The sequence below is a fragment of the Brachybacterium tyrofermentans genome, from assembly GCF_039526165.1.
In the GTDB taxonomy this organism is placed as follows: domain Bacteria; phylum Actinomycetota; class Actinomycetes; order Actinomycetales; family Dermabacteraceae; genus Brachybacterium; species Brachybacterium tyrofermentans.
In genome coordinates this window covers 56,379-114,049 of sequence record NZ_BAAAIR010000038.1, presented here as the reverse complement: position 1 = coordinate 114,049, position 57,671 = coordinate 56,379, and the positions used below count along the sequence as shown (strand labels likewise).

Annotated in this window: 47 protein-coding genes (2 of these 47 cut by a window edge); 26 read left to right on the top strand and 21 right to left on the bottom strand. The window is 70.9% G+C overall.

What is annotated here, in order from left to right; genetic code table 11:
* Both ABD093_RS10120 and ABD093_RS10115 read right to left on the bottom strand, forming a co-directional pair.
* A protein-coding gene (locus ABD093_RS10120) for an alpha-1,2-fucosyltransferase (RefSeq protein WP_343924213.1) crosses the window boundary here: on the bottom strand, positions 1 to 390 show its 5' portion. 390 nt of this gene lie to the left of the window's left edge; the window shows 390 of its 780 coding nt (coding positions 1-390); its start codon is at positions 388 to 390; its stop codon lies off the left edge, out of view.
* Between the two features lie 59 nt (positions 391 to 449).
* A complete protein-coding gene (locus ABD093_RS10115; protein WP_343924211.1) occupies positions 450 to 1,418 on the bottom strand; it encodes a glycosyltransferase family 2 protein in 969 nt (322 codons plus the stop codon).
* Between the two features lie 265 nt (positions 1,419 to 1,683).
* Here ABD093_RS10115 and ABD093_RS10110 point away from each other — a divergent pair, with 265 nt between their 5' ends.
* Both ABD093_RS10110 and ABD093_RS10105 read left to right on the top strand, forming a co-directional pair.
* Positions 1,684 to 3,186 (top strand): sugar transferase, encoded by a 1,503-nt coding sequence (locus tag ABD093_RS10110; RefSeq protein ID WP_343924209.1) that lies wholly within the window; start codon positions 1,684 to 1,686, stop codon positions 3,184 to 3,186.
* Positions 3,187 to 3,188: 2 nt separating this feature from the next.
* Complete coding sequence (locus ABD093_RS10105; protein WP_343924208.1) at positions 3,189 to 3,731, top strand: VanZ family protein; 543 nt, start codon at positions 3,189 to 3,191, stop codon at positions 3,729 to 3,731.
* Here ABD093_RS10105 and ABD093_RS10100 read toward each other — a convergent pair.
* A complete protein-coding gene (locus tag ABD093_RS10100) occupies positions 3,631 to 4,464 on the bottom strand; it encodes a nucleotidyltransferase family protein (RefSeq protein ID WP_343924206.1) in 834 nt (277 codons plus the stop codon). The two genes, ABD093_RS10105 and ABD093_RS10100, sit on opposite strands and share 101 nt — an antisense overlap.
* 67 nt (positions 4,465 to 4,531) lie before the next feature.
* On the opposite strand from ABD093_RS10100, the gene manA reads away from it, so the two are divergent.
* The 3 genes from manA (at position 4,532) to ABD093_RS10085 (ending at position 7,187) form a co-directional block, all read left to right on the top strand.
* Entirely contained in the window at positions 4,532 to 5,734 is a 1,203-nt protein-coding gene (manA, locus tag ABD093_RS10095) for a mannose-6-phosphate isomerase, class I (RefSeq protein WP_343924204.1), read from the top strand.
* Positions 5,735 to 5,781: 47 nt separating this feature from the next.
* A complete protein-coding gene (locus ABD093_RS10090) occupies positions 5,782 to 6,063 on the top strand; it encodes a hypothetical protein (protein WP_193115791.1) in 282 nt (93 codons plus the stop codon).
* A gap of 152 nt (positions 6,064 to 6,215) precedes the next feature.
* Entirely contained in the window at positions 6,216 to 7,187 is a 972-nt protein-coding gene (locus ABD093_RS10085) for a hypothetical protein (RefSeq protein WP_343924202.1), read from the top strand.
* Here the strand turns inward: ABD093_RS10085 and ABD093_RS10080 are convergent.
* Positions 7,174 to 7,692 carry an arsenate reductase/protein-tyrosine-phosphatase family protein gene (locus ABD093_RS10080; protein ID WP_343924452.1) on the bottom strand — a complete coding sequence of 173 codons (519 nt, stop codon included), beginning with the start codon at positions 7,690 to 7,692 and terminating at the stop codon, positions 7,174 to 7,176. The genes ABD093_RS10085 and ABD093_RS10080 overlap by 14 nt on opposite strands.
* A 489-nt stretch (positions 7,693 to 8,181) precedes the next feature.
* On the opposite strand from ABD093_RS10080, the gene ABD093_RS10075 reads away from it, so the two are divergent.
* The 5 genes from ABD093_RS10075 (at position 8,182) to ABD093_RS10055 (ending at position 13,275) form a co-directional block, all read left to right on the top strand.
* A complete protein-coding gene (locus ABD093_RS10075) occupies positions 8,182 to 9,237 on the top strand; it encodes a choice-of-anchor G family protein (RefSeq protein WP_343924200.1) in 1,056 nt (351 codons plus the stop codon).
* Positions 9,218 to 9,733: a hypothetical protein gene (locus ABD093_RS10070; protein ID WP_343924198.1), complete on the top strand. Its 516-nt coding sequence runs from the start codon at positions 9,218 to 9,220 to the stop codon at positions 9,731 to 9,733. The genes ABD093_RS10075 and ABD093_RS10070 overlap by 20 nt, the downstream gene beginning before the upstream one ends.
* Positions 9,734 to 9,895: 162 nt before the next feature.
* The gene (rfbA, locus tag ABD093_RS10065; protein WP_343924450.1) at positions 9,896 to 10,780 is read left to right on the top strand and encodes a glucose-1-phosphate thymidylyltransferase RfbA; all 885 of its coding nucleotides are present in this window, start codon (positions 9,896 to 9,898) and stop codon (positions 10,778 to 10,780) included.
* A gap of 31 nt (positions 10,781 to 10,811) precedes the next feature.
* A complete protein-coding gene (rfbB, locus tag ABD093_RS10060) occupies positions 10,812 to 11,813 on the top strand; it encodes a dTDP-glucose 4,6-dehydratase (RefSeq protein ID WP_193115789.1) in 1,002 nt (333 codons plus the stop codon).
* Positions 11,814 to 11,877: 64 nt separating this feature from the next.
* Positions 11,878 to 13,275 carry a sugar nucleotide-binding protein gene (locus tag ABD093_RS10055; protein ID WP_193115788.1) on the top strand — a complete coding sequence of 466 codons (1,398 nt, stop codon included), beginning with the start codon at positions 11,878 to 11,880 and terminating at the stop codon, positions 13,273 to 13,275.
* Positions 13,276 to 13,343: 68 nt separating this feature from the next.
* Here ABD093_RS10055 and ABD093_RS10050 read toward each other — a convergent pair whose 3' ends face one another.
* Both ABD093_RS10050 and ABD093_RS10045 read right to left on the bottom strand, forming a co-directional pair.
* Positions 13,344 to 14,489, bottom strand: coding sequence for a MauE/DoxX family redox-associated membrane protein (locus ABD093_RS10050; RefSeq protein WP_193115787.1), 1,146 nt, complete (start codon positions 14,487 to 14,489; stop codon positions 13,344 to 13,346).
* 46 nt (positions 14,490 to 14,535) lie between these two features.
* A complete protein-coding gene (locus tag ABD093_RS10045) occupies positions 14,536 to 15,225 on the bottom strand; it encodes a hypothetical protein (protein WP_343924195.1) in 690 nt (229 codons plus the stop codon).
* A gap of 142 nt (positions 15,226 to 15,367) precedes the next feature.
* Between ABD093_RS10045 and ABD093_RS10040 the strand changes: the two genes are divergently transcribed.
* Both ABD093_RS10040 and ABD093_RS10035 read left to right on the top strand, forming a co-directional pair.
* Complete coding sequence (locus ABD093_RS10040) at positions 15,368 to 16,843, top strand: aldehyde dehydrogenase family protein (protein WP_343924193.1); 1,476 nt, start codon at positions 15,368 to 15,370, stop codon at positions 16,841 to 16,843.
* Between the two features lie 242 nt (positions 16,844 to 17,085).
* Positions 17,086 to 18,393, top strand: coding sequence for a M48 family metallopeptidase (locus ABD093_RS10035; RefSeq protein ID WP_343924191.1), 1,308 nt, complete (start codon positions 17,086 to 17,088; stop codon positions 18,391 to 18,393).
* Between the two features lie 74 nt (positions 18,394 to 18,467).
* On the opposite strand, the gene ABD093_RS10030 is transcribed toward ABD093_RS10035, so the two are convergent.
* Positions 18,468 to 19,202 carry a TetR/AcrR family transcriptional regulator C-terminal domain-containing protein gene (locus tag ABD093_RS10030; protein WP_343924189.1) on the bottom strand — a complete coding sequence of 245 codons (735 nt, stop codon included), beginning with the start codon at positions 19,200 to 19,202 and terminating at the stop codon, positions 18,468 to 18,470.
* 65 nt (positions 19,203 to 19,267) lie between these two features.
* Here ABD093_RS10030 and ABD093_RS10025 point away from each other — a divergent pair, with 65 nt between their 5' ends.
* From ABD093_RS10025 to ABD093_RS10015, 3 genes are all read left to right on the top strand, one after another.
* Positions 19,268 to 20,209, top strand: coding sequence for an NAD-dependent epimerase/dehydratase family protein (locus ABD093_RS10025; protein ID WP_343924187.1), 942 nt, complete (start codon positions 19,268 to 19,270; stop codon positions 20,207 to 20,209).
* 89 nt (positions 20,210 to 20,298) lie between these two features.
* The gene (locus ABD093_RS10020; protein WP_343924185.1) at positions 20,299 to 21,729 is read left to right on the top strand and encodes an MFS transporter; all 1,431 of its coding nucleotides are present in this window, start codon (positions 20,299 to 20,301) and stop codon (positions 21,727 to 21,729) included.
* An 84-nt stretch (positions 21,730 to 21,813) separates the two neighbouring features.
* On the top strand, positions 21,814 to 23,208 hold the full coding sequence (locus ABD093_RS10015) for a hypothetical protein (RefSeq protein ID WP_343924183.1): 1,395 nt from the start codon (positions 21,814 to 21,816) through the stop codon (positions 23,206 to 23,208).
* Between the two features lie 155 nt (positions 23,209 to 23,363).
* Here ABD093_RS10015 and ABD093_RS10010 read toward each other — a convergent pair whose 3' ends face one another.
* Genes ABD093_RS10010 through ABD093_RS09995 form a run of 4 tightly spaced genes read right to left on the bottom strand, consistent with a single transcriptional unit; the run spans position 23,364 to position 27,725 of the window.
* On the bottom strand, positions 23,364 to 24,971 hold the full coding sequence (locus tag ABD093_RS10010; protein WP_343924181.1) for an MDR family MFS transporter: 1,608 nt from the start codon (positions 24,969 to 24,971) through the stop codon (positions 23,364 to 23,366).
* A 39-nt stretch (positions 24,972 to 25,010) separates the two neighbouring features.
* Complete coding sequence (locus ABD093_RS10005; protein WP_343924179.1) at positions 25,011 to 25,922, bottom strand: hypothetical protein; 912 nt, start codon at positions 25,920 to 25,922, stop codon at positions 25,011 to 25,013.
* The gene (locus ABD093_RS10000; protein ID WP_114328112.1) at positions 25,919 to 26,371 is read right to left on the bottom strand and encodes a hypothetical protein; all 453 of its coding nucleotides are present in this window, start codon (positions 26,369 to 26,371) and stop codon (positions 25,919 to 25,921) included. Before ABD093_RS10000 ends, ABD093_RS10005 begins: the two co-directional genes overlap by 4 nt.
* A gap of 58 nt (positions 26,372 to 26,429) precedes the next feature.
* Positions 26,430 to 27,725 carry an alpha/beta hydrolase gene (locus ABD093_RS09995; RefSeq protein ID WP_158541958.1) on the bottom strand — a complete coding sequence of 432 codons (1,296 nt, stop codon included), beginning with the start codon at positions 27,723 to 27,725 and terminating at the stop codon, positions 26,430 to 26,432.
* A gap of 213 nt (positions 27,726 to 27,938) precedes the next feature.
* Between ABD093_RS09995 and ABD093_RS09990 the strand changes: the two genes are divergently transcribed.
* Entirely contained in the window at positions 27,939 to 28,682 is a 744-nt protein-coding gene (locus ABD093_RS09990) for a GolD/DthD family dehydrogenase (protein WP_096163590.1), read from the top strand.
* Positions 28,683 to 28,979: 297 nt separating this feature from the next.
* A complete protein-coding gene (locus tag ABD093_RS09985) occupies positions 28,980 to 30,050 on the top strand; it encodes a transglycosylase family protein (protein ID WP_096163589.1) in 1,071 nt (356 codons plus the stop codon).
* Positions 30,051 to 30,315: 265 nt separating this feature from the next.
* Here the strand turns inward: ABD093_RS09985 and ABD093_RS09980 are convergent, their stop codons facing one another.
* Positions 30,316 to 30,855 (bottom strand): TetR/AcrR family transcriptional regulator, encoded by a 540-nt coding sequence (locus ABD093_RS09980; RefSeq protein ID WP_096163588.1) that lies wholly within the window; start codon positions 30,853 to 30,855, stop codon positions 30,316 to 30,318.
* Positions 30,856 to 31,090: 235 nt separating this feature from the next.
* On the opposite strand from ABD093_RS09980, the gene ABD093_RS09975 reads away from it, so the two are divergent.
* The 5 genes from ABD093_RS09975 to ABD093_RS09955 all read left to right on the top strand — a co-directional run bounded on the left by ABD093_RS09975 (position 31,091) and on the right by ABD093_RS09955 (position 40,735).
* On the top strand, positions 31,091 to 32,536 hold the full coding sequence (locus ABD093_RS09975; RefSeq protein ID WP_158541966.1) for an MFS transporter: 1,446 nt from the start codon (positions 31,091 to 31,093) through the stop codon (positions 32,534 to 32,536).
* A gap of 182 nt (positions 32,537 to 32,718) precedes the next feature.
* Positions 32,719 to 33,657: a methylenetetrahydrofolate reductase gene (locus ABD093_RS09970; protein WP_096163586.1), complete on the top strand. Its 939-nt coding sequence runs from the start codon at positions 32,719 to 32,721 to the stop codon at positions 33,655 to 33,657.
* Positions 33,654 to 35,987: a 5-methyltetrahydropteroyltriglutamate--homocysteine S-methyltransferase gene (gene metE, locus ABD093_RS09965; RefSeq protein ID WP_096163585.1), complete on the top strand. Its 2,334-nt coding sequence runs from the start codon at positions 33,654 to 33,656 to the stop codon at positions 35,985 to 35,987. The genes ABD093_RS09970 and metE overlap by 4 nt, the downstream gene beginning before the upstream one ends.
* 367 nt (positions 35,988 to 36,354) lie before the next feature.
* Positions 36,355 to 37,206 carry a PHP domain-containing protein gene (locus ABD093_RS09960; protein WP_096163584.1) on the top strand — a complete coding sequence of 284 codons (852 nt, stop codon included), beginning with the start codon at positions 36,355 to 36,357 and terminating at the stop codon, positions 37,204 to 37,206.
* A gap of 706 nt (positions 37,207 to 37,912) precedes the next feature.
* Entirely contained in the window at positions 37,913 to 40,735 is a 2,823-nt protein-coding gene (locus ABD093_RS09955; RefSeq protein WP_343924174.1) for a hypothetical protein, read from the top strand.
* A 76-nt stretch (positions 40,736 to 40,811) separates the two neighbouring features.
* On the opposite strand, the gene ABD093_RS09950 is transcribed toward ABD093_RS09955, so the two are convergent.
* The 4 genes from ABD093_RS09950 to ABD093_RS09935 all read right to left on the bottom strand — a co-directional run bounded on the left by ABD093_RS09950 (position 40,812) and on the right by ABD093_RS09935 (position 45,246).
* Entirely contained in the window at positions 40,812 to 41,633 is an 822-nt protein-coding gene (locus ABD093_RS09950; RefSeq protein ID WP_114359048.1) for a heme ABC transporter ATP-binding protein, read from the bottom strand.
* Entirely contained in the window at positions 41,630 to 42,685 is a 1,056-nt protein-coding gene (locus ABD093_RS09945; RefSeq protein WP_241964062.1) for a FecCD family ABC transporter permease, read from the bottom strand. Before ABD093_RS09945 ends, ABD093_RS09950 begins: the two co-directional genes overlap by 4 nt.
* Positions 42,682 to 43,731: an ABC transporter substrate-binding protein gene (locus ABD093_RS09940; protein WP_114359046.1), complete on the bottom strand. Its 1,050-nt coding sequence runs from the start codon at positions 43,729 to 43,731 to the stop codon at positions 42,682 to 42,684. Before ABD093_RS09940 ends, ABD093_RS09945 begins: the two co-directional genes overlap by 4 nt.
* Positions 43,732 to 43,884: 153 nt before the next feature.
* On the bottom strand, positions 43,885 to 45,246 hold the full coding sequence (locus tag ABD093_RS09935) for an MATE family efflux transporter (protein WP_377802354.1): 1,362 nt from the start codon (positions 45,244 to 45,246) through the stop codon (positions 43,885 to 43,887).
* A gap of 297 nt (positions 45,247 to 45,543) precedes the next feature.
* On the opposite strand from ABD093_RS09935, the gene ABD093_RS09930 reads away from it, so the two are divergent.
* The 4 genes from ABD093_RS09930 to ABD093_RS09915 all read left to right on the top strand — a co-directional run bounded on the left by ABD093_RS09930 (position 45,544) and on the right by ABD093_RS09915 (position 52,025).
* Entirely contained in the window at positions 45,544 to 48,951 is a 3,408-nt protein-coding gene (locus ABD093_RS09930) for an efflux RND transporter permease subunit (RefSeq protein WP_343924172.1), read from the top strand.
* A 144-nt stretch (positions 48,952 to 49,095) separates the two neighbouring features.
* Positions 49,096 to 50,661, top strand: a complete 1,566-nt coding sequence (locus ABD093_RS09925) for a sensor histidine kinase (protein ID WP_193115752.1) — start codon at positions 49,096 to 49,098, stop codon at positions 50,659 to 50,661.
* Positions 50,658 to 51,392: a response regulator transcription factor gene (locus tag ABD093_RS09920; protein WP_343924170.1), complete on the top strand. Its 735-nt coding sequence runs from the start codon at positions 50,658 to 50,660 to the stop codon at positions 51,390 to 51,392. Before ABD093_RS09925 ends, ABD093_RS09920 begins: the two co-directional genes overlap by 4 nt.
* Positions 51,393 to 51,452: 60 nt before the next feature.
* The gene (locus tag ABD093_RS09915; protein ID WP_343924168.1) at positions 51,453 to 52,025 is read left to right on the top strand and encodes a hypothetical protein; all 573 of its coding nucleotides are present in this window, start codon (positions 51,453 to 51,455) and stop codon (positions 52,023 to 52,025) included.
* Between the two features lie 86 nt (positions 52,026 to 52,111).
* On the opposite strand, the gene ABD093_RS09910 is transcribed toward ABD093_RS09915, so the two are convergent.
* The 5 genes from ABD093_RS09910 to ABD093_RS09890 form a co-directional block, all read right to left on the bottom strand.
* Positions 52,112 to 52,960, bottom strand: a complete 849-nt coding sequence (locus ABD093_RS09910) for an alpha/beta fold hydrolase (protein ID WP_343924166.1) — start codon at positions 52,958 to 52,960, stop codon at positions 52,112 to 52,114.
* A 106-nt stretch (positions 52,961 to 53,066) separates the two neighbouring features.
* Positions 53,067 to 54,869, bottom strand: coding sequence for an ABC transporter transmembrane domain-containing protein (locus ABD093_RS09905; RefSeq protein ID WP_343924164.1), 1,803 nt, complete (start codon positions 54,867 to 54,869; stop codon positions 53,067 to 53,069).
* On the bottom strand, positions 54,859 to 56,061 hold the full coding sequence (locus ABD093_RS09900) for a P-loop NTPase family protein (protein WP_343924162.1): 1,203 nt from the start codon (positions 56,059 to 56,061) through the stop codon (positions 54,859 to 54,861). Before ABD093_RS09900 ends, ABD093_RS09905 begins: the two co-directional genes overlap by 11 nt.
* A gap of 120 nt (positions 56,062 to 56,181) precedes the next feature.
* Positions 56,182 to 56,967, bottom strand: coding sequence for a ferritin-like domain-containing protein (locus ABD093_RS09895; protein WP_343924161.1), 786 nt, complete (start codon positions 56,965 to 56,967; stop codon positions 56,182 to 56,184).
* 1 nt (position 56,968) lies between these two features.
* Positions 56,969 to 57,671, bottom strand: the 3' portion of a protein-coding gene (locus ABD093_RS09890; protein ID WP_343924159.1) for a hypothetical protein. Its footprint extends 236 nt past the window's final position; the window shows 703 of its 939 coding nt (coding positions 237-939); its start codon lies off the right edge, out of view; it ends in the stop codon at positions 56,969 to 56,971.

The window sequence follows — 57,671 nt, the reverse complement described above, 5'->3', positions numbered from 1 at the left end:
GAACTCGGCACGGAACTCCGGGATGCTGTAGTAGTCGCCGCGGCGCACGTTGATCACGCATGTCCGATCCGTGATGACGCGGCGCGCCGCTTCGACGCGGGACTCGAAGGACGGCGACCCGTCGAGAAGCCACCGGCTGAACAGCCGATTCTCCTCTGCCGTGAAGCTGGATCCGAAGTGATGCCGCGTCGCGAACGCTCGCTGGTCGAGAGGGGAGACGTCCGCGCGCGACACGGTGAGGCTCTCCAGGACGGGGAACTCCTCGAGCCACGCATCCATGTGGTCCGTGCGCAGCACCGAGCGGCGATCCCCGGCGAGCTGTCCGAGGTAGGCCCACTGCCAGTAGTAGAGGATGTTCCCACCCCGCACGGCATCGGGCGTGAACTGCACCGTCGGAGCTCCTGGGCGCGCTCGGGCGACCTCCAGCAAGCGCCGTGCGGTCCCAGTGATCATGAGCGTGCCCTCGAGATGACGTGAGGTGCTGCGAACGAGCGGCCGGCCTCAAGCGCCCAGGCCACCAAGTGCCGCAGGACGGCCGCTCGACGGGATGCGCCCTTGCGTGCGTTCCAGAGCAGCGACAACGACTCTCGGGGCCGCATCGTCGAACGGTACGCACGCTTCGCCAGTTCCCACCGCGTCGAGGCCGCCTGCCCCCGCAGCGGTTCCTCGGCATCGGCATAGTGCCGCAGCGCGGCATCCAGCGCTACCAGGAAGGGCGGGTTCGTCGAGGCGAAGCCGGTCGCGCCCAAGGAGGTCTCCAGCCGGCGCACGCCGACGAGTGCTTCGTCCGTCCAGACGAACCGATGATGCTTGGACAGCCGGACGAGGAGCTCGAAGTCCTCGTAGAAGAGGTCCGCCCGATAGCCACCGGCACCCTGCAGCACCTCGGTGCGCAGGAACAGCGACGCCGCAGGCACCCAGTTGGTGTGCAGAAGCGCAGCGAAAGGCCTCTCGCGGTCCTCGGGGCCTGCAGGCCAGGGGAACTCTGTCTGCGACGTCTCGTGCAGGACGGCGGACTCCCCGTCGATGACCACGGCGTCGCTGTAGGCGAGTGCGGCGTCCGGAGCCTTCTCCATCAGAGCGAGATGCCGCTCGATGCGCTGAGGCCTCATCACGTCGTCCGCCGAGATATAGGTGAAATACCTGCTGCTGACGGTCGCGAGATTCTTGTTCAGCGTTCTGTTGAGACCGATGTTCTCGTCGTTCCGTCGAAACTCCCCGAAGCCGGGATGAGCATCGAGATAGGCGGTGATGACGGCGGAGGTGTCGTCCGGTGAGTTGTCGTCCGCGATGATCACCCGCCCGGGCACGGCAGTCTGCTGCCGGATGCTCTCCAGGCACTCGACGACGTACTCGGCATGTCGGTACGCGACCACCAGCACAGTTACGTCGGCGCCGGAATCTGGTGCGGGTGCCATGGCAGGATGCCTTCCCTCGAAGCTGTGGACGACACTGGCCGGAGTGCCGCCGTTACAGAGATGGTACTGAGCGTTGATCGCCGGTGGCCTGCGGGTTCGGCGTGCGGCCCGACGGGGCTATGAAGCCCGGCACCTTACTCGCCGGAAACTCGTGGAACGCGCACTACAGTGGCGATAGGGCCCTGGACGTGTGGCCGAAAACTGAGCAGGACCGGCGGGGCTCGGCGCACGAGCGGCCTCCGGCATGAGATGCGGTCGGGGGATCATGTCGTTGTCAGATGATGCGTTGCGAGTTCGTCGCAGCGCCGGCGCAGCGCGTGCTGATGTTCGCCGGACTCTCGAAGGCATCGGCAGCCTGACCCGACTGCGACGTCAGTCGATCCTCCTCATGGTGGTGCTGGACGTCTTCGCGATCATCCTCGCGATGGGCGGCGCCTATCTGGTGCGACAAGCGGCGCTCGGCGCGGCCGGCGATCTCTCCGAGCACATCTTCGACAGCGCCGCCGTGATCGCGCTCGGCTGGCTGCTCGCGATCACCTTGTTCAACGGCTACGACCCGCGTCTGGTGCCATCAGGCACCGAGCTGTTCAGGAACCTGCTGCACGCCACCCTCGCCGCCGCCGGCATCATCGGCACCGTCGTCTACCTCGCCGACATCGAACTCTCCCGCGCGTTCTTCCTCGCCTTCTTCCTGCTGGGCCCGCCCCTGCTCCTGCTGGACCGAGTGCTGATCCGGCGCACCCTGAACTCCGCGCGCACACGCGGCAGGTTCCGTCAGGGAGTGATCGCCGTGGGCTCCCTCGCCCACGTGGACGGCATCGCCCGCACCATCCACCGCGAGCGCTGGCTCGGCTACGACATCGTGGGCGCCGTGACACCCACGGGCAGCGCGTCCACCTCCGAGCTCGGGATCCCCGTGCTCGGACCGGAACAGGACCTGCTGCGCATCGCCGAGGACCTGCGCCCGGGCATCCTCCTGTTCACCGCAGGTGCGACCGCGAGCGCCGAGGAGTTCCGTCGCACCGCTTGGAAGCTCGAGCACGAGGACGTCAGCGTGATCGTGGTGCCCGGCCTCACCGAGATCTCCGCCGACCGCCTGCGCATGCGACCGGTGGCCGGGCTCCCGTTGGTGCACATGGACCTCCCGCGGGCCCGTGCGGCGCTGAAATGGACCAAACGTCTCTTCGACATCGTGGCCTCTGCCGTGCTGCTCGCCGTGCTCTCCCCGGTGCTCGCCATGATCGCGGTGCGGATCCGGCTGCACGACGGAGGGCCCGTGGTGTTCCGCCAGGACCGCGTGGGCCGCGAGGGTCACCACTTCGAGTTCCTCAAGTTCCGCACGATGGTCACCGACGCCGAAGCCGTGCTGGTGGAGATGACCGAGCGCGCGGTGCAGGACCGAGGCAACGCCGTGATGTTCAAGATGCGCGAGGATCCGCGGATCACGAGGCCCGGCCGCTTCCTGCGTCGCTATTCGCTCGATGAGCTGCCGCAGCTGTGGAACGTGCTGCGCGGCGACATGAGCCTGGTGGGCCCGCGACCCGCCCTGCCCCGCGAAGCCTCCGCGTACGACGAGGATGCCCGCCGCCGGCTCAGCGTGCGCCCGGGCATCACCGGGCTGTGGCAGGTCTCCGGCCGGAGCGACCTCGCCTGGGAGGACACCGTGCGGCTGGACCTCTACTACGTGGACAACTGGTCCTTCATCCAGGACCTGCAGATTCTCCTGCGCACCGTGCGCGCAGTGCTCGCCTCCTCCGGCGCATACTGACGATGGCCGCTGCCGCACCCGACACCGGGCACCCTCCGAGAGCTCGGCTTCCCAGAGCGTTCCGGATCGTTGCGATCTGCGTGCTCCTGCTGTACCCGCTCGCCGCCGGTGTTCTGCTGCTGACCAGCGACGGATGGGCCGTGAACCGTGCGAATGTGCAGGTCTGGTACGTCGTGACGGGCATGGTGGGTCTGCGCGAGCAGATCTCCCCGGAGGGCTTCGCCATGATCGCGAACGTGGGGCTGTTCGTACCCTTCTTCACGGCGCTCGCGGTGCTGCGCCCCTCCTGGTGGTGGGTGCTGCTGGGGACCGCGCTGTCTACCTGCGTGGAGCTCTACCAAGGATCGATCGGCTCCCGCATCCAGGACCCGTGGGACATCGTCACCAACACGCTCGGAGCGGCGATCGGCGTGGCGATAGGCCTCGGTGTACGCCGTCGTGCGCTCAACGGCGCAGGAAGCGCCCCCAACGGGCCCACCACTCCCGGCGCACCTCCTGCCGAGTCGGCACCCGGCCCAGTCGGAGGCCCAGATGATCGCGGTTGACCCGCACTGCCTCCACGAGGATCCGCGCCCGACGGCGTGGTCCGCGGGCGTCGCGCAGCCGGGCCATCCATACCTCGGTGGGATTCGCCCGGCGATGCACCGCGCGCCACAGGTGCTCGTCGGGCTGTCCGACCGCGAGTTCCGGTCTATCCGTCACCAGCGCGAGCGGCACGACTGCGCCGAGCTCCATCGCGAGGGCGTCGATACGGGCGCGGCCGTCGGCGTCGACCTCCGTCCAAGACACCCGCACGTCGTGCCGGGCCCTGCCCATCGCATCACGGGCGGCATGCACCAGCAGCAGCAGGCGCTGCGCGGTGAGATCCGGGGCCGCACAGGCGATGCCACCCAGGTCGACCTGTTCATGAGCGTCCCAGAGCCGCTCGAACGTCACGGCCGGATCGTGCTCGAGGCCCGGGAAGGTGCGGTGCACGTCCACCGTGCCCCACACCTGATGGTGGAAGGTCGCGGCATGGGTGAACACGCTGCCGTGCTCGAACGTGGTGATCTGCTGCCAGTCGTGCGCAGCGAGCACCTGGCAGTAGAGGCCCACCTGGGCCGGCTCGACCAGCACGTCGCAGTCCGTGGAGGGGGAGCGGCCCTCGGCGAGCGACGGATGCAGGCTCACTCCCTTGAGATGCAGGATCCTGACCCCTGCTTCTCGGGCAAGATGGTCGAGGCAGCCGTGTGCGAGGCGAAGCCGCGTCTGTGCGGGAACCTGCACGGGAGCATTCATGAGATCGAGTGTAGAAGTTCCGCGCGGCCGGCGCGGATGAGAGCGGATCGAGGGAGGGGGACGCGGCATGTGGGAGCTTGAGAGCCACCTCCAGCACTATGCCTGGGGATCCGAGACAGCGATCCCTGACTTCCTGGGCCGCAGCTCCGATGGTGAACCGTGGGCCGAGGCCTGGTTCGGCGCGCATCCGCTGGCGCCCTCGATCCTCGCGACCGGTCAGCCCCTCGACGCCGCGATCTCGGCGGACCCGCGCCGCATGCTCGGCGATGGAGTGAGCCGTGCCTTCGGTGACCGCCTGCCCTACCTGCTGAAGGTCATCGCGCCAGAACGGCCGCTCTCGCTCCAGGTGCATCCCGATCGGGAGCACGCTGCCGAATCCTTCGCGGCGGAGACCGCCGCCGGCCTCCCGCTGGACTCGCCGCTGCGCAACTACCGCGACGACAACCACAAGCCCGAGATGCTGGTCGCGCTCACGCTCTTCACGGCGCTGTGCGGATTCCGCACCCCGCGCCGAGCCGCCGCGATCCTGGAGGGCCTCGGCACCGACCTCACCGACCGACTCCACCACCTGCTGCTCACCAGCCCCACCGCCCACGGCATGCGCGCCGCGTTCCGGACCCTCGTCTCCGCGTCGATGCGCCCCGGCACGGAGGCTGTCGCCGAAGTGGTCGAGGCCTGTCGCGTGCGCTACGAGGCCGGCAACTCCCCGTCTCCCCGCATCGACCACACCGTCCTCCTGCTGGCCGAGCACCACCCGGGCGATCCTGGCGTGGTCGCCGCACTGCTGCTGAACCCCGTCACCCTCCAGCCCGGCGAAGCGATGTTCGTGCCCGCCGGCACCCTCCATGCGTACCTTCAGGGCGTGGGCCTGGAGATCATGGCGGCGAGCGACAACGTGCTGCGCGCCGGCCTCACGCCGAAGAAGGTCGACGCGGACGAGATGCTGCAGTGCGTCAGTGTCGCCGCCGCACCTCCGCTGCGTGTCGCCCCCGAGCACCAGAACGAGACGACCGTCGCCTACTACGCCCCGGTGGATGACTTCGAGCTGTCGCTGACGCACCTGGCGGACCCACCCGGGACCTTCCGAGGGCAGCACCTGATCCCCGGCACCGGGCCCCGCACTCTGCTCGGCCTCGACGGGGAGATGCTCGTGCAGACGGACGCTGGCCGCCATGTGCTCACCGCCGGGAAGTCCCTGTTCGTGCCAGCGTCCGCCGGCTCGCTGCGGGCGGGCGGCGCGGGACGATTCGTGCAGGCGAGCGTCCCGTGACCCGCTACAGACTGCGACCGGCGGTCAGCGAATGGGACGGCGGTGAGATGTGGGCAGCCGCCCTGCCGGACGGGCCCATCACCTGGATCGGGGGAGTGGGGGCCATCGCCCTGGACATGTTGATGGTGGACAGCCCCCCGTGCATCACCGAGTCGCAGACTGCAGAGGACCCGGCGGGCGTCCAGGGTCGTACGCTTCACGAGATCGTGATGGCACTGCGTGAAGAGATCCCCCGGATGCCGGACGACGCCGAGGATGTTCTGGCGGGCTTCTTCGACGGCCTGCGTGCGAGCGGCATCGTCGAACGCGTGGAAGACGGAGGCTCATGACAGGGCCAGGCCTCGGTGCTCCGGCGACGCGATCGCTGTCCGTGCGGGTGGCGGGTTTGTCGATCGCTATGTCTTTCGGGCCCGGGAGGGAGGGCCTGGCTGCGGAGGCCTTCGAGCTCTGGCGCCATCTCATCGCTCCGGACCCTCCTGCCGTGCCGGACGTCGAGCTCACGTTCGTGACCGGAGAGGGGCCCGTCCCACCGGGAGCCACGGTCGTGGCACCCTCGCCGACCGAGACGTACGCCCTCTCGGGAGCCATCACCCGCGCAGTTCTGACATCGCTCATCGGTCGGCGGATCCTCCTGCACGCCGGCACGATCGATACCCCACGACTCGGCGTCGTCGTCCTGGTGGGGCCCTCGGGAGCCGGGAAGTCGACTGCGACAGCTCGGCTCGGCGCTGAGGGCGCATACCTGAGCGATGAGCTCACGATCATCGACCCTGACACCTTCGAGGTCACCGGGTACCCGAAGCCCGTCTCTCGATCGATACCAGGCTCGAGGGCCAAGCGTGACGTGTCCTTGCCGTCGCTTCACTTGATGCCCGCTTGCGCTGGCGGCTCGCCAGACCTGATCGTCCTTCTCCATCGTGATCGTGGGAACGGATCCGAGAATGGCCCGCCAGGTCTCGAGCGCATGCCACTCGCAAGCGCACTGCTGCGCTTGATCGGTCAGACGTCGTCGCTCAACCGTGTTCCCGGTGGCCTCGCCGCGCTCGCGCGCGTCATCGACTCTGCGGGCGGCGCGCTCCGCGCCCGTTATCACGAAGCCTCCGAACTGGCGGACCTTCTCGATCACGCCCCTGCCCCGATCTCCGAGTGGTGGGCAGAGGTCGAGGCGTGCCGGCCAAGCCATGACGTCCAGCCCCGAGACCTGATGCTCGCCCCCTTCGACCAGGCTCTCGCGCTGGAGACGGGAGTGCTTGTGCTGGCACGACGTGAAGCCGGACTTCTCGAAGGGCTGCTGGGAGTCATCTGGGAACTGCTGCGAGTCCACGGGGGCCTGTCCCTGGATCTCCTGCAAGATCTGGTTGCCGAAGAGATCGGTCCTCACCCGGATGCCGCTCGCCATGTTCGCTCAGCGGCGGACAGGCTTATCAGCGGAGGGTGGGTCATCCGGGCCTGACCCGAGCGGAGCGGAGTACGGGGACCAGCTGGTCGATGAGGTCGGAGATCAATGCCGCGCTCGTCGCCGCAGCAGGGGCTCCCTGCCGGTACGGATCCGGAACATCGCGATCACCCGGGACAGTGGTCCGACTCCAGTCGGAGATCACGTCGCGAAGCGGCGACTCCGGGTGGCGGTGACGGATGGCTGCGAGCTCAGGGACGCCGCCGAGCAGCCCGATCTTCCGCACCGCATGCGGATAGTCCTCCAGGAGATGGATGCGTTGGCGCCGAGACATGGTGAGCACCAGATCTGCCTGCAGGTCAGCCGGGGATACCTGCTGGGCATGGAAGTTCGACGGGTCGCCGTGACGTGCCTCGAGCTCCGCGGCCATCGGGGCGTCGATGGGATTCCCCTCGAGCGCGAAGATTCCCCTGCTTGACACCTTCAGCTCGGGGGAACGGCGCGCGAGAAGACGTTCCGCGAAAGGAGACCGACAGACATTGCCGGTGCAGACGAACAGCACCGAGAGAACGGGGCGGGACGACTGCTCCGCGGGAAGTTTCGAGGTGACCACCCGGGCAGGCTACGTCGTGAAGGGCCCAGAAGCGTCGTGCTGACCACCGGTCTCTGGCCACTGCTCTCCGGGACGGGCGCCATGCGATCTCATACCCATCGGTAACGTCACGGGCCGGTGACGGATCGATGACGCTCACCCCTTCTTGTGACCTTGAGGCCTTCTACCGTGTAAGGATGAGCGTGGCTACGACGCGCCAGGAGCATGCGCGTTTCTAGCCGCGTGCGTGCACACACCCGAGTCAGCTCTGGGCACCGGACACGCAGTTCCTGCTGGGTTTTTTCCCTGCTCGTCGAGGCCGAGCTCCTCATCGGCTTCCACGGTGGGGCTGTTGAAAGAGGTCTTGTGAGCAGTTCTGCCAGTGTTGAGTCCGCCCCGCAGCGTCGTATCCATCCCTCCCGTCGAGCAGTGGTGAAGGGTGCTGCCTGGGCAGCCCCGGTGGCCGCCTTCTCCGTCGGTGCGCCGGCTCTGGCGTTCTCGCCGTCGTGCACGGATGACGCGCTGCTTGATTCGCAGGCGCGGGCTCGCATGCTGAGCGGTCAGATCGGTGGCGCCGATCTCGACGTGATCGCTGAGGTCAATGGGGTTCATGCCCAGGCATTCGACCCGATCGCCGACGGCGCAGACAGCATCTCCCAGGACCTCAAGACGAATCCGTTGACGGTCGAGGCGCTGAGCGCCATCAACCTCAACCTGGGCGGCCTCAGCGGCGCGCTGACGACGATCCTCGACTTCGCCACCGCGCAGGATGCGGGTGTGCTGAACGAGTACGCGTATGCCAACGAGAATGCCCAGTCCGCGAACAACCCGGACGCGCCTGAGGTGGGCGGGGCCGGGGCAGTAGGCAACGATGGCACGATCGCCCTGTCCGTCGACGATCCGAACCCGCCCGCTCTCGGCACGATCAATCTGTACTCGATCCTTGAGCAGGCGACCGGCCCCGGCGTTGCAGAGCTCGTCGATCTCATCGCCGGCCTGGACCTCGACATCGGCGCCGTCGCCGGCCGTGCACACCTGGACTATGTGTGCGACACGTCGCGAGGAGTCACCGAAGAGACGGTGGATCGCGACTACCTGCTCGCGTACCTGAACCTCATCATCGAGTCGAATCTCGTGGGCGACCTCGTGTCGGCCCTCAACGAAGTGCTGCCGGACCTCACCATCTCGACCGATGCCGTGTGGGATCTCCTCCAGGGCGTTCCGCTTCTCGGGGGCTTGCTTTCCGCGCTCGGGAAGGGTGCGCTTGAGGTCACTGCGACGGTCGATGTCAGCCAGTTGACTGCTCTGCCGATTCCGAACTCCGACAATGCTGCGCTGCAGGCAGACCTCGCAGCCGGCACGATCACGATTGATGTGGCGTCGCTGCTCGGCGGTGCATACACCGGGGCTATCTCACCGTTCCTCAACGAACTCTCGCCGAACACGCGCCTATTCGTCGATGCCCCCCCTGCCGACCAATGCCGCTGCGTCCCTGGTGGACACGCTGGTCGATGATCTGATCGAACGTCTCAAGGACCTCGTCACTGTGACGGTCCGTGCTGGCAGCGTGAGCGGTCTGGGCGCAACGGGGCTCCTAATCGAGGGATCGCTGCGAAACTTCCTGGATGGTACGGCGACGGCAACGTTCCGACTGCTTGGCGCCCCAATCCCGGGAATCGGCGGGATTCTGAATGGTCTCCTCGGAAGCATCGGTGCACTCGTCGAGACGACTCTACGCACACTTCTGCAGGACTCCGGAGTCCTGCAAACGGCACTGACAGGCATCAACGGACTTCTCTCCGTCCTGTTCGACGTGCTCAGCGGGGTGCTCGCCCTCACCGTGAACGCGCAGAACAATGCATCGGGCTCGATGCCGAACTACTACGCGGCCATCACCCCGGAGCGTCGTTACGACGTATCCGCCCTGCACCTGGAGGTGCTGGGCATGCTCAACCTGCTGAACCTCGCGGTGGCTCGCGGGTCCGTCGGCCAGAACGATTTCCGAGCCTGATCGGGTGTACAGGGCCCCGGTTCGCGCCCTCGGGCGCGTACCGGGGCCTCTTGAGTATCTGTTTCGACGACCGACCTCGCGAGGTTCGAGCACTATGTTCGTGACGCCAACTTCTCGTCCAAGCGACGCGACTGACCAGCGCGCGCTGACATCATGACCACCATGCGAGGAATCATCCTGGCGGGCGGCACAGGCTCCCGCTTGCATCCCCTGACCATCGGCGTCTCGAAGCAGCTCATGCCTGTCTACGACAAGCCGATGATCTACTACCCGCTGAGTACCCTCATGCTCGCGGGGATCCGGGACATCCTGATCATCACCACCGCCGAGGACCAGTCCGCCTTCCAGCGTGTGCTCGGCGACGGATCCCGCTTCGGGGTGAACCTCAGCTACACGGTCCAGCCCTCGCCCGATGGCCTCGCACAGGCGTTCGTGCTCGCAGAGGAGTTCCTGGCCGGTGAGCCCGCCGCGCTGGTGCTCGGCGACAACCTGTTCTACGGCCACGGCATGGGTGCTCAGCTCACGCGCTTCCGCGACCTCGAGGGAGCAGCGGTGTTCGGCTACTGGGTGAAGGATCCCAGCGCCTACGGCGTCGTCGAGATGGGGGCGGACGGCAAAGCGGTCTCCCTCGAGGAGAAGCCGGCCCAGCCCCGCTCCAACCTCGCCGTGCCCGGCCTGTACTTCTACGACGACACGGTGGTGGAGCGCGCGAAGGCCCTGCGCCCCTCACCGCGAGGCGAACTCGAGATCACCGACCTCAACCGCACGTATCTCGAGGACGATGCTCTGCAGGTCGAGGTGCTCACCCGCGGAACGGCCTGGCTGGACACCGGCACATTCGACGACCTCGCCGCCGCCGGGGAGTTCATCCGCACCGTGCAGCAGCGCCAGGGCCTGCTGATCGGTTCCCCGGAGGAGGCGGCCTGGCGCAGGGGCTATCTCGACGACGAAGAGCTGCGCGAGCGCGCCGAGCCCCTGGTGAAGTCCGGCTACGGCCGCAACCTCCTCGACATGCTGGAGCGCGAACGCGCGGACCGTCCCGTCTGACCTGACCCCTGCGACCTCTTGGAGGGCTTCCATGCCACGTCACCTGCTCGTCACCGGCGGAGCCGGCTTCATCGGCTCGAACTTCGTCCACCATGTCCTCGCGCAGACGGACGACACCGTGACGGTGCTGGACAGCTTCACCTACGCCGGCAACACGTCCTCCCTGGACGGCCTCCCGGCGAACCGACTGCGCATCGTGAAGGGCGACATCGCCGATGCCGCGACGGTCGACCCGCTGGTGGCTGAGGCCGACGCCGTCGTGCACTACGCCGCCGAATCGCACAACGACAACTCGCTCGAGGACCCCAGCCCGTTCCTGCAGACCAACTTGATCGGCACGTTCACCCTGCTGGAAGCTGCGCGCCGTCACGGCACCCGCTTCCACCACATCTCGACCGACGAGGTCTACGGCGACCTCGAGCTCGATGTGCCGGACCGCTTCACGGAGGCCACTCCGTACAACCCCTCCAGCCCGTACTCCGCCACCAAGGCCGGCAGCGATCTGCTGGTGCGGGCATGGGTGCGGTCCTTCGACGTGCAGGCCACGATCTCGAACTGCTCGAACAACTACGGGCCGCGCCAGCACGTGGAGAAGTTCATCCCCCGCCAGATCACGAACCTGATCGACGGGATCCGGCCCCGTCTCTACGGCGCAGGGCTGAACGTGCGCGACTGGATCCATGCCGACGACCATTCCAGCGCCGTGCTCACCATCCTGGATCGGGGCACCATCGGGGAGACCTACCTGATCGGGGCCGACGGGGAGAAGAACAACAAGGAGGTCGTCGAGCTGCTGCTGCGGCTGATGGGCCACGCCGAGGACGACTACGAGCACGTCGCCGACCGCCCCGGCCACGACCTCCGGTACGCGATCGACCCCAGCCGCTTGCGCACGGAGCTCGGATGGGAGCCGTCCTACGACGACTTCGAGGCGGGCCTCGCCGCGACGATCGACTGGTATCGCGCCCACGAGGCCTGGTGGCGCCCGCAGAAGGCCGCCACCGAGGCCAAGTACGCCAAGAGCGGCCAGTGACCTCGCGCCTCCTTGCCACGGCCCGCCGCAGGAGCTGCACCACACCGTCCCCGAGGAGCCGTCGATGACCGATCTGACCGTGCACACCACCGCGATCCCCGGACTGCTGGTCCTCGACCTGCCGCTGCCCGGAGATAGTCGCGGCTGGTTCAAGGAGAACTGGCAGCGCCAGAAGATGGTCGCCGCGGGCCTGCCGGACTTCGGCCCGGTGCAGAACAACATCTCCTACAACCAGGCCGTCGGCGTGACCCGCGGGATCCACGCCGAACCGTGGGACAAGTACATCTCGGTGGCCACCGGGCGGGTGTTCGGCGCCTGGGTGGACCTGCGTGAGGGCGACAGCTTCGGAGCGACCTACTGGCACGAGATCACGCCCGGCGTGGCCGTCTTCGTGCCGCGCGGCGTGGGCAACGCGTTCCAGACCCTCGAGGCACCGGCCGCCTACACCTACCTGGTCAACGACCACTGGTCCGCCGCGGCCCAGGCTCGGTACACCTTCCTGAACCTCGCCGACGAGACTGCTGCGATCCCGTGGCCCATCCCGCTCGCCGACGCGGAGCTCTCCGCGAAGGACACGGCGCATCCGCGCCTGGTCGACGTCACCCCGGTGCCGCCGCGCCGCACCCTCGTCGTCGGCGGGGGAGGCCAGCTGGGCCGGGCCCTCGCTGAGCTCTGGGAGAGCCGGGCGGAGGTGGACGTCGTGACCCGCGCTCAGCTCGACATCGCCGATCCGCAGAGCGTCGACGCCTTCGACTTCGCCCCGTACGGCGCGATCGTGAACGCCGCGGCGCACACCGCCGTCGATGCCGCCGAGACGGACGAGGGGAGGCGGGAGGCTTGGGCCGTGAACACGACCGGTGTGGGACGCCTGGTCGGGGCGGCCCGCGCGCAGCGTGCCACGCTCGTGCACGTCTCCAGCGACTACGTCTTCGACGGGTCGGTCCCGATGCACTCCGAAGAGGAGCCGCCGAGCCCGCTCGGGGTCTACGGGCAGACCAAGGCCGCGGGCGATCAGGTGGTCGCGACGCTGCCGGACCACTACATCGTGCGCACCAGCTGGGTGACCGGCGAGGGCGTGAACTTCGTGGGCACCATGGCGAGCCTCGCCGAGCGCGGTATCGACCCGTCCGTGGTAGACGATCAGATCGGCCGGCTCACCTTCACCCAGGATCTCGCCGAAGCGATCGACCATCTGCTCGCGACCCGTCCCGTCCCCGGCATCTACAACGTCACCAGTGCCGGGGAGCCGCGGAGCTGGGCGCAGATCGCCGCCGAGGTGTTCGCCCTGACCGGTCACGATCCTGCGCGTATCACGCCGGTGAGCACAGCGGCCTACTACGCCGGCAAGGACGGCATCGCACCCCGCCCCGCCCACTCCGCCCTCGACCTCGCGAAGATCACGGCCACCGGATTCATGCCCCGCGAGCAGATCGCAGCGCTGCGCGAACACCTGCAGGCCTGATCCGAGGCAGCCCCGGGCTGGGCTGGGCTTGGTCGGCGGACGGGGCGACCCGCGGTGCCACGGCGTGGTCAGTCCTCCGCCACCGGCAGCTCGCCGTCCGCCTGCGCCGCCTGCAGCTGCTCCTGGATCTCCTGGACGAAGGCGATGACATCGCTGCCGCCGGTCACGGGGCCGCCGGCGAGCATGCCGTCGGCCCCGAGCAGGACGGCGCTGGGGGCGCCGCGGCTCCCGAGCGCCTCACGGGCGCTGAACACCGGATCGTGCAGGGCGTGGTCGCCCACCCGGGTGAGCGTGCGCTCGCGCAGCTTCTCCAGGGGCTTGGAGAACACCGTCTTCACCTGCATGAACGGGGAGAGCGTCGTGATCCATCCCGGGACCTCGTCGAGCACCCGCTCGCAGGGGCCGCAGCCCTCGCTCACGAACACCAGCAGGGCCGCCTGCTGGGCGCTCAGCACGCGCAGGGTGACCAGTGAGCCGTCGGGCCGTTGCAGCACGCCTGCGGGCACGGCATCGCGCTCGTAGTCGAGCAGCTCTCCCTCGTCATCGATTTCCGCCTCGTCCTGGGAGGTACCGCCGGCACCGGCATCGGCACCGGCACCTGTGCTCGCGCCTGAACCTGCGTCCGCGCCGGCGGCGGGGGCCTGCCTTCCGGTCGGCTGCCGGGCGTCGGTGGTGGGGGAGCCCTCATCGCCCCCGGGCGTCACGCCCCCGAGGGACAGCACGGTCAGCACCACGGCCAGCAGCAGGACGACGCCGAGGCTCACCAGTGAGAGCGGCTGCTGCACGAGCACCGCCGTCATCGCCCCGGAGGCCGCGGTGAGGACCGCCAGCAGCGCGAGCACCGTGAGCAGCACGTTGCGGCCCAGCGTGACGCGGGAGACCGTCGGCGAGGCGAGCGTGCCGAAGCAGGAGCATTCCACGGTCTCGTCCCAGGTCAGCGCGCGAGCGATGATCACCAGATAGGTGAGCATCAACGCGGCGACCAGGAGGGAGGTCATGATCTGCAGCGGGACCGACGGCACCCAGAGAACCAGAGCCAGCACGATCTCCACGACCGGCAGCACCGACGCGACGGACCGGTGGAACGGGCGCAGCGGGATCCGCAGCGACGTCATCGCGTCCTCGGTGCCCTGACGTGCCCCGAGCTTAGCCAACCCGGAGGTCAGCAGTGTCAGGGAGAGCAGGATCGGTGCAGCGATCAGCAGGGTGGTCATGAGTTCTCTCTTTCGACCACGCTATTGTCGCCGATGACCGTGGACGTCAGGAGCCTGCCGGTGGAATGAAGGACACGGGAGAGAACCAGACCGTGGGCGTGGTCGTGAGCTTCGCCTGGACGCCTTGCCGGTACGCGACGGCGATGGCAGATACCGGGCCCTTCCAGGTCAAGGTCACCGCGTAGTCAGGACCGCTGAGGTCCCCGAAGACGGTGTCCGCTGCGCGGAAGGGATCCCCCGGCGTCCCCCGGCCCACGACCTTCGAACCAGGGGCATGCTGCGAGAACATCACTGCTCCCGGGGGGATGTAGATCTCGTCCTGGAAATCGCGAGGGTCGAGTAGCCCGCGATCGCGGTCGCGGTCCAGGTCCTGGATGGTGAGGGAGACGTCGGTGACCGGCTTGGAAAAGCTGAGAGCGACGGTCTGGGCGGAGTCGCCGAGGGTGAGGCGATTGCTGCTCATCTCGAGCCGGCCGTCTGCAGTTGGTGTCCAGTTGCTGCCGACATGGGCGAGTCCGCTTCGAGTCAACGAGGTCGTGATCTTGGCACCTCCGACGGTCTGAGAGGCCGTCGTGGCGATGCGGTTTCCGCTGCCTCTCGGGAAGTCCGTCCACAGCATCGTCGCGGGCATGGCGCTCGCGGCGATCGCGGGGGCAGCGACACTCAACAGCACCATGGGTGCAGTCCAGAGAGCGCCCTTCGCCAGCGCGCGGCGGCCGAGGGGCGGGGTGTGCACGAGAGCCTCCAGTGAGAGTCCGACAGGCGATGGAAAACGGACACGCGCAAGAATACTAACTGGCAACGACGGTGCGTCGCCAGATCATGGACCAGGTGTTCATCCCCACGTCGGTCGCAGGTGAGAGTCGTACGCTGGAGCCATGTCGACCGACGCGCACCCCTCGACCGCCGCCACGGATTCCACAGACTCCACAGGCTCTGCTGACTCCGCTGATCCCGCAGCCGCTGTCCGGCGCGAACGGATCCTCGAGGATGTCGCCGCCCTGCGAGCCTCCTTCGACGCCGGCACCACGCGCAGCATCCCGGCGCGCCTCGCCCAGCTCGCGGCGCTGCAGAAGGGCTTGCGCGCCGAGCGCGGTCGGCTGACCAAGGCGCTCGCGCAGGATCTGGGCAAGTCCCGCCTCGAGAGCGCGATCACGGAGCTCGGCGTGGTCAGCGAGGAGATCTCGTACGTCTCCAAGCACCTCAAGAGCTGGCTGCGACCCGAGAAGTTCTCGATGGGCCTGCTGCTCGCGCCCGCGACCGGTGAGCTGCAGCGCGAACCGCTGGGCACCACCTTGATCATCGCCCCGTGGAACTACCCGGTGAACCTCACCCTCGCGCCCGTCGTCGCGGCGATCGCTGGCGGGAACACGGTGCTGCTGAAGCCCAGCGAGGTGGCCCCGGCGACCTCCTCCGCGATCGCGTACCTGGTCGCGACCCATCTCGACCCCGAGTGGGTGCGGGTGGTCGAGGGCGGCGTGGAGGAGACCACGCTCCTCCTCGAGCAGCGCTTCGACCTGATCTTCTACACCGGCAACGCCACCGTGGGCCGCATCGTGGCCCGCGCCGCCGCCGAGCATCTCACGCCCACCGTGCTCGAGCTGGGCGGGAAGTCCCCGGTGTTCGTGGACGACGGGGCGGACCTCGCCGTCGCGGCGCGACGCATCGTGTGGGGCAAGTTCACCAACGCCGGCCAGACCTGCATCGCCCCGGACTATCTGATGGCCACCCCGCGCACCATCGAGCGCCTCGTGCCGCAGCTGCGCAAGGCGGTGCGGGCGATGTACGGAACCCGTCCGGAGCGGGCCCGCGACTACGGCCGCATGGTCAACCGCAAGCACTTCGACCGCGTGCGCGCCCTCATCGACGACGACCGGGCGATCATCGGCGGCACCGGCACGGCGGACCGCCGCAACCGCTACCTGCCGCCCACGATCCTCACCGGCGTGGACTGGGACGATCCGGTGATGGACGAGGAGATCTTCGGCCCCGTGCTGCCGATCCTCGCCGTCTCCGGGGCCGACGAGGCGATCGCCCGGATCCGCGAGCGCGAGAAGCCGCTGACCGCCTACGTCTTCACCTCCCATCGGACGATCGAGGAGCGCTTCGCGACCCAGACGTCCTCGGGATCCCTCGCGATCGGCCTGACCCTCGCCCACATCGGCACCCCGAGCCTGCCCTTCGGCGGCGTGGGGGAGTCCGGCATGGGTGCCTACCACGGGCGAGCGGGGCTGGAGACGTTCACCCACGCCAAGCCGGTCGCCCGCAAGCCGCTCACCCCGGACACCCTGAAGCTCGTCTACCCGCCGTACAAGGGCGCGAAGAAGGCCCTGCTGGGCCGGCTGTTCCGCTGAGCCGACGGGGTCGCGAAGCGGCCTGTTCCACTCGGCTCAGGGGATTCAGGGCGCAGGGATCCGCCGCACGGTGGAGCAGGGTCCGCCCTGCGGTGGACCCACCCCCGCCCTTCGGCTCGATCTGCTCGGCCCTGCGGCCATGATCAGCCCGACCGGGGGCCACGAGCTGGCGCCGCCCAGGCTCGAGTTCTACCGTCGGTCGCAGCGACCCACCACGGGCCGGCCGACGGAAGGACCCCACCATGACGATCCCGCCCCCAGGAGCTCCGCAGCACCCCGGTGCCGAGGAGCACGGTGCGCCCCGCAGCGAGGCGCCCGACCCGTTCCACCCGGGCGATCCCACCCTCGTCAACGGCTCCACCATCCACGGGTTCCGCGGACAGAGAGCGATCCGCCACCCCTGGGAGATGCGTCTGCTGGTGCTCGGCGTGGTGCTGACGATCCTCGGGTATCTCCTGTGGACCGCACTGCTGGTCACCACCGGCTACCTGTACGTCGCCGAGGGTCAGCGGACGGTCAACGAGCTCTGGAAGTACGTCAACATCGTGCCGTTCATCGCGCAGCTCGTGCTGATCCTTCCCCTCGCTCCGCTGATCTTCTGGTGGGTGCGCGCCACGATGTACGCGCAGCTGCGCACGAACGCGGTGCGGATGAGCCCCACCCAGTTCCCCGAGGGCTACCGCATGGTGGTCGAGGCCGCCCAGCAGTACGGGATGCGCCGCGTTCCCGACGCCTACGTGCAGCTGGGCAACGGCACGATCAACGCCTTCGCCGCCGGTCACGGCTTCCGCCGCTTCGTCGTGGTCTACTCCGACCTGTTCGAGATCGGGGGGAAGGTGCGCGACCCCGAAGCGCTGCGCTTCGTGATCGGCCACGAGGTGGGCCATCTCGCGGCCGGCCACGTCTCCTACTTCCGCCTGGTGTTCACCACGATCATCAACATGATCCCGATCCTGGGCCCCGCGCTCTCCCGCTCCCAGGAATACACGGCGGACAACTTCGGCTACTCCTACGCCCCGGCCGGTTCGCCCGGCGTGGTCGCCGTGCTCTCCGGTGGCAAGTACTTGAACGCCGAGGTCAACGTCCACGAGCTGGCCGATCGCGCGGCCACCGACCCCAGCTTCTTCGTGCACTGGGTGAACCTGCTGTCCTCCCACCCCGTGACCACCTGGCGCGCCCACTCCCTGCGCGACCGCTCCAAGCCCGGCTCGATGTGGATCCGTCCCTCCGGCACCGCGTTCCAGTCCCCGCTGCCCCCGGGGCACGTGTGGTCCTCGCGCTTCCCGACCCCGAGTGATGCTCTCGCGATGCTGGACGACGCCGATCGCACTCGCCCCGCCGGCAGCGCCGGCCAGTTCGGCCGCTTCCCGGGAGCCGACTACTCGGCCCGCCCCGCCACCCGTGACCTCCAGCTGGCCGCGCCCCAGCTCTCCGGTCGCACCGGTTACGTGATCCCGGCCGGGCCGTACCGCGACGATGCCCGTGCGGTGCCGCATCCGGCAGCGTCGGATTCCCAGGACTGGATGGGCGGGCAGCCGCCGCAGGACTGATCCGATACGCGTGCTGCTGATCGGGCGCATGCGCTGAGGCGACAGGGGCGGGGCCGAGAGCCCCGCCCCTGTCGTCATCCTTCGGAGGGGCCCGACGGCGCTGTCTGCGACGACGTCAGCTTCGAGGACTCCGGCTGCACCGACGTCGTCTCCGTCGGGTCCGTAGGACCCGAGGCGCCGATAGCCGTGACCAGCCCGGCCCGCACGATCGCCAGCTGGCGGTCGAACTGCTCATCCGGAGTTCCCCGCACGTGGCCCCCGGCCTGGACGAGGGGTGCGTCCCCGCCGACGGCGTCATTCCGGCGCTCGAGGTCGTAGCGGGTCGGGTCGGCGGCGTCGGACTGCGATCGCTCCTGCTCCTCGATGGTGAAGCCGACGACGAAGGCTGTGACCGTCTGGACCGCGTCGAAGGCATCCTTGAGGGCGAGGCCGCTGCTCGTCCATTCCTCCAGCCAGGGCTCCTGCTCGCGCAGCAGGTTGGGATCGGTGAGGCGCGTGCCGCTGAAGCTGCGGGCCCCATCGCGATGAGCGAGGTACTCGGCGCGCAGCACGCGGGCGTAGCGGTCCAGATCGTCGAGCCAGCTCCCGGAGGGGATGAGTCCTCGCAGTGACGTCTGCACGCGGCGCTGGATCTCGGTGCCCATCTCGTCGAGCAGCGCCTGTTTGTTGCGCACGTGCCAGTACAGGGCGGGCGCCTTGACGTCGAGGCGCTGCGCGACGGCGCGCACGGTCACCGCGTCGATGCCGCCGTCGTCGAGGACGTCGAGCGCCGCCGCCACCAGTCGTCCACGAGTGATTCCCTTGGCCATGCTTGACACCTTAACAAAGTTAAGCGCACACTGGCGCTCTATTGAACTTAGTTAAGGAGCCATTCATGCGTGCCATCACCGTCGCGTCGGCCGATTCCCTGCCCGCCAGCACCGACTTCCCGGACCCCGAGCCCCGCCCCGACCACGAGACCCTCGAGCTCGTCGGGGCCGGCCTGCACCAGGTGGTCCGGGCGCTCGCGACCGGCGGGCACTACGGCAGCGACCACGCGTACCCCCTCGTGCCGGGAATCGACGCGGTCGCACGCACCAGCGGTGGTCAGCTCGTCTACGCCGGGGGCACGCGGGCGCCCTGGGGCACCATGGCGCAACGACTCGCTCCCGCGTTCACCCTCGATCTGCCGACGGGTGCGGACCCCCTGGTGGTCGCCGCCGGGATGAACCCCGGGATGTCCGGGTGGATCCCGCTCACGGGCCACCGTAACGAGCGCGGCGCGCTGGGCACGGTCCTCGTGCTCGGCGCCACGGGGATGGCGGGGACCATGGCCGCCCAGGCGGCGCTCGCGCTCGGCGCGCAGCGGGTCATCGGTGCGGGACGCGATGAGGGGTCCCTGGAGTCGCTGGGTGCCGCCGGCGTGGAGACCGTCGACCTCGCCGACCCCGCCGCGCTCGAGCAGGCCCTCGCCGCAGGGGTTCCGGATCTCGTGCTCGACTACGTCTGGGGCCCGGTCGCCGAGACCGCCTTCGCCGCACTGGGCCGTCGAGGTCTGGGGGAGGACAGCGCAGATATCTCTTATGTGCAGATCGGGTCGCTCGCCGGAGCGGAGGCGTCGGTCCCGGCCTCCCTGCTGCGCAGTCGGCGCCTGCGACTCAGCGGCAGCGGATCGGGCACCTTCTCCATGGAGCGTCTGCGCACCGAGCTGCCCCGCCTCCTGGAGCTCCTCGCCGACGGCTCGCTGCGGGCTCCGTACACCGCGTACCCCTTCCGCCGGATCGACGAGGCGTGGGCGCACACGGGTCGCTCCCGCGCCGTCGTCGTCCCGGACTGAACCCGACCGGCCGTCGACCAGAAGCGGTGGGCTGTCCCTCTGCTCACCTCGCCCTCCTCAAATCTGCAGCGGATGCATAAGGTGGTCGGGTGATCCCTGACCCCAGTGCGCCGACTCCTCCGGTGCGCCGCAAGCCCCTGCTCGCCGTCCTCCTCGCTCCTCTGTTCATGGCGCTGATCGCCGTGAGCGTCATCAACGTCGCGCTCACCGCCATCGGCGAGGGTCTCGACGCGGATTCCGGCGGACTGCAGTGGGTGATCTCCGGCTACGCGCTCGCCTTCGGCATGCTGCTGGTGCCCGCCGGCCGCGCGGGAGACGCCACCGGCCGACGCCGGATGTTCATCATCGGCGTCGGGATCTTCACGCTCGGCTCCCTGCTCAGCGGTCTCGCCCCGAACGTCGAGATGCTCAATGTCGCCCGCATCCTGCAGGGCATCGGCTCGGGCCTGCTGAACCCGCAGACCGTCGCCCTGATCCAGCAGCACTTCCGCGGTCAGGATCGTGCCCGCGCCTTCGCGCTGCTGGCCACCACCGTCGCCGTGGCCACAGCCATCGGTCCTGTGATCGGCGGTCTGCTGATCCAGGTCCTCGGCCCCGAGCAGGGCTGGCGCTGGATGTTCCTCATGAACATCCCGATCGGTCTGATCGCGATCCTCGGCGCCTTCAGGTACATCCCTGACGACAAGGCCCGGGGGAAGTCCAGGCCGGACCTCGACCCCATCGGCACGGTCCTGCTGTGCCTGGCGATCCTGGGCGTGATGCTGCCCTTCCTCGAGCGTGGTGCGGGCGCCCTGGTGTGGCTGTCGTTCCCCGTGGGACTGCTGATGCTGGGCCTGTGGTGGTTCTGGGAGCAGCGCTACAAACGCGCGGGCAAGCCTCCGATGGTGGACACCGCGATCTTCTCCAACCAGGCGTTCCGCAACGGCATCCTCGTGGTCTCGGTGTACTTCCTCGGTGCCACCAGCGTATGGATCATCGTGCCGCTCTACCTGCAGATGCACCTCGGGCACACCGCCTTCGAAGCCTCGCTGATGGGCCTGCCCTCCTCGATCGCGGCGGCGATCTCCTCGCAGATCGCCGGGCGCTATGTGCTCACCTTCGGCCGACGGATGGTCATCGTGGGCTTCGGCGTCGCCTTCTGCGGCCTGCTGGGCACCGGTCTGCTGGCCGGTTTCGTGGAGAACGGGGTCGTGCCCTTCTGGTGGCTCGCCGCACCGCTGACGCTCATGGGCCTCAGCCAGGGCATGACCATCTCCCCGAACCAGACCCTCACCCTGAACTCCGTGGACCCGAGGTTCGGCGGGGTCGCCGGCGGTATCCTGCAGCTGGGTCAGCGCATCGGTGCCGCCATCGGCACCGCGATGATCCCGGGCATCATCTTCTCCCTCACCGAGGGCGGGCACGACTGGTTCGAGGCGTTCATCATCGCGATCGCGATCATCATGGCGCTCACGCTGGCCGCGATGGCGGTCAGCTTCGCCGACCGGGCGCGCGAGAAGGCGAATCCCGGGGCGCTGTGACCCGGGACGATGAGATCCCGGGACGCTGTCAGCCAGGAGTGCTGCCGGCCGCGCAGTACCAGGGACCCGACGGGGGAGAGCACTATGGGGCCGCGACGACGCGACCACGGGAAGGGGCCCGGCGCGAGCCGACGGGCCCGGGGGCAGAGCCAGGCGCTCGAGCTCGGCTGGGGTGAGGACACCGATCCGTCCACCGCGCCGACCCCGGCGCGGACCCCCTCGACACCATCGGCCGACGGGCGGGGCGGAGCTCCTGGTCGGCCGGACGGCCGCCCGGGGCCGGGTTCCGGCTGGAGCCGGCTGTCCCGGCGCACGCGCGGTCTGATCGCTGGAGCATCCGTCGTGCTGCTGGTCGCAGCGCTGGTCCTCGGCCTGCCTCGGCTGCTCACCGCGACCGTCGGCCCGGAGGCCGTGGCGACGGACTTCCTGCAGGCGATCGTCGACGGAGACGTCGAGGAGGTGCGCGAGCATGTCGAGCATGCGCCCGACGCGAGCGGCGCGGCCCTCACCGCGGAGATCCTCGGCGCCGCGACGAGCCGCCTGGACTCCTTCACCATCGACGACGTGGACGTCGGCGCCGGGACCGCGATCGTCACCGCGACGCTGTCGAACGGTTCCGACCGCACCACCGCACGGCTCGCGCTCACCTCGCACGCGGACAGCGCCTTCGCGCCCGTCGGCTGGGAGCTGGCGCCGGTGCACCTGCCGGAGTTCCTGATCGACATCCCGCTGGGCGTGGAGGAGATCCGGATCAATGGCGTGGCATTGCCGGTCGAGGGCCTGATTCTCGATATGAACCTCTATTCCCCGCAGATCGCCGTGCAGCTGCTGCCCGGCACCTACGAGGTCACGGTCGCCGCGCCGGGGCCCTGGCAGGACGACTCGTCGGTGACCCTCGAGGCGCCGCCCGTGCTGGGGACCTGGCGCAAGCCGATCGACGCGCTGCAGCCCGTCCTCAACGAGGCGGGGCACCAGGAGGTGCGGAAACGGGTCGATGCGTTGCCCCAGGAATGTCCGGGAACAGCATCCAGCTTCTCCGAGGACTGCCCGTTCGCCCTGTCGGACGGATCGGATGCGGATGCTTCGGGGCTCGATGCCTCGGGACCTGACGACACGGATCCGGACGTCCCTGGGACCTGGGTGGTGGACGCGCCGATGCAGATCGACATCAGCGGCTCTGGCAGCTTCCTGTGGTCGGTGACCGCGACCGGGACGGCGGAGTTCTCCCCTGATGGCGGCCTCGGGGACACCGATGGTGACGCGTCTCGGCTCCGGGTGCCCGTCCATTTCGATGGCATGGCGTACTCCCGGCCCTCTGGGGAGCTGCGCCTGGAGCCGGACTCCCCGAACGGATTCTCCTTCACCTACTGTGACGATCCGGAGTCCGGGGACATCGTCGGGATCGAGCTCCTGGGCGGGACGGTCACCTCGCGCGACATCGAGGAGATCTGCGCGCCGGGCACCATCGCCGGGGTGTGATGCCGGAGAGGGGCCCTGGCGCCGTGCACGGAGAGGCGTCCGCTGAACAGCGCGGACATGCTTTCTCCCCTGCCGTCAGCAGGGCTCCCTCACTGCCGTCAGCAGGTCGTCCACGCTTCCGTCGGGCGGGGTGGGCGACTCGTGGAGCCTGACCCTCAGTCGACGACGGTTCGGCCCGAGTCGTCGTGATCCGTCGGCCCCGACATCTCCCTCGTCGGTCCCGCCCCTCCCTCGGGAGCGACGTCATCCGCAGAAGCAGGGGCCTCGCCGACCACGACCGGGGCGTCACCCGTCACCACCGGGGCGTCCCCCGCGTCGGCCGGATTCCGCCGGATGAACAGGGCGATCACCACGGTCACGAGGCCCAGCACGGCGGAGATCGTGAACGCCGCCGAGGTGCCGTCGGCGATCCCCTCGAGGTGGTCGCCGCCCGCGGCGACGGTGCCGCTGGAGATGCGCGCCATGATCGAGACCATCAGGGCGGCGCCCGCAGCCCCGGCCACCTGCTGCACGGTGCCCACGATCGCCGAGCCGTGCGGGTACAGGCGCCGCGGCAGCGACCCCATCGCCGTGGTCATCAGCGGGGTGAACACGAAGGCGAGCCCGAGGGACATGATCACGTGGCCCACCACGATCAGCCAGGCCTGATCGGGCACGCGGGACATGATCCCGATGCCGATCACGACGGACACCAGGCCCGGGACAAGCAGGGGGCGCGGCCCGACCTTGTCGAAGAGGCGGCCGACGAACGGCGCGAGCAGGCCCATCGCGAGCCCGCCGGGAAGCATCATCAGGCCCACCTGGAGGGTGGACAGCTCCAGCACGCGCTGCAGGAAGATCGGCAGCAGCACCACGACCCCGAACATCGAGCCCATCATCACGACCATCAGCGCCACGGCGACGCTGAAGTTGCGGGTCGCGAAGGTGCGCAGATCCAGCAGGGCCCGCTCCGCTCTCTGCAGCAGCACCTGGCGCCACCCGAACAGCGCCAGCGAGATCACGCCGATCACCAGGCAGACGATCGCCGCGGCGGGCGCTCCGCCGGAGGCGGCGTCGGCGGCATCGGAGCCGCCGTGGCCGCCGCCGGAGATGCCGGTGAGGCCGTAGACGAGGGTGCCGAAGCCGACGCCGGACAGCAGCACGGACAGCACGTCCACCTTCTGCGAGGTCGCCTCGTTGACGTTCTCGATGCGGCGCAGCCCGAAGGCGAGCGCGATCAGCGCGAAGGGCAGCACCAGGAGGAACAGGGCGCGCCACGGCGCGAAGGACAGGATGAGGCCGGAGATCGTGGGCCCGAGCGCCGGGGCGACGGAGATGACGATCGAGATGTTGCCCATGACCATGCCGTGCTTCGAGGGCGGCACCAGGTTCATCACCGTGGTCATCAGCAGCGGCATCATGATCGCGGTGCCCGAGGCCTGCACGATGCGGCCGGCCAGCAGCGGCAGGAACGCCGGCGAGACGGCGCAGATCAGCGTGCCGACCGTGAATGTGGTCATCGCGATCCCGAACACCTGGCGGGTCGAGAACCGCCCCATCAGGAAGCCGGTCGTGGGGATGACCACGGCCATCGTGAGCATGAACCCGGTGGTCAGCCACTGCGCGGTGGTCTCGGCGAGGTCCAGGTCGTCCATGATCGGCGGCAGCGCCACCGACAGGATCGTCTCGTTGAGGATCACGACGAACGCGCTGATCAGCAGCAGGATGATGACGCTGCGGCTGCGCGGGTCGATGACGTCTGCTGCGCGGGGGTCGATAGGCACCGGAGCAGACTAGGTGGGCCGGGCGCAGGGGGCCAGCGTTTAAACGCCGGACTCGGCCGCCTGCCGTCGGGGCCGTCTGCCACGGCCCAGCTCGCGCCAGCGCTCCAGCGGCAGGAACGCCGCCCAGCAGATCACGGTGGGCAGGAAGTGGATGCCCAGCAGCACGAGGGTGGCGAGGTGGAAGCTTATGTACAGCGCGATCGCGACGTACAGCGCGCGTCCGCGCAGGAAGAGCACGACGGGGGAGAGGGCCTCCAGCGCGACACCGCCCCACTGCGCGGGGACGAAGATCCAGGGCACGTTCTCCACCAGCCAGTGCGCCAGCACGCTGCCGCGGCGCAGCGATGCCCAGGTGAGGATCGCGCTGTTCGCCCAGGCCGCGAGGGAGCCCGTGTAGAGGATCTTGGGCACGATCGAGAAGAAGTAGGTGGCCACCACTGCGATCTGGATGCAGCGCAGCGCCCAGCCGGCCGCCTCGCTGCGCGGCTCCTCGCCGACCGTGCCCCCGCCGACCGACGACCCGTCGGCTGCGGAGCCCGCCGGCCCGCCGTCGCCGAAGAGCGGGGGCGTCGCGACCGTCGGCAGCACCGCGACCGCGACCATCAGGGCCATGTGGTCGTGGGCGACGTAGCCGTATCCCTGGCTGTAGAGCATCCACACCCAGTAGCCGATCGCGACCGCGGCACCGGTGACGCGGGGTGTCACGCCGGCGACGGCGGCCACGCAGGCCACGATGATCAGCGCCCGCAGGAGCTGCGCGACCAGCGAGGTTACCGCCGGAAGGTGCAGGATGCGGGCCAGCAGCAGCGGCGTGTAGTACTCGGCGTTGCCGGCATGGGCGACGACGTCCCCGGAGAGGGTGAGGATGTCCAGGATGACGAAGGCGTACACGATGACCCGGAGCACGTGGATCCGCGCGGTGGGCAGCGTGGGGAGCAGGATCGATCTCATGGAGCCGTCCACCTCGTGACCTCCACGAACTCGGCCTCGCCATGAGCCGAGCCGTCCTGCAGCGTCGTGATGCGCTGGCACAGCACGAGCACGCTCAGCGGCTCCTCGTCGCGGTGGCGACGGTCGTACTCCGCGGCGAGCGGGGCCAGCAGATCGGGGTCCTCCTCGATCGTGGGCAGGGTGTTCTCCACATCGGCTCGCGCGATCCCGACGCTGCGCGGGCCGAAGTCGATGTCGAACGGTGCGCCGCCCTCCCGCTGACCCTGCAGGCAGGTGTTGACCACTTCGCCGTCGGGATCGGTGCCGCTGGAGAACTGATCCAGCACACCGAAGGGGAAGAGGTCGTTCGAGCGGAGGAACTGGCCGGTGACCAGCACTGCCAGACAGGCCAGCAGTGCGAGCACACGCCAGGCGGCTCCCAGCGGGGTCAGGGCACGGGGGACGGTCACCCGCACGATCCTAGAACGTTCCGGGGCACCGTCGGCTGGTCGGCTCACGGGCTCGTGCTCAGCGCAGCAGTGCGGCGAGCTCCTGCAGCATCATCGGCTGCCACCACGCCCAGTCATGGCCGCCGCTGTGCACGGCGAGGGTGGCATCGAGCCGGTCATCGGTGCCCGCGCCTGCGGTGAGCCCGTCCAGCAGGGCCGCGGCCCGCGCGGGCATGGTGCCCTCGAAACGCCCAGCATGCAGGCGCAGTCGCAGCGGATGCTGCCGGGCCGCCCGACGCAGCGGCTCCACGAGCGCTCCCTCCTCGTAGCGCCACAGGGACACCGACTGCGCGATCGCGGTACCGATCAACTGCGGTGCCCGTGCGACGGCGAACAGTGCGGTGAGCCCGCCGAAGCTGGAGCCGGTCACGATCGTCCGCGAGGCCTGATCGGTCAGCGGCACGTCTCCGGTGCTGTCGCGGAGGCCCTCCTCCCGCAGCCGCGGCGCCAGCTGCTCGGCGATCCAGCGCGCGTGACCGCCGGGCACCCCCAGCACCTCGCTGCGGGACGGCCCGGACTCGACGAACACCGCGGCCAGCGGCGGCAGGATCCCGGCCGCCACTCCGCGGCGCAGCCGGGAGGGTGTGCCCAGCTGGTCGACGTGCTGCAGGCCGTCCGTGACGATCAGCAGGGGGAGGGGCGCGGAGGGATCCAAGTCCTCGCAGCCCGGATCGCCGGGCCGTGAGGCCCACCACCGGGTGACCGGCTCACCCTCGCGCGTCGCCAGGGTGTGCAGGAGAGGGGAGGGCTCGCCGTCCCTCACCAGGCCCGGGGTGAACGGTCCGTCGTCCGGCACGCAGATCACCGCGCGCTGCGCGCCTCCGCGCGCCGCCCGATGGCGCCGCGGATTGGACAGGTCCGAGACCACGGGGGCGCCGGGATCCTTGAGCCCCGACTCCCACCAGGGCGGGTCGCCGTCCTCCTCGTGCTCGACATACCCGTAGGTGGCGCGCCAGTCCGCGGGGACCTCGAAGGTGCCCTCCCACCAGCCGTTCCCCGTCGGCCGCAGATCGCAGGCCTCCCGCGGCTCCGGCCGCCACCAGCCGTTGGCCTGCAGCGCCACCGCCGTCGCCGCGCGTGCAGCGTGCCGGAAGTGCACCAGCGCCGTGTCGCCGCCCCGCGAGATGACCCGGGGGCCCTCCCCGAACGCCGGGCCGGGACCAGGGGGCGGGCCGTCGGCCGAGGCCGCGGCAGTCTCGATCCCCAGCTCGTCGCGCCGTGTGATCGGCAGCGGCTCCTCCGGGCCGCCGGAGCGAGGGCGGGGCTGCCACAGCGCGGCGGGGAACAGCAGATCGTCGGAGGCGGGCAGAGGCATCGGCAGCTCCATCGGGAGGCGGGACGTCGGGCTAGCGGCGGACGGGCAGGGCTGACCGGGAGACGGAAGAGAGGGAAGAGAGGGACGAGAGGGAAGAGGGACAATGGAAGCACAAGGCAATCACATCGCGAGCACGCAGTCATCGGCCGCCGCGGATCCTGACCACCGGGATGCGCGCACCGGGCCCGCCGCCGCAGGACAGGAGACGCTCCCATGAGCACCGACTTCACCGGACAGATCGCCATCGTCACGGGCGCAGCGGCCGGGATCGGCCACACCGTCGCCGCCCGGCTCGCCGAGCAGGGCGCCCGGATCGTGGGGGTCGACATCGCGCCCGCGCTCGCCGACGCCATCGGCGGCCTTCCCGGGGAGGGCCATCTCGCCGTGAGCGCGAACATCGCCGACGCCTCGGAGGCCGCCGGCGCGGTGGATCGTGTCGTCGCCGAGATCGGCGCCCCGACCATCCTCGTGAACTCCGCCGGCATCGGCCGCTTCGCTCCCGGTGAGGACCTCTCCGAGAAGGACTGGAGCTCGACCCTCGCCGTGAACCTCTCCGGCAGCTTCTTCATGGCCCAGGCTGCCGGCCGCGCCATGCTCGAGGCCGGCTACGGACGCATCGTCAACATCGTCTCCCAGGCCGCGGAGATCGGGCTGCCCGAGCATGCCGCCTATTCCGCGAGCAAGGCCGGAGTCCTCGGATTCACCCGCGTGCTCGCCGTGGAATGGGCAGACCGCGGGGTCACCATCAACGCCATCTCGCCGACCATCGCCGATACCGCGCTCGCACGGGAGATCTGGGTGGGGGAGAAGGGCGAGAACGCCCGCGCGCAGATTCCTGCCGGACGTTTCGTGACGCCCGAGGAGATCGCCTCGCTGGCCCTCTTCCTGGCCGGGAAGGACTCCGCGATGATCACCGGGGAGAACGTGCGCATCGATGGGGGCCGCTCCGTCATCTGAGCCGGTGAGAGCGGTGAGAGTGGTGCGAGCGGTCGGACGCGGACGGGTGCGGACTTGTACTCGGTAAATCCACCGGTGTTGTTCTCGAAAATCGTACTTTCGGCAAAACCATGACAAAGAATGCGGCCCGAGTTGGTCTGACATCTCTTTCCCGGGGTGAGTCCGGGGCACGCTACAGACAGCGAACCGCGGGCGCGCAGGTTCTTCACCTGCGACGCAGCGAATGATCGGCGACATCGTCCCGATCGGACGCCTCCCGTTCCGCGCCTTCCCGTTCCCCTCCCCAGGAGTTCCCCGATGTCCGCACTGCACCGCACTCCCACTCATCGCGCCGACGGCTCGCCCGTGTACTTCCGCGGCGTGCGCGTGGCCCCGAAGGTCGCCGCCGCGACCGGCGGTGCCGTCGTCGCCGCCGGCCTCAGCGTGGCCGGAGCCGGCGTCGCGAGCGCCGAGCAGTCCGTCTGGGACAAGGTCGCCCAGTGCGAGTCCGGTGGGAACTGGTCGATCAACACCGGCAACGGCTACTACGGCGGTCTGCAGTTCTCGAGCTCCACCTGGAAGGCGTTCGGTGGCACCGCCTACGCCGCGACGGCGAACACGGCCTCCAAGGCCGAGCAGATCGCCGTCGCCCAGCGCACCCTCGCCCAGCAGGGCCCCGGCGCCTGGCCCACCTGCGGCCAGCGCGCGGGCCTGACCAAGGCCAACGGCGGCGCGGACGCGAACGCCCAGCCCGGCGGCTCCTCCTCGGGCGGGTCCAGCGCCCCCTCGACCTCGGGTGATCTCGTGGTCGACGGCAAGTTCGGCCCCGCGACCACCCGCGCGCTGGAGAAGTGGATCGGGGTGAGCCAGAACGGCTCGCTGTCCACCGGTGACATCAAGGCCCTGCAGTCCAAGGTCGGGGCGAAGGCCGACGGCAAGATCGGGTCCGAGACCACCGCCAAGCTGCGTGCCGCCATCGGTCAGAAGAGCAACGGAGCCTGGGACTTCCGCTCCGACTCCTCGAGCGTTACGGCGCTCCAGCGGTTCCTGAACAGCGGCGCGCCCGCCGCGAGCACCCCCGCTCCCTCCACCGGCGGCTCGACCGGCGGCTCCTCGTCGGCCGGGAAGCTCGTCGTCGACGGGAAATTCGGTCCCGCCACCACGCGCTCCCTGCAGTCGTGGATCGGGGTGACGGCCGACGGCTCCCTGTCGACCTCCGACATCAAGGCCCTGCAGTCCAAGGTCGGGGCGAAGGCCGACGGCAAGATCGGGTCCGAGACCACTGCCAAGCTGCGCGCGGCGATCGGCCAGAAGAGCAACGGGGTCTGGGACTTCCGCACCAACTACGCCACCGTCAAGGCGCTCCAGCAGTACCTCAACGCGAACTGACGACCGATTCGTCACAGAGCCGGTGCGTACGACGTGGCACGCACCGGCTCTTCGGTCCGGTCCACGCGGATAGGTAAGCGCGCCGCAAAGTGCTTGAAGGCGTTTGACGAGCGAAACCCATGAAACGGCCACCATGCTGCAACGAGGGTCGCCAGGAAGATGAGAGTCGGCCGCTCACGAGGATTCGATGAGGGTTTCTGGCTCAACGCCGTGATCGTGGCGCAGTGCTCGACGCCTTGGTGCGGCGGGGCGTGCTGACGAATCCTCAGGCGCGGGCGGCGGCCAGCAGCCGGTCCACGATCGGCAGCAGGTCCATGGCGGAGAACACGTCCTCGCGCTCCGGGTCCGTGCCGCCGCTGAGTGCGGCGTCGAAGTAGAGGCCGTCGCCGAGCAGCAGGATCGCCTGGGCGGTGACCTCCTCGCCCACCTCCTCCCGGATCAGGTCCAGCCAGCGCCGGCGGGCGCGGTTCATCGCCTCGCGGGCCCCCGCGTGAGCCTCCTGAGCCAGCTGCGAGACCGCGACGAAGGCCCGGTCGAGGGCGCCGCCGGTCCATACCGAGGTGCGCACGTAGTAGCGGGAGGGTCCGTCCGCCGCGGAGGCCATCTCGGCAAGGTCCTCTCCCAGCAGCTCGTCGAGCCGCTCCAGGAGGCCTTCCGCGAGCGCCTCCTTCGAGGCGAAGTGGTAGAGCAGGCCGCCCTTGGAGACCCCGGCCTCGGCGGCGACGGCGGTGAGGGTGGTGGCGCGCTGACCCTCGGTGAGGAGGAGCGACTGATAGGCGTCGAGCAGTGCATCGCGAGCTGACATGAGACCGACCTTACTGGTGAACCGCTCCGCCACCCCTTGAACTGTACCGTCCGGACGGTTTAGCTTAGGTCGGGTCGCGAGGCCGCCAGCGCCCTCTCGACCTCCTGACCGACACCCTGACAGACCCGCTGATCGAACTCCCCGCCCGCGCCCGGAGGTGCCTGTGCTGCCCGATCTCGAGAGCTCCGCGCCCGCCCGCGCCACGCGATCCACCTGGGCGGCGCTCGTGGTGCTGATGCTCCCCGTGCTGCTGATCTCCGTGGACAACACGGTGCTGTCTTTCGCGCTGCCGGCGATCAGCGAGGCGCTCGCCCCCAGCGGCCAGCAGCTGCTGTGGGTGGTGGACATCTATTCGCTCGTGCTCGCCGGGCTGCTGGTCCCCATGGGCTCCCTGGGGGACCGCTTCGGTCGTCGCCGCCTCCTGCTCGTGGGCAGCGCCGGCTTCGCGGTGGTCTCCGCACTGGCCGCCCTCTCCCCGGATGCCGGCACCCTGATCGCAGCGCGCGCGCTGATGGGACTGTTCGGGGCCGTGCTGATGCCCGCCACGCTCTCGCTGATCCGGAACCTCTTCGCCGACCCCACCCAGCGCCGCACCGCCATCGCGATCTGGGCGGCGGCCTTCTCCGGCGGTGCGGCGCTCGGCCCGGTCGTCGGCGGCCTCCTGTTGGAGCACTTCGCCTGGGGTGCGGTGTTCCTGCTGGCCGTGCCCGTGATGCTGCCGCTGCTGATCCTGGGCCCCGCCCTCATCCCGGAATCGAGGGATCCTGCCCCGGGTCCGGTGGATCCGCTGAGCGTGCTGCTGGTGCTGGGCGCCATGACCCCGCTGGTGTTCGCGATCAAGACCCTCGCGGCCAGCGGTCCGAGCCTGCCCGTGGTGGCCTGCCTGGCGGTGGCCGTCGCAGCGGGTGTCGCCTTCGTGCGCCGGCAACTGTCTCGGCCCTCGCCGATGCTCGACGTCTCCCTGTTCACACGGCCGGTGTTCACCGGAGCCGTGCTCGCGAACCTGCTCAGCGTGTTCTCCCTGGTCGGCTTCCTGTACTACATCTCCCAGCACCTGCAGCTGGTCAGCGGGCGCTCACCGATGGACGCCGGGCTGGTGCTCGTGCCCGGGCTGCTGGTGACGATCGTCGCCGGACTCCTCGTGGTGCGGATCGTGCGCCGCGTGCCCGTCCATGTCGTGATCACCTGCGGCCTCGCGCTGAACGCGGTCGCCTTCACCCTGGTGGCCCTCACCGGCACCTGGGGGAGCGACCTGGTGCTGCTGGGGGCCTTCTGCCTGCTCGGCGCAGGGATCGGCGCGGCCGAGACCCTCAGCAACGACCTGATCCTCGCCGCGGTGCCGCCGACGAAGGCCGGAGCCGCCTCGGCGATCTCGGAGACCGCCTACGAGACCGGCGCCGTGCTCGGCACCGCGGTGCTGGGCAGCCTGCTCAATGCGGCCTACGGTCACCACATCGCGCTGCCCGCCGGTCTCACCGGCACCCAGCGGGAGGCCGCCTCCGAGACCCTCGGCGGGGCCACCGCCGTCGCCCGGGACCTGCCCGAGCACATCGCCGGGCCGCTGCTGGAGTCCGCACGCACCGCCTTCGACTCCGGCGTCGTGCTGACCAGCACCATCGGTGCGGTCCTCATGGTGATCGCCGCCGTCCTCGCCCATCGGACCCTGCGTCCGCGCGTCTGAGCCGCCTCGGGCCGCTGTGCCGGGTTGCCGTGCCGGGCCGCCGTGCCGGGCTGCCGTGCCGGGCCGCCGTGCATGATCCCGGATGACCCCCGCGCATCGGCCGGCCGAGTCCTGCTTCGCGGGGGTTCACACGGGAACATCTTCCTTCCCTTCGTGCCGGGCGCGACCGTAGCTTTCCGGGCATGTCCGCGACCACCACGCTGCCCGAGCTCGAACGCACCGCCCCGGTGCGCCACCGTCCTGCGCTCAGCTACGAGCTGTTCCCGGCGCGGTCGGACGTATCCTTCGAGCGGCTCCGCGAGACCATCCGCCACCTCGAGGCCACCGCGCCGGACTACGTCTCCGTGACCAGCCGGGCCGGCCACGGCAATCTCGCACGCGTCCTCGAGGTCACCGAGCACGTCCTCGCCGAGACCGCGCTGCGACCGCTCGTGCATCTCACCTCGATCGGCTCCACCCGGGCCCAGCTGACCACGATCATCCACGCCCTGCTGGACCGTGGGGTGCGCGGCATCCTCGCCCTGCGCGGAGACCAGCCCGAGGGGCACCGGCTCGAGGACGACGAGATCCCCTTCGCCCGCCCGCTGGTCGAGCTGATCCGCGAGATCGAGCGCGAGCGCACCGCCACCCTGGCCGGCGGTCGCGTGAGCATCGGGGTCGCCGCCTACCCTCACCGCCACCCCGAATCGGCCACCACCAGCCACGACACCGAAGTGCTGGTGGCCAAGGAGCGGGCCGGCGCGGACTTCGCGATCACCCAGGTGTTCTTCGACGCCTCCGCCTACTGCCGGCTGCTGGAGCGGGCGCAGACCGCCGGCATCCGTCTGCCCCTCGTGCCCGGCTTCGTCCCCGCCACCAATCCTCGACGTCTCGAGCGCCTGGCCGAGATGAGCGGCGTCGAGGCGCCGCGCGACCTCCTCCACCAGCTGGAGATCGCCTCCGACGACGTCGAGCGACGCCGCATCGGCGTGCGCTTCACCGTCGACCTCGCCCGTCGGGTGCTCGACGCCGGCGCCCCCGGACTGCACCTGTTCACCTTCAACTCCCACGGCGACGCGCTCGACGTGCTCGACCACCTCGACCTGGACCGCTGGTCCACCACCCAAGGAGAGACCCGATGACCGCCCAGACCACCCCGCTTCCCGCCGCGACCCCCGTCGGCTACCCCCGGATCGGCCCGGGCCGTGAGCTGAAGAAGGCCGAGGAGGCCTACTGGGCCGGTCGCATCGACCATGCCGAGTTCGCCCGCCGCACCCGCGAGCTGCGCCGCGCCACCCGTGCCCGCCTCGCCGAGCTCGGCCTCTCCGCCGCGGCCGCCGCACCCGAGTCGTTCTCCCTCTACGACCAGGTGCTCGACGCCGCGCTCGCCGTGGGCCTCGTCCCGGACCGTTTCGCCTCGGTGATCGGGGCCGACGGCACGGTCGACGACGACGGCTACTTCGCGCTCGCCCGCGGCACTGCCGAGCAGCCGCCGCTGGAGATGACCAAGTGGTTCGACACCAACTACCACTACCTGGTCCCCGAGATCGGCCCGGACACCGACCTGCACCTCGCCTCCGCCCGCGTGGTGGACCTCTTCCGCGAATCGCTCGAGGACGGCGCCGGCACCCGCCCCGTGCTGGTCGGCCCCCTGACCTTGCTGCTGCTGGCCAAGGCGCAGGACGGTGCGCCCGAGGGCTTCGACCCGCTCGAGCGCCTCGACGACGTCGTGGGCGTGTATGCGCAGCTGCTCGCGCAGCTCGCCGCCGCCGGAGCGCCCTGGGTGCAGCTGGACGAGCCCGCGCTCGCCGCCGATCAGCGCCTGTCCGCCACCGAGCTGGCCGACGCCCTGCAGCGCTCCGTCGGCCGCCTCGCCGAGGGCGCCGACCGCCCGCAGCTGCTGGTCACCACGCCCTACGGCGGCATCGGGGACCTCCTTCCCGCACTGCTGGCCACCGGCGTCGAAGCGGCGCACATCGACCTCACCCGCGGCGACCTGCCCACCACCGACCAGCTCGCCGGCATCGGCTCCACCCAGCTGGTCGCGGGTCTCGTCGAGGGCCGCTCCGTGTGGCGCACCGAGCTGCCCACGGCCGCCGCGCGCCTGGCCGAGCTGCGCTCACGGGTCGCCGAGGCCGGGGGAGCGGCCGACACGATCTCCGTGTCCACCTCCGTCTCCCTCCAGCACGTCCCGCACACGCTGGAGCTCGAGACCTCGCTGGCCGCGGAGCTCGTGGCCACCCTCGCCTTCGCCGACGAGAAGATCGCGGAGATCGTCACCCTGGCCGGCGGCCAGGTCGAGGCCGGCTCCGTGGACGGTCCTCGGTCCGTGCCGCGCACCTTCGACGGCGTGCGCGTGGACTCCGTGCGGGAGCGCGTCGCGGCGGCCGGACCGGCCGACACCGAGCGCGACGAGTACGCCGTCCGCGCCGAGGCGCAGCGGCGCACCCTCGGCCTGCCGGACCTGCCCACCACCACGATCGGCTCGTTCCCGCAGGTCGGAGAGGTGCGCGCGGCACGTGCAGCGCATCGCCGGGGCACGCTGGACGACGCCGGCTACGAGCAGGCCATGAAGGACGAGATCGCCCGCGTGATCACCCTGCAGGAGGAGATCGGGCTGGACGTCCTCGTCCATGGCGAACCCGAGCGCAACGACATGGTCCAGTACTTCGCCGAGAACCTCGAGGGCTTCGCGACCACCGAGCACGGCTGGGTGCAGTCCTACGGCTCCCGCTGCACCCGCCCCTCGATCCTGTTCGGCGACGTGCACCGCCCCGCCCCCATCACGGTGGGCTGGTCGACCTACGCCCAGTCCCTCACCCCGCACCCCGTCAAGGGCATGCTCACCGGCCCCGTCACCATCCTGGCCTGGTCCTTCGTGCGCGACGACCAGCCCCTCGGCGACACCGCCGCCCAGGTGGGCCTCGCCCTGCGCGACGAGGTCACCGACCTCGAGGCCGCCGGGATCCGCATCGTCCAGGTCGACGAGCCCGCCCTGCGCGAGCTGCTGCCCCTGCGCACGGCCGAGCACGACGACTACCTCGACTGGTCGGTGCGCTCCTTCCGCCTGGCCACCTCCGGGGTCGAGGCGGCCACGCAGATCCACACCCACCTCTGCTACAGCGAGTTCAACGTGGTGGTCGGCGCGATCGACGCCCTGAACGCCGACGTCACCTCGATCGAGTCGGCCCGCTCCCGCGGCGAGATCCTCGAGGCGATCGACCCCGGTGCCTTCCCCCGCGGCATCGGCCCGGGCGTCTGGGACATCCACTCCCCGCGCGTGCCCGGCGCCGAGGAGATCGCCGACCAGCTGCGCCGCGCCCGCGCGGCCGTGGGCCCGGAGCGGCTGTGGGTGAACCCCGACTGCGGCCTGAAGACCCGCGGCTACGCCGAGACCGAGGCCAGCCTGCGCCACCTCGTCCAGGCCACCCGCGAGGTGCGCGCCGAGGTCGAAGCCCCAGCCGCCCTCTGACACCCGACACCAGGCGCCTGCCTCCCGACGCCCGACGCGGCACGACCCGACGCAGCACGACCCGACGCGGCACGGCCTCACGCGGCACGGCCTCGCGCAGCAAACCGGCCCTCCGACGCCTGCCGCCCGACGCGGCACGGCCTCACGCGACAAATGTGAGCTGTGGACCTATCCAGCCCGAGCGGATAGGTCCACAGCTCACATTTGCTCCCGGCCTGGCCTGGCCCGGCCTGGCCCGGCCCGGCCTGTGGCGAGGCAGAGAGGGCGCGGCGAGCTGCCCCGGTTCTTGGGCACCAGCACCGTGTCCACCAGCACCGTCTCCACGAGCACCGTGTCCACGAGCACCGCGTCATGGCAGGCTGGACCCATGAACCTCCCCGCCGACAGCCACGTGCACAGCGAGTTCTCCTGGGACACGGGCGGCCCCGACTCCGATGCTCGCGGCACCATGGACGCCACCTGCGCTCGCGCCGTGCGCATCGGCCTGCCTGCCCTGTTCTTCACCGAGCACCTCGACCTCGAGGACGCCTGGTTCAGCGATTCCGAGGACTTCGGCGCACACGAGGCCCATCTGCTCGGGGACGACGGGATCGTCACTGTCCCGCGCTTCGACGTGGACGGCTACTTCGAGAGCATCGAGCGCTGCCGTGCGGCCTACCCGCAGCTGCGCATCGGTACGGGCCTCGAGTTCGGCCAGCCCCACCTGCGCGTCGGGGCTGCTCGCCGGCAGCTCGACCTTTCGCGCTTCGACCGGATCATCGGCTCTCTGCACACCCTCGAGTTCGAGGGCCGTCGGGCCGAGCCGAACACCCTGTTCCGCCGACTTCCGGCCGACGAGGTGGTCCGCCGCTACCTCGCCGAGATCCCGGCCCTGGTGGCGGGTGACGAGCCTTTCGAGGTCGTGACCCACCTCGACTACGCCCTGCGGTATTGGCCGGAGGAGGCCCGCGGCCCCCTCGACCCCCGGGATGTCGAGGAGGAGTTCCGGGCGGCGATGCGTGCGATCGCCGAGAGCGGACGGGCGCTCGAGATGAACACGCGCCGACTGTGGCCCTGGATGCCGCAGTGGTGGAGCGAGGAGGGCGGGCGCGCGATCAGCTTCGGCAGCGACTCGCATGCTCCGCACAGCCTCGCCCACGGTTTCCCCGAGGCCGTCGCCATGGTCGAGAGCGTCGGGTTCCGGGCTGGCTCGGATCCTCGGGACCTCTGGACGCGCTGAGGCTCACCGCCCCACGCCTCAGGCTTCGCGCCGTTCGCAGCGTTCGCGCCGTTCGCGCCGCCCGCTCCCGCACCTGTTCGTCCCCCGCTGCCAGCCCTGCCAGCTGTCCCGCCGTCAGCGCTGCCACAGCGAGGGTGAGGAGCGCGTCCCATCGGGCGGTGACCCCTTGGCCTTCTGGTCGTCTGTCGATAACCTGAGAGCGGCGTGGGGGCCATCCGGATAAAACCTGAGTACGAGAGTGCGACGGGTGCTGCCGACGGGCCAGCTCTGGGGACCACGTCGATTCGAGACATTCGACGACCCGGAGGGGAAGCACATGACTGTGCCTGGTGAGGAGCAGGGTCCGCAGGATCCGCCGCAGCACGACGGAGGCGCAGGGCAGTCGCCGCAGTATCCACCGTCGACTCCGCCGGAACAGGCTCCGCAGAATGCGTCGGCGCCGTATGAGTCACCCGCCCCTTATGGATCGCCCGTACCCTATGGGTCACCCGCACCCTACGGCTCGTCGGCACCCTATGGGTCTCCGGCTCCGCAACAGGCCTCGCCCGCCCCTTATGGATCGCCGGCACCCTACGGATCGTCGGCTCCGCAACAGGCTTCGCCGGCGCCCTACGGCTCGTCGGCCTGGGCGGGGTCGCCCGCCCCGCAGGGCGCCGCCGGCCCCACCTCCGCCGAGCACACCGCCCCCGCCGCGCCAGCCCCCGGCATGACGCCCGAGGAGATCACCCGGAAGCTCGGCGAGGTCGGCCTGGTCAATCCGCTGCAGTCCCTGGCCGTGGGCGCCATCGCATACGCCGGGGCGTTCCTGATGGCAATCGTCGCCGTGGTGCTGTCGGTGGTCGCCATCGTCGTCACCGGCCTGGGCAACCCGGTGGATTCGGCGCTGGAGTCCGTGGACATGGACCAGGCCGAGGCGGGGAGCGGCGTCGCCTCCCTGCTGCGCCTGCCCTTCCAGCTCGTCGCCATGGCGACCTTCGGGTCCTTCGACGTCGACGGCACCATCGAGGGCGTGAGCTTCGGAGCGGGTCTCCGCATCCTCCCGTTCGGGATCACCCTGGTCATGGTGCTGCTGGCCTTCTACGGCGGGCGCTTCGTGCAGAAGCGCCAGCGGGCCGGTCTCCTCGGCATCTGGACCACGTCGGTCCTCACCGGCTTCGGGGTGGCGCTGTTCACCGCGCTCTCCGCCTTCATCCTCGCCGAGCGCGTCCCGGCCGAGGCGGGTGCCTCGATCAGTCTGCACGCAGCCGGATTCGACACCTTCTTCGGCGCCTTCGCCCTGATCACCCTGTCGCTCGCCCTCGGTCGGCTCACCGTGCGCGCGCGCCGGAGCTGGTGGCCGCTGGTCGCGGACCTCCCGGCCGCCTTCAAGCTCGCCGTCTCCCACGCCCTGATCGTCACCGTGCTCGGCCTGTGCGGGGTGACCATCGTCAGCACCATCCAGGCACTGATCGACGGCGAGACGCCTCCGATGATCTACGTGCTCCTGCTGCTGCCGCTGATCGGTGGCCATGTCCTGTCGTTCGTCACGGGTCTGGACATGCTGTCCGCGGCCACCGCGAACATCGACGGTGCGGGCGCGTTGAGCTACCTCATGGACGGGATGAACGGGACGGAACGGGCGACGATGTTCTCCCTGCCCTGGTACACCTGGCTCGGCGGGCTGCTCCTCGGCGGCCTCGCGCTGCTGCTCGCCTCCCTGCTCTGGCAGCATCAGCGCCGGATCGTCCCGCATCACGTCGTCTCGCTCGGAGTCTCGTGGATCGCGCTGCCCGCCGCGTACTTCCTCGGCGGTCTCGTGCTGCTGGTGCTCTCGCAGGCGTCCGTCGCGGCCCGGCTCTCCGGTGGGGGCTTCTTCTTCGGCGACATGCGGATCGGGGCCTCCGTGGGCCTGGCCGCGTGGACGCCGCTCCTGGCGATGATGGCCGGCGTGATCGTCGAGCTGCTGAGCCGCTTCGTCGCCCCGTTCCTCACCCCGTTCCTGCCGTCCGCGGCACTGTCCTGGTTCCGCAGGCCGCTGGCTCCCGCCGCCGCGGGCGTGACCTCGGGTGCCGTCGGCGCGGCGGGCGCCTCTTCGGCAGCCGGTCCGGCCGGCTCCGGGCCTCTCACGTACTCCGCACCTCTCGCAGGGGCCGCACCCGACGGCGGTTTCTCTCTCGCGCCCTCGGCGCAGGGGATCCCGACGGATATCAACGCCGACGGCGTCGTCGAGGCCGGAACCGTCTCCGCCCAGCATGCCGGGCAGGCTCAGGCGCACGAGGCCGTGCCGACGTCGGCCGACGGAACCGCTGCCGCCGGGCGCTATGCCACGGTGCCGATCGGAGCCACCGCCGGGGCACTTTCCTTCGCGGGTGCTGCGGGTGCTGCGGGTGCTGCGGGTGCTGCTGGTGCCGCTGGTGCCGGTGGTGCCGGTGGCGCTGCAGGGGCCGACGGTTCGACCGCCGAGCCCGGCGCCGCCGGGAACTCCACCGGGAAGATCACCGCGGCCGCCGCGTCGCTGTCCCCGAGGACTCGGAAGCTGGTCCTCGCCGGGGCGGTCGTCGTCGGCGCCGGGATCGTGCTGGTCATCGGCCTGATCGTCACCTTCGTGGTCCTCTCGAACACCGTGTTCTCCCCGGAGAAGCGCGTGGAGGCCTACCTCGGCGCCGTCCAGGCGGGCGACGCCGAGCAGGCGCTCGAGATCGCTGCGCCGAACGTGCCCACCGCGCAGCAGGCGCTGCTCACCAACGACATCGCGGGCGCTGCGGAGAACCGCATCAGCGACTTCGAGATCGTCGGCTCCGAGGAGAGCGGCTCGAAGAGCGCGACCGTCACCGCGAAGGTCACCCAGGACGGCGTGACCACCACGCGCACCTACCGGGTCGACCGCAGCGGACGCACCGCGGTGGTGTTCCCGGACTGGACCATGGCCGAGACCGAGTACGCCACGCTCGCCTTGGTGATCCCGGACGGGGCGGCCACCCTCCTGGTCAACGGCCAGGAGGTCGCGGTCTCCGATCTCGACACCTCCGAGGGCTACTACGCACCGGCGGCCGTGCTGCCCGGGCAGTACACGGTGACGCTGCCGGAGTCCTCCGAGCTCGTCGCCGCCGTCGAGAGCGTCGCCTACGTCTCGGCCGATCCGGACGACTGGTACGAGCTGTACGCCGCCCCGGGCTACAGCCTCTCCGAGTCCGGCATGGAGGAGGTCCAGACCCAGGTCGACGCGCTGCTCGACGAGTGCGCGACGAGCACCGAGGAGAGCCCCGACGGCTGCCCCTTCCGCGCCTACGCCTACGGCGTCGTGGAGGACAGCGGCTCCTGGACGATCGACTCCTATCCCACGGTGGAGGTCGAGGAGAGCGACGAGGGCTGGTACTTCGGCTCGTCCTCGTCCGCCGGCGCGGCCACGTACTCCTACCAGAAGGAGGGCTGGGGGTCCGACGACGAGCCCACCGACGAGACCGACGAATCCTCGTTCTCGGTCTCGGGCACCGTGACCGTCGGCGAGGACGGCACAGTGGCCGTGGAGTTCGACGACGGCTGGTGGTGACCCGGCCTGACCGGGCCCGAGCGGCCATGTCCCCGCCGGGTCGCTCGGACCCGGCGGGGCTGCCGAGCGGGTCTGCTCAGACCGGCACGACGAGCGGGCGGCCGGTGACCGGGTGCGCGAGGACGGCGACCTTCTGCCGGTAGACGTCCTCGATCCGCTCCGGGGTCAGCACCGACTCGGGCGCGCCGAGCGCGGCGAGCCGTCCTGCCGAGAACATCGCCACCCGGTCGCAGAAGCGGGCCGCGAGCGACAGGTCGTGCAGCACCACCAGCACGCAGCGCCCCTCGTCGGCCAGCTCGCGGGCCCGCTGCATGAGCAGCTCCTGGTGCCGCAGGTCCAGCGGCGCCGTCGGCTCGTCGAGCAGCACGATGGCGGCGCTCTGGGTGAGGGTGCGGGCGAAGACCGTGCGGGCCAGCTCGCCGCCGGACAGCGTGGTCACGTCGCGCTCGGCGAGGTCCGCGATCTCCGCATCGACCAGGGCCGCGGCGACGATCTCGTCGTCCTCGTCGGAGGCGTCGTGCGGAGCGCGGCCCATCTCCACCAGTTCGCGCACGGTGAAGGAGAAGGCCTGGCCGTGCTGCTGGGTCATCACCGAGCGCTCGCGGGCCAGGGCCTTCGCCGTCCACCGATGCGGTGCGATGCCGGCCAGGGTGACCTCTCCCGTGGTGGGCACGAGGTCCCCGGCCAGCAGCGCCAGCATGGTGGACTTCCCGGCCCCGTTCGGACCGACCATCGCCACCAGTTCTCCGGGGGAGGCGGTGAAGGAGACGTCCTCGAGCAGTCGGGCGCCGTCGATCGTGAACCCTGCGCCGTGCGCCTCGAGGCAGGGGGTGGGCGAGGGCCGGGGATCCGACGGCGGACCGTCCTGGGGCGCGGGGCCGTGCTGACGCGCGCTCACAGCTGCACCGCCCGGGACCGCATCACCAGGGCGAGGAAGAACGGCGCGCCCATGAGCGCCGTGAAGAGGCCGATGGGCACCTCCGCCGGGGGAGCGACCACCCGCGAGAGGGTGTCGGCCACGACGATCAGCAGCGCCCCGAGCACTGCGGAGACGGGCAGCAGGGCGCGATGGCCCGGCCCGCACAGCAGGCGCACGATGTGCGGGACCACGAGGCCGATGAACCCGATCGTGCCGGTGAAGGCGACGGTCGCGCCGGTGAGCAGCGCGGTGATCACGATGACCAGGCGCCGGGTGGAGTTGACGTCCAGTCCCAGGTGCTTGGCCTGGCGCTCGCCGAGGGTCAGCAGGTCCAGCCGCCGTGCGAGGCTCATCAGCAGTCCCAGCCCGAGCAGAACCGGGAGGGTCACGATCGCCAGGCGCAGCCAGCTGATCGAGCCCAGCGAGCCCATCTGCCAGAACACGACGGACTCGAGCTCGTCGTCGTCGGCCGCGAAGGTGAAGAACCCGGTCGCGGCGCTGAACGCGGCGCCGACGGCGATGCCGACCAGCAGCAGGCGCGCGGTGCCGGTCCCCGCCGACGGGCGGGCGAGCGCGTAGATCAGGGCGGTGGCGAGCAGGCCGCCGACGAAGGCGGAGGCCGGCACCACCCACGCCACCAGGGCACCGGTGATCGGGGGCAGCATCACGATCGCTCCCACGGCACCGGTCGAGGCGCCGGCGCTCACGCCGATGATGCCGGGATCGGCCAGCGGGTTCCGGAACAGGCTCTGCAGGGCCGCACCGGAGACGGCGAGGGCGGCGCCGGTGAGCGCGCCGAACAGGACCCGCGGCATCCGCAGGTCCATCACCACGGTCGTCTCGAGCGGCCCGGCGCCGGGGCCGAGGCCGAGGATCTCGTGACCGGCGACCGCGAGCACGGTGCGCGGGGTCAGCTCGATCGGTCCGGAGCCGATGGCCACCACGATCGCGATCGCCAGCACGACGGCCACCACCGGCAGCGCCGCGCCCAGCGGGACGCGGCGTGTGCGCTCGGTGAGCGCTCGCTTCACGCCGCGAGGTCCGCCAGTGCGGCCGCGAGCGCCACGGCGCCCGCGCCGACCGCGGAGCCGGAGACCTTGATCTGCTCGCTGGGCATGAGCACGAAGCTGTTCGCCTGGCCGGCCGGGGTCTGCGCGAGGGTCGGGAAGGCCTCCAGGAACCCCTCGAAGCCGCCCCACTCCTCGAGGTCGCCGGTGCCGGTGATGATGACGTCCGGGGCGAGGTCCAGCAGGCCCTCGTCGCTGAACTCGACGGAGTAGCCGCGCAGCCCTGCCTCGACCCCGCAGTTCACGGCGCCCACGGCCTCGAGGATGTCCGCGGCGGCGGTGCCGGTTCCCACCACGGCGTTCGCGCCGCCCGCACCGGAGGAGGTCACCACCAGCACCCGCAGCGCCTTGGCGCCGTCACCGGCGGAGTCGGAGGCCTCGGCCAGCTGCGCCTCGACCGCGGCGGCCAGCTCCTCGCCGGCCTCGGGGTCCCCGATGAGCTCGCCGATGCTGCGGATCTTGTCCACCACCGCCTGCTGGTCGTCGACCACTGCGGCGGAGAGCCCCGCCGAGCGGAACTGTTCGGCGACGTCCCCGTGACGCTTGACGTTGTTGCCGATGAAGCAGGTGCCGTCCACCGAGAGCAGGCCCTCGGTGCCGGTCTGCTGGGAGAACTCGTACTGCTCGGGAGCGTCCAGAGCGGCCTGGGCCACGGAGTTGGTGGGGGCGGCGTAGATCAGGTCGGCGAGGCCCAGGGCGGCCATCATGTCGGCCACGTCCTCGCCGCCGACGATGGTGCGGGAGAGATCCTCGATGGTGACCTCGGTGCCGGTTCCGTCGGTCACGGTGACCGGGAGCGACGGGGAGGCGTCGGCGGTGGGGACGTCGGTGCCCTCCACCCAGGTCCAGCCGTCGGGCAGGTCCGCGGGAGCGCCCGGCGCGGCCGCGCCGCCGCCCGCATCGGAGGCGCCGGAGCTCTGCTCGCTCGCGGAGGAGCTGCATGCCGCGAGGGAGGCGAGGGCGGCCAGGGCCGGGACGGTGGTGACGAGGCGACGACGGGAGAGGTGCACGGGGGTCCTTGTGCTCGGGCATGCCGGAGACCGATGAGGCGACGGCACGCGAAGGCTGATGCAGGGGAGACCTTGGAGGTTAGGCAAGGCTGGCCTCACTGTAAACGTGTCACCGTGATGAGAGTCGCGCACCACCGTCGAGCATGGCGCACGTCACCCTCCCAGGCGCATCCAGGCGTCACCGCGCACGCGCAGCCCCAGGGTCACCGCGCGGGCGATGAGGAAGATCAGCGTGCACGCCACCCACAGTGCGGCCAGCGCCCACGGCCCCTGCCAGCCGGAGACGTACACGAGCGCCGCGAAAGGCAGGGTGACCGCGGCATTGAGCACGCCCACCCTGGCGAGGTACGGGGCGTCGCCGGCGCCCATCAGCACCCCGTCCAGCACGAACACGTATCCGGCCACCGGCTGGGCGACCATGAGCACCCACAGCGCCGCACGCAGGTTCTCCTGCACGGCGACGTCCGGGGTGAACAGGCCCGGGATCACGTAGCTGGCGGCGAGCAGCAGGACGCCGGTGACCACGCCGCCGCCCACGCCCCACAGCATCAGCCGACGGGTCACGGCGCGCACGGCGACGGCGTCGGCCGCACCCAGGAACCGCCCGGTGAGCGCCTGCCCGGCGATCGCGAGGGCGTCCAGCGCGAGGGAGAGCAGGGTGAAGACGGTCAGCGCGATCTGATGCGCGCCCAGCTGCACGTCCCCGAGCCGGGTGGCCACGAGCGTGCCGGCCAGCAGCACCACCCGCAGGGAGATCGTGCGCACGAACATCGGCACCGACTCGCGGCCCGCGGAGGCCACCTGCCCCAGGTGCGGGCGCAACGGCACATCGTGGTGGCGGGCCGCCCGCGCCACCAGCACGAGCAGCACGATCGCCATGCCCCACTGGGCGATGACCGTGCCGATCGCGCTGCCGGCGATCCCCAGGTCCAGTCCGAAGATCAGCAGCCAGTTCAACGGGATGTTCACCACCGCGCCGGAGACCGCGACCACGAGCGGCAGCCGTGCGTTCTGCAGGCCGCGCAGCAGCCCGGTCGCGGACTGCACGGTGAGCATGGCCGGCACGCCCAGCGCGCTGAGCCGCAGGTAGGTGACGGCTTCGGAGAGGACCTCGGCCGACGGGCCGAACAGGGACAGGATCCAGGCCCCGCCCAGCAGCAGCACCAGCACGGCGCCCGCGCCGATCATCAGCGCCAGCCAGCAGGCGTCGACCCCGCGGGCGATCGCCTCGCGGCGCCGGCCCGCCCCGAACGCCCGAGCGACCGAGGCCGTCGTGGAATAGGCGAGGAACACCGACAGCCCGATGACGGTGGTGAGGATCGCGGAGGCCAGGCCCAGCCCGGCCAGCGAGACGGTGCTCACGCGGGCGATGAAGGCGGAGTCCGCCATGAGGAAGAGCGGTTCGGCGATCAGGGCGCCGAGGCTCGGGACCGCCAGGCTGAGGATGTCGCGGTCCACTGCCCGGCGCGCGGCAGCGGGGGAGACGGGCGGTGGAGCGGAGGCGGAGACGGGCACGGACCCATTGTCGGCCCCGTCGGCGCACACGTGTCGACCGGGAGCCTCGTGCCGGGCTCGTCCGTGGTGGCGGGCGCCACTGCGCACAGCGTGCAACGAGCCGTCCGCCGGTGGGCTCCCCGCCAGAGAGCACCTGGCTGTCGGGTATTTCCCAGGCCGGGGGACGAATCTCCTACGGAGGTCGTATATCTCGATACGGGCTCGTATGGAACAGTGCGTCGGAGGGCTCGGTGCCGTGCCCTCGGACGCGGGATGTCGCCGTGTCGACCCCGCCCGCAGCATCTCCCGAGGAGCAGGATGAACCGCCTTGCCCGTCTGAGCCTGAACAACAGGTCCTTCATCGCCCTGGTGTGCATCGCCGTGTCGATCATCGGCGCCTTCGCGATGACGACGATGCGCCAGGAGCTCATCCCCTCGGTCTCGCTGCCGCAGGTGCAGGTGATGACCAGCTCGCCCGGTTCCTCCTCGGAGCAGGTCCAGGAGCGGATCAGCCGTCCCGTCGAGCAGGCCGTCAGCGGGCTCGAGAACGTCGAGAGCACCTCCTCGACCTCGCAGGCCGGCGTCTCCATCGTCACGGTCGAGCTCACCTACGGCACCGACACGGCACGCTCCTCGAACCAGATCGAAGCGGCCCTCAGCGGCATCTCCGACGACCTCCCCGAGGACGCGGACCCCGACGTCATGGCCGGCGGCACGAGCGACCTCCCGGCCGTCGTGCTCTCGGTCTCCTCCGACCTGGAGCCCTCCGAGCTCGGCGCCCGCCTGGACTCCGTGGTCACGCCCGACCTCGAGCGCGTGGACGGCGTCTCGTCCGTCGCCGTGATCGGCGCCCCCGAGGAGATCGTGCAGATCACCCCGGACGAGGCGAAGCTCGCCGAGAACGGCCTGACCGAGGACGACATCTCCACCGCGCTGGACGCCAACGGGCTCTCCCTGCCCGGCGGCTCCGTGACCGACGGCGACCGCACCATGGACGTCGTGCTCGGCCAGTCCATCGACAGCCTCGAGAGCCTCGAGGGCATCATGCTGATGCCCCAGGAGGGTGATGCGGCCGACGGGCAGCAGGCGGGCCAGCAGCCCTCCCCGGTCGCCCTCTCCGACGTCGCGACCGTCGAGCGCACCACCGAGGACCCCACCTCGATCTCCCGCACCGACGGCCGCGAATCGCTCGTGGTCATGGTGACCGCCACCGCCGACGGCAACGTCGTGGACATCTCCGACGGCGTCGACGACGTCCTGGCGGACACCCTCCCCGGCGTCGGCGGGAACGCCGAGAGCGCGATCGTCTTCGACCAGGCGCCCTTCATCCAGGAGTCGATCCTCGCGCTCGCCGAGGAGGGCCTGCTGGGCCTGGTCTTCGCCGTCGGCGTGATCCTGCTGTTCCTGCGCCGCGTGCGGCCCACGGTCGTCACCGCGATCTCGATCCCGACCTCGCTGCTGATCGCCTTCATCGGCATGCTGGTCACCGGGTACACGCTGAACATGCTGACCCTCGCGGCGCTGACGATCTCCATCGGCCGCGTGGTCGACGACTCGATCGTGGTGATCGAGAACATCATGCGCCACCTCGCCTACGGCAAGACCCGCATGCGCGCCATCCTCGACGCCGTCGGCGAGGTGGCCGGAGCGATCACCGCCTCGACCCTCGCGACCGTGGTGGTGTTCCTGCCGATCGCGATCGTCTCCGGCATGGCCGGCGAGCTGTTCCGACCGTTCGCCCTGACCGTCGGCATCGCGATGCTCAGCTCGCTGCTGGTCGCGCTGACGATCGTGCCCGTGCTCGCCTACTGGTTCCTGCGCGCCCCGAAGAGCCAGGGGGTCGTGGACCCCGACGACGCCGAGCAGGTCGCCCGGATCCGTGCGGAGGCCGAGGCGACGGAGGAGCGCTCCTGGCTGCACCGCCTCTACGCGCCGCTGCTGCACCTGGTCACCGATTCGCTGCCGCGCCGCCTGATCACCGTCGGCGCCGCGATCCTCGTCCTGGTGGGCACCGCCTTCCTGTACCCGCTGGTGAACGTCAACTTCCTCGGCGACACCGGGCAGAACATCGCCTCGCTCACCCAATCGCTGCCGGCCGGCACCAGCCTCCAGCAGTCCGCCGACAAGGCGGAGGAGAGCGAGAAGGCCCTCATGGATCTCGAGGGCGTCGAGACCGTGCAGACCACCATCGGCGGCGGCCAGTTCGGCATGGGCGGAGGCGGAGCCTCGAACGAGGTCAGCTTCTCGATCACCACCGACCCCGACGTCGACCAGACCGCCCTCCAGGACGACATGGTCGCCGCGCTCGAGGAGATCCCGGACGCCGGCACCATCGAGGCGGCCGACGTCGCCTCGCCGACGGGCTCCAGCTCGATCGACATCCTCATCACCGGCCCCACCGCCGAGGACCGCCAGGCGGCGAACGACGCGATCCTCGCGGAGCTCGACCCGGTGCCGGACGGCGCCACCGAGGTCACCAGCGACCTGCAGGCCGATCAGCCCACCGCGGTCGTCACCGTCGACCGCGAGAAGGCGGCCGCGCTCGGGCTCACCGAGGAGGCCGTGATCGGCATGGTCGCCGGGCAGATGTACCCCGGCGCGATCGGCACGGTCACCCTGGGTGACTCCGAGCTCGACATCTACGTCGAGAAGGGCGAGGGCATCGATACCTTCGACCAGCTCAAGGGCATCGAGCTCGCCGGCGGCATCCCGCTGACCGACGTCGCCTCCATTGACGAGGTGGCCTCGCGCCCCTCGATCGCTACCCAGGACGGCCTGGAGACGGTCACCGTCTCCATCGCGCCGGACGGCGACGACCTGGGCCCCGCGACCGAGGCCGCGAACGCCGCGATCGAGGACGCGGACCTGCCCGAGGGCGTCGAGGCGACCGTGGGCGGCACCGCCGCGGACATCGACGAGACCTTCGGCCAGCTCGGCATCGCGATGCTCGCCGCGATCCTGCTGGTGTACGTGCTGCTGGTGTGGATCTTCAAGTCCCTCGTCCAGCCGCTGATCCTGCTGGTGTCGATCCCGTTCGCGGCGACCGGCGCGCTGGGCCTGCTGATCATCACGGGCGTGCCGCTGGGCCTGCCCTCGATGATCGGTCTGCTCATGCTGGTGGGCATCGTGGTCACCAACGCGATCGTGCTGATCGACCTGGTCAACCAGTACCGACGCCACGGGATGGGCCTGGACGAGGCCATCCATGCGGGCGCCGCCAAGCGTCTGCGGCCGATCCTCATGACCGCCGCCGCGACGATCTTCGCGCTGCTCCCGATGGCCCTGGGCATCACCGGCAACGGCGGGTTCATCGCCCAGCCGCTGGCCGTCGTGGTCATCGGTGGCCTGATCTCCTCGACGCTGCTGACCCTGCTCATCGTGCCGGTGCTCTACCGCATCGCCGAGGGTCCGGGGGAGCGGCGCCGGCTGCGCCACGAGGCCCGTGATGCCGAGCTGCGCGACGCCCGGGAGAAGGCCGCCGCGCAGAAGCGTGAGGCGAGCCGCGCCGAGCAGGAGCGCCAGCAGCGAGCTGCGGAGGAGCAGAGCCGTCGCGCTGCGACCCCGGCCGGCACGTCGCTGACCCGCTCGTCGTCGGCGTCGTCGCCGTCGACCACCTCGCGGCCGGCCCCCGGTGCGGGTGAGCAGGCAGGGCGTGGCCGCGGCGGATCCCTCAAGGAGCGCGGAGGCATCGTCGGCATCATCCGCCGACGGTTCGGTCGGGGCTGACCCTCCCCGTCCCCGCCTGCACGTCTTGACGACCACGTCCTCACCCGAGGGCGTGGCCGTCCGCGTCGGGGACAGACGCCATGGCGCGCTGCACGCCCCACGATCCGTCACCCGCCGTTCACCCACACCTCGTATGGTTCATCGATGCCCCTGCTCAGAACCCGTGACGGTGTGACCAGCGCCGCGACGCGCAGCTGGACCGTGCGCACGCGCGTGCTGACCACGATGCTCGCCTTCATGGTCGGCGGCCTCGCCCTCACCGGCGTGCTCACCTATGCCGCGCAGTTCCGACTGCTGGACGAGCGGGTCGAGGCGGAGCTAGACCAGGAGTACCGCGAGCTGGACCTGATCGCGCAGGAGGTGGGCGACGACGGCCGCCGGATGCACACCACGGTCGATGCCGTGCTGAAGGCGGCCACCGGTTCCGCGGCGCCCTCGGACAACGAATCCGTCGTGGCGCTCGTGGACGGCGCCCCCGCCCACAAACCGGTCACCCAGGACTTCGAGCTGGTCCCGGACGATTCCGCGACCTCCCGTCAGGTGCTCTCGCAGATCACCGCCGCCCACGAGCCCGGGCGCACGGTGACCACCACGATGACCGTGGATGATCGGGAGCTGCGAGTGCTCGTCGCCTCCGTGTCCGTCGCCGGCGACGACACCGAGGGCATCTTCGTGGTCGCGAACGACATCGGCGTGCAGAAGGCCGACCTGTGGCAGTCCGTCCTCACCTTCGCGGCGCTCTCGGTCGTCACGCTCCTCGTCGCCGGCTGGGTGGGCTACGTGGTCACCGGGCGACTGCTCAGGCCGCTGGGCTCCCTGCGCTCGGCGACCGAGCAGATCACGGTCGACGACCTCGAGCACCGCATCGTCGTCCCCGACGGGAGGGACGACATCGCCGCGCTCGCACGGAACTTCAACCGTATGCTGGAGCGCATCCAGGCCGGTTTTGCCGAGCAGCGCCGATTCATGAGCGACGTCGGCCATGAGCTGCGCACCCCGCTGACGATCGTGCGCGGCACCTTGGAGACCACCGACGTCGAGGACCCGGCCGACGTGCGCGAGGCGCACCACATCGCGATGGATGAGCTGGACCGCATGGGCCGCGTCGTCGAGGACCTCTCCGAGCTGGCGGCCTCCAAGCGGCCGGACTACGTGAAGCTCCGCCCGGTGGACCTGGCGGAGTTCACCCGCTCCGCCTTCGCGCGCATCGCGCACATCGCCGAGCGGGACTGGGTGCTGACGCGCACGGTCGACGTGGTCGCCGACGCCGACGAGCAGCGTCTGACGCAGGCCGTCGTGCAGCTGGCCGCCAACGCGGTGCGCTACAGCGGCGAGGGCAGCCGGGTGCTGTTCGGCGTGGACCAGGTGCTGGGTCCGGACGGCCCCGAGATCCATGTGAGCATGCAGGACGAGGGGGTCGGCATCGCCCCGGACGACCAGCTGCGCATCTTCGAGCGCTTCACCCGTGTGGAGGGGGCGCGCGGATCGGGCTCCGGCCTGGGCCTGCCGATCGTGCTGGCGATCGCCGAGGGGCACGGGGGCGTGGTGCGGCTGCTGTCCCGGCCCGGGCGCGGCTCGACCTTCACCCTCGTGATCCCGCAGGTCGCGGCATCCCACCTGCCGGGACCTGCCACGGACGACGACCCCGCGGACGGCGGACATCCCGTCGGCCGCACCATTTCGACGACGACGAAGGGGAGCAGCACATGAGGATCCTGATCGCCGAGGACGAGGCGCGGATCGCGCGGTTCGTCGAGCGGGGCCTGAAGGCCAACGGCTACGCCTCGACCGTGGTCGAGGACGGCATCAGCGCGCTCGATCTCGCCTCCAGCGGTGACTTCGACCTGCTGATCCTCGACGTGGGGCTGCCTCGCATGGACGGCTTCCAGGTGCTCAAGGCGCTGCGCGCGATGGACGTGCAGATCCCGATCCTCATGGTCACCGCGCGCACGGGCGTCGACGACACCGTGCAGGGGCTCGAGGGCGGCGCGAACGACTACATCGCCAAGCCGTTCCGCTTCGAGGAGCTGCTGGCCCGGGTGAAGCTGCGCGCCCGGGAGGCGACCAACGGGGCGGGCTCGGTGGATTCGGACGTGCGCGAGCTCGGCGACCTGCGTCTGGACCTGCGCACCCGCATCGCGACGTTCCGTACGGACGATGCGGGGGAGGGGGCCGGTTCGCCCGGCGCCGAGCGATCCGTGGAGCTGTCCTCCCGCGAGTTCACGATGGCGCGGGTGTTCCTCGAGAACCCGAACCAGGTGCTCACGCGCGACCTGCTGCTGTCGAAGGTGTGGGGCTACGACTACGACGGGGCGTCGAACGTGGTCGACGTGTACATCGGCTACCTGCGTGGCAAGATCGGCGCCCGACGCCTGGTCACGGTGCGCGGCGCCGGATACAAGATGGTCGATCCCTCTGCCGGGGCCGGGCCCCGTGCCTGATGAGAGACCTCTCATGACGACTTCACCGCCGTCTCACCCCCACGGCGCAGGATGCCTGCCATGAGAACGCTCCGGACCGCAGGGATCATCCTGGCCGTCGCCCTCGCGGCGATCGGCCTCGCGGTGGTGCCCTCGCTCGAGGAGGCCCCGTCGGCCCGGCCCGGAATCGTCGTCGGGGCACAGCTCGGGGCGTCCGACGGGGGCGGCGACGTGGACGGCGACGGCGCCGTGCTGCCCGGCGACGTCCCGGAATCCCTCGACGCGTCCGGAGCGGTCACGCTCCCGCGGTCCGACGATGCCGACGGATCGGCCGGCGGCACGCACCCCGATGGGGATCCGGGCGCGATGGAGTACGAGCCGTCCCCGCAGCCGACCGCTGCTCCGGACCGCTCAGCGGGATCGTCCGGCGCCGACGAGTCGCGGGGCAGCTCGTCCTCCACCTCCGGCGCCGACGGATCCTCGTCCCGGACAGCTCCCGCGGCTCCGACGAAGCCCGCCGCCCCGACGAAGCCCGCCGCCCCGGCACCCCCCGCGGAGACCTGCGAGTGGGACGACGACGGCTGGGAGTGCGACGAGGACGAAGCGGATGAGGACGAAGCAGATGAGGACGAGGACGACGAGGACGACGACTGACGTTCTCGGCTGACGTTCCCGACTGACGTTCTCTGCGGGGCCCGCATCGCGCCAGGACCTGTGCTGCGTGCCAGGTCAGTGGCCAGTCACGGTGCCGTCGGCGCCGCCGGCGCCGCAGGTGCCGTCGGTGGAGTCGGCGTCATCGCGGCGAGCACGTCGAGCAGCGCGGCGGTGGTCGCCTCCGGGGCATCGAGCGTGACCACGTGGCCGGCCCCCGGGATCGCGTGCTCCTCCACGCCCTCGGCCCGCGCCCACCGCGGCATGGCGGTGGCGATGTTGCCCGTGGCGTCCTCCTCCCCGCGGATTAGCCCCAGGGGCACCGGGGTGCAATAGCCGGGATCCGGGTCGACGAGGGAGACCGTCGCACGCCAGACGTCGAGGAAGCGCCGCGTGGGCATCGCGGCGAACACCGCCTCGGTCGCGGCGATCGCCGCCGGCGTGACGGCGGAGGCTTTCGCCATCAGCCGGGGCAGCCGCGACGCCGGGATCAGGGCGAGGAGCGGCGCGGCCAGCGGCAGCACGACGCTCTCGAACCGGGTCAGTGGCCCCGCGTTCCACGTCGCGTCGAGCACCACCAGCCCCGCAGCCCGCGCCGGATGCTCGCGCACGAACGCCTGGGAGAGCCCGCCGCCCAGCGAATGCCCCACCAGTACGGGTGACCCGATGCGCAGCTCGTCCAGCAGCGCCTCGAGATCGGCGAGGGCGTCGGCCGCCGTGAACTGGACGGGACGGGCCAGCAGCGAGTCGCCGTGGCCGCGCAGGTCCCAGGTGATGACCCGGTACCCGGCACGGATCAGGGGCGGGACCTGCGGGTCGAAGGCATTGTGGTCCATCCCGGCGCCATGGCTGAGGACCACCGGCGGGCCGTCGCCTCCGGAATCGGCGTAGCGCAGGGCGGCGTCGGGGCGCAGGAGCGTGCCGGGGAGCGGGGCCATGGCACGACCCTAGGCGGGATCCGCGGCCGGGGCACTCCCTGCAGACTCACCTGCGGCCGGCTCACTCGCACCCGGCTCACCTGCACCCGGCTCACCCGCGGCCGGTTCACTCGTCGTCGGCGTCCTCGTAGACGTTCCCGCGGGAACGTCCTCCGCTGCCGATCGTCACACCGGCGCTGCCGTCGTCGGCCTCGGCGTCGACGGGCACCGGGAGCCGGTGCTCGCGCGCGCCCAGGCGGGCAGAGAGATCGTCGGATCCGACCATCACCACCGTGCCGCGGTACGCGGTCAGCACGCGCTCCAGCATGCGGCGGCCGGCGTCGTCCAGATCGCCCTCGAGGGAGTCGATGACCAGCAGCGGCGGCGAGCCGTAGACGGCGCGGGCCAGCGCCAGGCGGGCCCGGTCCGCACGGCCCAGCGGCTCGCCGCCGCGTCGCAGCCGGGTGCGGGCGCCGTCGGGCAGGTGGGACAGGTCCAGGCCCACGAGCTCCAGCACGTCGTGGTCGTCGCTCGCGTCGAGGTCGGGCCGACGGTAGTGCAGGGCACGTGCCACGGTGCTGCGCTCGAACACGGCCCCGGCGCTCGCCGCCCCCACCAGCACCCGACCGCGCTTGGTGGAGACCGCACGCAGGTTCTCCCCGCCGACCCACACCGAATCGGGCTCGGAGACATCCGGACCGGGCGAGAGCTCGAGGAGCCGCCGGACGAGCTCGTGCGGCACAGCGGGATCGTCGCTGACCAGGCGCACCGTCTCCCCGGGCCGGCCGCGCACCGGATCGCCCTGCTCGGTCAGGCCGGGCAGGTCGAGGTGCACGAGCACGGAGTCGTCCTGCATGGTGCCGCCCGGATTCGTGCCTTCGGGCGCGGTGCCCTCGGCCCCGAGGGCGGGCGCCTCGACGGCGGCGGAGGCGCGTCGTCGGGTGCGCGAGTGCGCGCGCCGGGCCTCGGCGGCGGCGAGGGCAGGGCCCAGCACCATGCGCGCGGAGCGGTAGGTCTGGCGGTACTCCACGATCCGGCCGATCTCCAGCACGGGGGTGGAGGCGATGCCGCCCACGGCCATCGCGGCCATGGTGACTCCGGGCGCGAGCCCCAGGTAGGTGCCTGTCGCAGCTACCAGCAGCGTGGTCAGGGTCGAGGCGACGATGCCGCCGGCGCGGATGGCGCCCACGGTCTCGGCGCGGTCCACCGCGATCTCGACGAGGTTCCCGGAGGCGTCGCGGATGTTCCGGAGCTCGCGCTTGGTGCCGCCGGAGGCGAGGATGCCGTCCGCCGCGGTGACGGTGTCGGCGATGCGGGAGGCGAGCCTGCCGCGGGTGCGGCGCATCTGCCGGGTCTTCACGAGTGCGGTGCGCGCCCAGAACAGCAGGCACAGGCCCAGGCCCAGCAGCGGCGCGGCCATCGCGAGGGCCAGCATCGGGTGCAGCACCGCGAGCGTGATCAGCGAGCCGCCGATCAGGGGCACCGCGACCACGAGCGGGGCGATGCCCTGGGAGACCCAGTTCCGCACCCCGGAGAGGTCATTGGTGGTGCGGGCCACGGTCACCCCGAGGGAGGTGGTGTGCCCGGGGGTGAGGGCATCGCCCAGCAGGGTCAGGCGCAGCTGATGGACGTAGTCCTGGCCCAGCTTCTCGGCGACCACCCGTTCGTGGATCTTGAGGGCGCCCACGGCGAAGGCGGTCAGCACCAGCAGCAGCAGCGCTCGCAGCAGCAGCGCCGAGGACCCGGTCGGCGCCCCCTGCAGCTGCACCAGGGCCCACGCGGAGACCGCGCCCAGGGCGGCCTGCCCGAGGCCGAGCAGGATCAGCACGCTGATCCAGCGCCGCCGCGCCCCCCGCAGCAGCGCGGGGAGCGGCGGCGCGTTCTTCAGCAGGCCGTTGGCGAGCTGGACCGGTTCGCGCTCACGCGGCATCGGTCTCGCGCCCTCCGATCAGGTCGGCGACCAGCTCGCGGGCGACGTCGGCGGTGCCGAGGTCGAAGGTCGGCACGACAGCCATGTCGACCGCGCGGCGGGCCTCGGCGGTCGCCAGCGGCGAGCTGGTCACGACGCCGGAGACGAAGGCCGGGGTGTGGCCGAGGGCGCCGAGCGCCGCCACGCCGCCGGCCGCCCCGAGGGCGTCCCCGGCGGCGAAGGCGACCTGGTCCACCACCCGGCGGAACTCGTCGTCGGCCAGCAGACGGGTGGTCTCGCCCTGGTAGACGCCGTCGGCGATCTCCAGCAGCACCACGTCGGGCTTCTCCGCCCCGCCCGCGAGCTCGTCGGCCATGGACAGGAACAGATCGCGGACCTCGTCGACGCCCACCTGGAAGGTCGAGGCGTACCCGAAGTCGGTGAAGTCCAGGACACGGTGCGCCCCGGCGTCGAGGAAGAGGTTGTAGTCGTTGCCGGCGCCGGTCCCGGTGGTCTTGCCCGCGGCGACGCGCAGGCCGGCGGCGGCCAGTCCGTGCGCGAGCTCGGCCAGCACGGTCGACTTGCCGGAGTTCATGGAGGTGCCGAGCACGGCGATGACGGGCACGTCGTGCGCGGGACGGTGGCGGCGCTCGGTGATGCGGGGCACCGGATGGTGCGCCGCGGCGCGGGCCAGGGTGACCGGTCCGTGCTCGTCGCGCAGCACGCCGATCGGCTCGATCTGTGTGGCGGAGCCGACGCCGGCGTGCTGCTCGATGACACGGGAGGCGAGGCCGCCGGCCGCCGCGAGGTGCAGCGGGCCGAGATCTTCGGGGACCAGCGCGAGGAACTGGTCGGCGGCATACCGGCTGCCGTAGGCGACCACGATCTCGTCGCCGGGGAACAGGATCTGGCGGCGGGAGACGGGGCTCTCCAGGCGCTTGTGATGACCGATCGACGTGACCCGGGCCAGCACGACCTCGCCGGCCTGCGGGGTGTGGCCCTCGGTGAGGAGGTCGATGCCCTGGGCGCGGCGCAGGAAGGCGCCGACGTTGCGGGTGGAGAAGGCGTGCTTGGCCCGCTCGATCCGGGTGCGGACGCTCTCGCTGGTGCTGGTGCTGGTGCTGGTGCTGGTGCTGGTGCTGGTGCTGGTGCTGGTGCGCGGTGCGGGGGCCGACGTGGTCTCGGTGGCGCTCTCGTGGTTCAGGATCGTCATCGTGGGGCTCCTCGGAAGTTCTCTGGCTGACGAGGACCAGTGAACGGGCGAGCGATGAGCCGTCGATGAGGCGACGATGAGAGGACTCTCAGCGAGCCCCTCGAGCAGAGTCTGTGCAGGTCAGGCGATGCCGAGGCGCGCGAAGGCGTTGCGGAAGATCGTGAGGTCGTCCAGCCCGGGCAGCTTCTGGACGCGCTTGTCGAGCTTGTCGAGCTCGCGCGGCTGGCCGCCGAAGAGGTGGCCCATCACGTGCTTGACCTCGGACTCCTCCATCATGCCGCTGCCCACGGGCTTCCAGGCGCGGGACATCACCAGGCGCACGATCTTCTGCGCGGTGGGGGAGGCCTCGAGGCGGTCGCGGCCCTGGGTGGTGTAGAAGGCGACGTGCCGGGTCTCCTGCTGCGCGATCCGCTTCAGCAGCGGGGACAGCGCCGGGTGGTCGGTGAGCGCGGAGAGCCGACGGTAGGCGGCCACGGCGGAGAGCTCGTTGGCCGCGCCCCACACCATGTGCACCGCGACGAAATCGGTGCCGGCGAGGTTGCTCATCACGGACTGCTTGAGCGGGCCCAGGGCGTTGCTCCAGCCCAGCTTGACCCGTTTGGCCTTGAGCTCGTCGTAGTCCACGACGATGCCGTGCCGGGCGAGCACCATCGAGAGGGCCTCGCCGTGCCAGAACTCCTCGCGGTTCCACATGGTCATGAAGCCTCCGGTGTCCTCCTCGCGGTGCGAGGGGGTGACCAGCATGTCCCGCAGGAAGCAGGAGGTGTGGAACTCGACGTCGCACATATAGCGCAGCGAGCGCAGGGTCTGCTCATCCAGCGGCTGGGACTCGAAGGTGTCGAAGTCGAGATCCTCGTACTTCACGGGGATCGAGGTCTCGGCGAAGTGGTCGAGATCGAAGGCCATGTCACGCTCCCTTCAGGGGACGGGGGAAGGGGAGCCGACCCGGGAGATCGGGGCCGGGAAGCAGCCGCGTGATCTCGAACCGGGCCCGCCTCAGGGCGGCGCGATCGCGGGCGTCGGCGCCGATCACCCGCAGGGCGGTGAGCAGCTGGGCGTCGGCCAGACCCCCTCCGTGGAGCGGGGAGGACAGGGCCAGCACAGCCCGCGCGCTGGCCGCCTCGCCGCGGGAGCGGGTGATGCGCGTGATCGCCTCCGCGGTGAAGAAGGCGACGGCGGCGCTGTGGCGCTCGGCGACGAGGTCGACGACCCGCTTCGCCTCGCCGTCCAGCTGCCGCGACACCGCGACCAGCGCAGCCTGCAGGGACGCCTCCTGGATCGCCATGCGCGCCATGTGCCCGGCGGTGACCCCCTCGCCGGTGACGATCCCCCACAGCGGGGACAGCAGCGGTTGCACCCGGTCCACGTGGACGCGGCGCAGGGCGTGCAGCGGGTGCAGGGCGGAGCGATGCTCGGAGGTGTCGGCGGCATCGGTGACGCTCGCAGGGTCGCCGCCGGCGAGCACGTCGCGCAGGGCGCGGGACTGCCAGAACCGTTCCACGAGCCAGGTCGCGAAGAACGCGGTGATCCGGGCCTCGTGGCCGGTGGAGGTCGCGAGCATCGCCCGGGACTCGGCCAGGGCGGAGGCCTCGAGGCGGTGCAGCACGCCG

Bases quoted from the DNA above. Each gene is read 5' to 3' on its own strand.
- ABD093_RS10115 (WP_343924211.1), bottom strand. From the start codon at position 1,418: ATGGCACCCGCACCAGATTCCGGCGCCGACGTAACTGTGCTGGTGGTC.
- ABD093_RS10110 (WP_343924209.1), top strand. From the start codon at position 1,684: ATGTCGTTGTCAGATGATGCGTTGCGAGTTCGTCGCAGCGCCGGCGCA.
- ABD093_RS10105 (WP_343924208.1), top strand. From the start codon at position 3,189: ATGGCCGCTGCCGCACCCGACACCGGGCACCCTCCGAGAGCTCGGCTT.
- ABD093_RS10100 (WP_343924206.1), bottom strand. From the start codon at position 4,464: ATGAATGCTCCCGTGCAGGTTCCCGCACAGACGCGGCTTCGCCTCGCA.
- manA (WP_343924204.1), top strand. From the start codon at position 4,532: ATGTGGGAGCTTGAGAGCCACCTCCAGCACTATGCCTGGGGATCCGAG.
- ABD093_RS10090 (WP_193115791.1), top strand. From the start codon at position 5,782: ATGTGGGCAGCCGCCCTGCCGGACGGGCCCATCACCTGGATCGGGGGA.
- rfbA (WP_343924450.1), top strand. From the start codon at position 9,896: ATGCGAGGAATCATCCTGGCGGGCGGCACAGGCTCCCGCTTGCATCCC.
- rfbB (WP_193115789.1), top strand. From the start codon at position 10,812: ATGCCACGTCACCTGCTCGTCACCGGCGGAGCCGGCTTCATCGGCTCG.
- ABD093_RS10055 (WP_193115788.1), top strand. From the start codon at position 11,878: ATGACCGATCTGACCGTGCACACCACCGCGATCCCCGGACTGCTGGTC.
- ABD093_RS10050 (WP_193115787.1), bottom strand. From the start codon at position 14,489: ATGACCACCCTGCTGATCGCTGCACCGATCCTGCTCTCCCTGACACTG.
- ABD093_RS10040 (WP_343924193.1), top strand. From the start codon at position 15,368: ATGTCGACCGACGCGCACCCCTCGACCGCCGCCACGGATTCCACAGAC.
- ABD093_RS10035 (WP_343924191.1), top strand. From the start codon at position 17,086: ATGACGATCCCGCCCCCAGGAGCTCCGCAGCACCCCGGTGCCGAGGAG.
- ABD093_RS10030 (WP_343924189.1), bottom strand. From the start codon at position 19,202: ATGGCCAAGGGAATCACTCGTGGACGACTGGTGGCGGCGGCGCTCGAC.
- ABD093_RS10025 (WP_343924187.1), top strand. From the start codon at position 19,268: ATGCGTGCCATCACCGTCGCGTCGGCCGATTCCCTGCCCGCCAGCACC.
- ABD093_RS10015 (WP_343924183.1), top strand. From the start codon at position 21,814: ATGGGGCCGCGACGACGCGACCACGGGAAGGGGCCCGGCGCGAGCCGA.
- ABD093_RS10005 (WP_343924179.1), bottom strand. From the start codon at position 25,922: ATGAGATCGATCCTGCTCCCCACGCTGCCCACCGCGCGGATCCACGTG.
- ABD093_RS09995 (WP_158541958.1), bottom strand. From the start codon at position 27,725: ATGCCTCTGCCCGCCTCCGACGATCTGCTGTTCCCCGCCGCGCTGTGG.
- ABD093_RS09990 (WP_096163590.1), top strand. From the start codon at position 27,939: ATGAGCACCGACTTCACCGGACAGATCGCCATCGTCACGGGCGCAGCG.
- ABD093_RS09985 (WP_096163589.1), top strand. From the start codon at position 28,980: ATGTCCGCACTGCACCGCACTCCCACTCATCGCGCCGACGGCTCGCCC.
- ABD093_RS09980 (WP_096163588.1), bottom strand. From the start codon at position 30,855: ATGTCAGCTCGCGATGCACTGCTCGACGCCTATCAGTCGCTCCTCCTC.
- ABD093_RS09975 (WP_158541966.1), top strand. From the start codon at position 31,091: ATGCTCCCCGTGCTGCTGATCTCCGTGGACAACACGGTGCTGTCTTTC.
- ABD093_RS09970 (WP_096163586.1), top strand. From the start codon at position 32,719: ATGTCCGCGACCACCACGCTGCCCGAGCTCGAACGCACCGCCCCGGTG.
- metE (WP_096163585.1), top strand. From the start codon at position 33,654: ATGACCGCCCAGACCACCCCGCTTCCCGCCGCGACCCCCGTCGGCTAC.
- ABD093_RS09960 (WP_096163584.1), top strand. From the start codon at position 36,355: ATGAACCTCCCCGCCGACAGCCACGTGCACAGCGAGTTCTCCTGGGAC.
- ABD093_RS09955 (WP_343924174.1), top strand. From the start codon at position 37,913: ATGACGCCCGAGGAGATCACCCGGAAGCTCGGCGAGGTCGGCCTGGTC.
- ABD093_RS09930 (WP_343924172.1), top strand. From the start codon at position 45,544: ATGAACCGCCTTGCCCGTCTGAGCCTGAACAACAGGTCCTTCATCGCC.
- ABD093_RS09925 (WP_193115752.1), top strand. From the start codon at position 49,096: ATGCCCCTGCTCAGAACCCGTGACGGTGTGACCAGCGCCGCGACGCGC.
- ABD093_RS09920 (WP_343924170.1), top strand. From the start codon at position 50,658: ATGAGGATCCTGATCGCCGAGGACGAGGCGCGGATCGCGCGGTTCGTC.
- ABD093_RS09915 (WP_343924168.1), top strand. From the start codon at position 51,453: ATGAGAACGCTCCGGACCGCAGGGATCATCCTGGCCGTCGCCCTCGCG.
- ABD093_RS09910 (WP_343924166.1), bottom strand. From the start codon at position 52,960: ATGGCCCCGCTCCCCGGCACGCTCCTGCGCCCCGACGCCGCCCTGCGC.
- ABD093_RS09905 (WP_343924164.1), bottom strand. From the start codon at position 54,869: ATGCCGCGTGAGCGCGAACCGGTCCAGCTCGCCAACGGCCTGCTGAAG.
- ABD093_RS09900 (WP_343924162.1), bottom strand. From the start codon at position 56,061: ATGACGATCCTGAACCACGAGAGCGCCACCGAGACCACGTCGGCCCCC.
- ABD093_RS09895 (WP_343924161.1), bottom strand. From the start codon at position 56,967: ATGGCCTTCGATCTCGACCACTTCGCCGAGACCTCGATCCCCGTGAAG.